This window comes from Massilia agri (assembly GCF_024753255.1).
Lineage (GTDB): Bacteria > Pseudomonadota > Gammaproteobacteria > Burkholderiales > Burkholderiaceae_D > Telluria > Telluria agri.
The window spans coordinates 279,651-335,595 of sequence record NZ_JANUHA010000005.1 but is presented as its reverse complement, the minus strand read 5'-3'; the positions used below and the strand labels follow the sequence as shown (position 1 = coordinate 335,595).

General features: G+C 65.0%; 56 protein-coding genes and 1 other RNA gene (2 of these 57 only partly in view). 20 read left to right on the top strand and 37 right to left on the bottom strand.

What is annotated here, in order from left to right; all coding sequences use genetic code 11:
• On the top strand, positions 1-1,017 hold the 3' portion of the coding sequence (pilB, locus tag NX780_RS10260; protein ID WP_258827765.1) for a type IV-A pilus assembly ATPase PilB. It extends 711 nt beyond the left edge of the window; 1,017 of the gene's 1,728 nt are visible here — the last part of the coding sequence; its start codon lies off the left edge, out of view; it ends in the stop codon at positions 1,015-1,017.
• A gap of 17 nt (positions 1,018-1,034) precedes the next feature.
• Entirely contained in the window at positions 1,035-2,267 is a 1,233-nt protein-coding gene (locus tag NX780_RS10255) for a type II secretion system F family protein (protein WP_258827764.1), read from the top strand.
• A 48-nt stretch (positions 2,268-2,315) separates the two neighbouring features.
• Here NX780_RS10255 and NX780_RS10250 read toward each other — a convergent pair whose 3' ends face one another.
• The 3 genes from NX780_RS10250 to NX780_RS10240 all read right to left on the bottom strand — a co-directional run bounded on the left by NX780_RS10250 (position 2,316) and on the right by NX780_RS10240 (position 4,357).
• Complete coding sequence (locus NX780_RS10250) at positions 2,316-2,702, bottom strand: DUF1801 domain-containing protein (RefSeq protein ID WP_370663593.1); 387 nt, start codon at positions 2,700-2,702, stop codon at positions 2,316-2,318.
• A 90-nt stretch (positions 2,703-2,792) separates the two neighbouring features.
• The gene (locus NX780_RS10245; RefSeq protein ID WP_258827762.1) at positions 2,793-3,359 is read right to left on the bottom strand and encodes a hypothetical protein; all 567 of its coding nucleotides are present in this window, start codon (positions 3,357-3,359) and stop codon (positions 2,793-2,795) included.
• A 95-nt stretch (positions 3,360-3,454) separates the two neighbouring features.
• Positions 3,455-4,357, bottom strand: coding sequence for a LysR family transcriptional regulator (locus NX780_RS10240; protein WP_258827761.1), 903 nt, complete (start codon positions 4,355-4,357; stop codon positions 3,455-3,457).
• A gap of 109 nt (positions 4,358-4,466) precedes the next feature.
• Between NX780_RS10240 and NX780_RS10235 the strand changes: the two genes are divergently transcribed.
• On the top strand, positions 4,467-4,895 hold the full coding sequence (locus tag NX780_RS10235; RefSeq protein WP_258827760.1) for a tellurite resistance TerB family protein: 429 nt from the start codon (positions 4,467-4,469) through the stop codon (positions 4,893-4,895).
• Positions 4,896-4,924: 29 nt separating this feature from the next.
• Positions 4,925-5,911: a TerC family protein gene (locus tag NX780_RS10230; RefSeq protein WP_258827759.1), complete on the top strand. Its 987-nt coding sequence runs from the start codon at positions 4,925-4,927 to the stop codon at positions 5,909-5,911.
• 46 nt (positions 5,912-5,957) lie between these two features.
• Here the strand turns inward: NX780_RS10230 and NX780_RS10225 are convergent, their stop codons facing one another.
• A complete protein-coding gene (locus NX780_RS10225; protein ID WP_258827758.1) occupies positions 5,958-7,328 on the bottom strand; it encodes an MBL fold metallo-hydrolase in 1,371 nt (456 codons plus the stop codon).
• A gap of 195 nt (positions 7,329-7,523) precedes the next feature.
• On the opposite strand from NX780_RS10225, the gene NX780_RS10220 reads away from it, so the two are divergent.
• The 4 genes from NX780_RS10220 to yacG all read left to right on the top strand — a co-directional run bounded on the left by NX780_RS10220 (position 7,524) and on the right by yacG (position 10,074).
• A complete protein-coding gene (locus NX780_RS10220) occupies positions 7,524-8,399 on the top strand; it encodes a prepilin peptidase (RefSeq protein WP_258827757.1) in 876 nt (291 codons plus the stop codon).
• 7 nt (positions 8,400-8,406) lie between these two features.
• The gene (gene coaE, locus NX780_RS10215) at positions 8,407-9,027 is read left to right on the top strand and encodes a dephospho-CoA kinase (RefSeq protein WP_258827756.1); all 621 of its coding nucleotides are present in this window, start codon (positions 8,407-8,409) and stop codon (positions 9,025-9,027) included.
• Between the two features lie 90 nt (positions 9,028-9,117).
• Positions 9,118-9,873 carry a cell division protein ZapD gene (gene zapD, locus NX780_RS10210; protein ID WP_258827755.1) on the top strand — a complete coding sequence of 252 codons (756 nt, stop codon included), beginning with the start codon at positions 9,118-9,120 and terminating at the stop codon, positions 9,871-9,873.
• Between the two features lie 18 nt (positions 9,874-9,891).
• On the top strand, positions 9,892-10,074 hold the full coding sequence (gene yacG / locus NX780_RS10205; protein ID WP_258827754.1) for a DNA gyrase inhibitor YacG: 183 nt from the start codon (positions 9,892-9,894) through the stop codon (positions 10,072-10,074).
• Positions 10,075-10,198: 124 nt separating this feature from the next.
• Here yacG and mutT read toward each other — a convergent pair whose 3' ends face one another.
• The 3 genes from mutT to argJ are packed head-to-tail and all read right to left on the bottom strand — an operon-like array spanning position 10,199 to position 12,731.
• Entirely contained in the window at positions 10,199-10,606 is a 408-nt protein-coding gene (gene mutT, locus NX780_RS10200; protein ID WP_307732740.1) for an 8-oxo-dGTP diphosphatase MutT, read from the bottom strand.
• On the bottom strand, positions 10,599-11,489 hold the full coding sequence (locus NX780_RS10195; protein ID WP_258827753.1) for an ATP-binding protein: 891 nt from the start codon (positions 11,487-11,489) through the stop codon (positions 10,599-10,601). Before NX780_RS10195 ends, mutT begins: the two co-directional genes overlap by 8 nt.
• A gap of 3 nt (positions 11,490-11,492) precedes the next feature.
• Complete coding sequence (argJ, locus tag NX780_RS10190) at positions 11,493-12,731, bottom strand: bifunctional glutamate N-acetyltransferase/amino-acid acetyltransferase ArgJ (protein WP_258827752.1); 1,239 nt, start codon at positions 12,729-12,731, stop codon at positions 11,493-11,495.
• A gap of 142 nt (positions 12,732-12,873) precedes the next feature.
• Between argJ and NX780_RS10185 the strand changes: the two genes are divergently transcribed.
• Positions 12,874-13,890 (top strand): MerR family transcriptional regulator, encoded by a 1,017-nt coding sequence (locus NX780_RS10185; protein ID WP_258827751.1) that lies wholly within the window; start codon positions 12,874-12,876, stop codon positions 13,888-13,890.
• A 103-nt stretch (positions 13,891-13,993) separates the two neighbouring features.
• Here the strand turns inward: NX780_RS10185 and NX780_RS10180 are convergent, their stop codons facing one another.
• Entirely contained in the window at positions 13,994-14,479 is a 486-nt protein-coding gene (locus NX780_RS10180; protein WP_258827750.1) for an Lrp/AsnC ligand binding domain-containing protein, read from the bottom strand.
• A 113-nt stretch (positions 14,480-14,592) separates the two neighbouring features.
• On the opposite strand from NX780_RS10180, the gene NX780_RS10175 reads away from it, so the two are divergent.
• Together NX780_RS10175 and alr are read left to right on the top strand one after the other, a co-directional pair.
• Positions 14,593-15,882 carry a D-amino acid dehydrogenase gene (locus NX780_RS10175; RefSeq protein WP_258827749.1) on the top strand — a complete coding sequence of 430 codons (1,290 nt, stop codon included), beginning with the start codon at positions 14,593-14,595 and terminating at the stop codon, positions 15,880-15,882.
• Between the two features lie 19 nt (positions 15,883-15,901).
• Entirely contained in the window at positions 15,902-16,993 is a 1,092-nt protein-coding gene (alr, locus tag NX780_RS10170) for an alanine racemase (RefSeq protein WP_258827748.1), read from the top strand.
• 74 nt (positions 16,994-17,067) lie between these two features.
• Here the strand turns inward: alr and NX780_RS10165 are convergent, their stop codons facing one another.
• Positions 17,068-17,670: a hypothetical protein gene (locus tag NX780_RS10165; RefSeq protein WP_258827747.1), complete on the bottom strand. Its 603-nt coding sequence runs from the start codon at positions 17,668-17,670 to the stop codon at positions 17,068-17,070.
• Positions 17,671-17,893: 223 nt separating this feature from the next.
• Between NX780_RS10165 and NX780_RS10160 the strand changes: the two genes are divergently transcribed.
• The gene (locus NX780_RS10160) at positions 17,894-18,121 is read left to right on the top strand and encodes an alanine racemase C-terminal domain-containing protein (protein WP_370663592.1); all 228 of its coding nucleotides are present in this window, start codon (positions 17,894-17,896) and stop codon (positions 18,119-18,121) included.
• A gap of 334 nt (positions 18,122-18,455) precedes the next feature.
• Here NX780_RS10160 and secA read toward each other — a convergent pair whose 3' ends face one another.
• Entirely contained in the window at positions 18,456-21,239 is a 2,784-nt protein-coding gene (secA, locus tag NX780_RS10155; RefSeq protein WP_258827745.1) for a preprotein translocase subunit SecA, read from the bottom strand.
• Positions 21,240-21,540: 301 nt separating this feature from the next.
• On the opposite strand from secA, the gene NX780_RS10150 reads away from it, so the two are divergent.
• Positions 21,541-22,005: a DciA family protein gene (locus tag NX780_RS10150; RefSeq protein ID WP_258827744.1), complete on the top strand. Its 465-nt coding sequence runs from the start codon at positions 21,541-21,543 to the stop codon at positions 22,003-22,005.
• Positions 22,006-22,051: 46 nt separating this feature from the next.
• Here the strand turns inward: NX780_RS10150 and lpxC are convergent, their stop codons facing one another.
• The 19 genes from lpxC to mraZ form a co-directional block, all read right to left on the bottom strand.
• Positions 22,052-22,987 (bottom strand): UDP-3-O-acyl-N-acetylglucosamine deacetylase, encoded by a 936-nt coding sequence (gene lpxC, locus NX780_RS10145; protein WP_258827743.1) that lies wholly within the window; start codon positions 22,985-22,987, stop codon positions 22,052-22,054.
• Positions 22,988-23,037: 50 nt separating this feature from the next.
• On the bottom strand, positions 23,038-23,880 hold the full coding sequence (locus NX780_RS10140) for a DMT family transporter (RefSeq protein ID WP_258827776.1): 843 nt from the start codon (positions 23,878-23,880) through the stop codon (positions 23,038-23,040).
• Positions 23,881-23,915: 35 nt separating this feature from the next.
• Positions 23,916-24,365, bottom strand: a complete 450-nt coding sequence (locus NX780_RS10135; RefSeq protein ID WP_258827742.1) for a GNAT family N-acetyltransferase — start codon at positions 24,363-24,365, stop codon at positions 23,916-23,918.
• A 49-nt stretch (positions 24,366-24,414) separates the two neighbouring features.
• Positions 24,415-24,918, bottom strand: coding sequence for a peroxiredoxin (locus tag NX780_RS10130; protein ID WP_258827741.1), 504 nt, complete (start codon positions 24,916-24,918; stop codon positions 24,415-24,417).
• 126 nt (positions 24,919-25,044) lie between these two features.
• Positions 25,045-26,241 carry a cell division protein FtsZ gene (gene ftsZ, locus NX780_RS10125; protein WP_258827740.1) on the bottom strand — a complete coding sequence of 399 codons (1,197 nt, stop codon included), beginning with the start codon at positions 26,239-26,241 and terminating at the stop codon, positions 25,045-25,047.
• A 183-nt stretch (positions 26,242-26,424) separates the two neighbouring features.
• Positions 26,425-27,657 carry a cell division protein FtsA gene (gene ftsA / locus NX780_RS10120; RefSeq protein ID WP_231059350.1) on the bottom strand — a complete coding sequence of 411 codons (1,233 nt, stop codon included), beginning with the start codon at positions 27,655-27,657 and terminating at the stop codon, positions 26,425-26,427.
• A gap of 13 nt (positions 27,658-27,670) precedes the next feature.
• Entirely contained in the window at positions 27,671-28,492 is an 822-nt protein-coding gene (locus NX780_RS10115) for a cell division protein FtsQ/DivIB (RefSeq protein WP_258827739.1), read from the bottom strand.
• 6 nt (positions 28,493-28,498) lie between these two features.
• Entirely contained in the window at positions 28,499-29,494 is a 996-nt protein-coding gene (locus NX780_RS10110; RefSeq protein ID WP_258827738.1) for a D-alanine--D-alanine ligase, read from the bottom strand.
• A 6-nt stretch (positions 29,495-29,500) separates the two neighbouring features.
• Entirely contained in the window at positions 29,501-30,889 is a 1,389-nt protein-coding gene (gene murC, locus NX780_RS10105; RefSeq protein WP_258827737.1) for a UDP-N-acetylmuramate--L-alanine ligase, read from the bottom strand.
• Positions 30,886-31,962, bottom strand: a complete 1,077-nt coding sequence (gene murG / locus NX780_RS10100; protein ID WP_258827736.1) for an undecaprenyldiphospho-muramoylpentapeptide beta-N-acetylglucosaminyltransferase — start codon at positions 31,960-31,962, stop codon at positions 30,886-30,888. The genes murC and murG overlap by 4 nt, the downstream gene beginning before the upstream one ends.
• A complete protein-coding gene (ftsW, locus tag NX780_RS10095; RefSeq protein ID WP_258827735.1) occupies positions 31,959-33,176 on the bottom strand; it encodes a putative lipid II flippase FtsW in 1,218 nt (405 codons plus the stop codon). The genes murG and ftsW overlap by 4 nt, the downstream gene beginning before the upstream one ends.
• Entirely contained in the window at positions 33,176-34,675 is a 1,500-nt protein-coding gene (gene murD, locus NX780_RS10090; RefSeq protein ID WP_258827734.1) for a UDP-N-acetylmuramoyl-L-alanine--D-glutamate ligase, read from the bottom strand. Before murD ends, ftsW begins: the two co-directional genes overlap by 1 nt.
• A gap of 4 nt (positions 34,676-34,679) precedes the next feature.
• Positions 34,680-35,849, bottom strand: coding sequence for a phospho-N-acetylmuramoyl-pentapeptide-transferase (gene mraY / locus NX780_RS10085; RefSeq protein ID WP_258827733.1), 1,170 nt, complete (start codon positions 35,847-35,849; stop codon positions 34,680-34,682).
• Between the two features lies 1 nt (position 35,850).
• Complete coding sequence (locus NX780_RS10080) at positions 35,851-37,221, bottom strand: UDP-N-acetylmuramoyl-tripeptide--D-alanyl-D-alanine ligase (protein ID WP_258827732.1); 1,371 nt, start codon at positions 37,219-37,221, stop codon at positions 35,851-35,853.
• Positions 37,221-38,732 carry a UDP-N-acetylmuramoyl-L-alanyl-D-glutamate--2,6-diaminopimelate ligase gene (locus NX780_RS10075; RefSeq protein WP_258827731.1) on the bottom strand — a complete coding sequence of 504 codons (1,512 nt, stop codon included), beginning with the start codon at positions 38,730-38,732 and terminating at the stop codon, positions 37,221-37,223. The genes NX780_RS10080 and NX780_RS10075 overlap by 1 nt, the downstream gene beginning before the upstream one ends.
• Positions 38,722-40,518, bottom strand: a complete 1,797-nt coding sequence (locus NX780_RS10070) for a peptidoglycan D,D-transpeptidase FtsI family protein (RefSeq protein ID WP_258827730.1) — start codon at positions 40,516-40,518, stop codon at positions 38,722-38,724. The genes NX780_RS10075 and NX780_RS10070 overlap by 11 nt, the downstream gene beginning before the upstream one ends.
• Positions 40,515-40,787 carry a cell division protein FtsL gene (gene ftsL, locus NX780_RS10065; protein WP_258827729.1) on the bottom strand — a complete coding sequence of 91 codons (273 nt, stop codon included), beginning with the start codon at positions 40,785-40,787 and terminating at the stop codon, positions 40,515-40,517. Before ftsL ends, NX780_RS10070 begins: the two co-directional genes overlap by 4 nt.
• On the bottom strand, positions 40,784-41,758 hold the full coding sequence (gene rsmH / locus NX780_RS10060) for a 16S rRNA (cytosine(1402)-N(4))-methyltransferase RsmH (protein WP_258827728.1): 975 nt from the start codon (positions 41,756-41,758) through the stop codon (positions 40,784-40,786). Before rsmH ends, ftsL begins: the two co-directional genes overlap by 4 nt.
• Before the next feature lie 6 nt (positions 41,759-41,764).
• A complete protein-coding gene (gene mraZ, locus NX780_RS10055) occupies positions 41,765-42,193 on the bottom strand; it encodes a division/cell wall cluster transcriptional repressor MraZ (RefSeq protein ID WP_159696337.1) in 429 nt (142 codons plus the stop codon).
• 475 nt (positions 42,194-42,668) lie between these two features.
• Between mraZ and NX780_RS10050 the strand changes: the two genes are divergently transcribed.
• Positions 42,669-43,628, top strand: coding sequence for an AAA family ATPase (locus tag NX780_RS10050; protein ID WP_258827727.1), 960 nt, complete (start codon positions 42,669-42,671; stop codon positions 43,626-43,628).
• Positions 43,629-43,641: 13 nt separating this feature from the next.
• Here the strand turns inward: NX780_RS10050 and NX780_RS10045 are convergent, their stop codons facing one another.
• From NX780_RS10045 to NX780_RS10020, 6 genes are all read right to left on the bottom strand, one after another.
• Positions 43,642-43,986: a hypothetical protein gene (locus NX780_RS10045; RefSeq protein WP_258827726.1), complete on the bottom strand. Its 345-nt coding sequence runs from the start codon at positions 43,984-43,986 to the stop codon at positions 43,642-43,644.
• A 19-nt stretch (positions 43,987-44,005) separates the two neighbouring features.
• A complete protein-coding gene (locus NX780_RS10040; protein WP_258827725.1) occupies positions 44,006-44,521 on the bottom strand; it encodes a DUF6622 family protein in 516 nt (171 codons plus the stop codon).
• 135 nt (positions 44,522-44,656) lie between these two features.
• A complete protein-coding gene (locus NX780_RS10035; protein ID WP_258827724.1) occupies positions 44,657-44,905 on the bottom strand; it encodes a hypothetical protein in 249 nt (82 codons plus the stop codon).
• Between the two features lie 14 nt (positions 44,906-44,919).
• A complete protein-coding gene (glpK, locus tag NX780_RS10030; RefSeq protein WP_258827723.1) occupies positions 44,920-46,407 on the bottom strand; it encodes a glycerol kinase GlpK in 1,488 nt (495 codons plus the stop codon).
• Between the two features lie 26 nt (positions 46,408-46,433).
• An RNA gene (rnpB, locus tag NX780_RS10025) (RNase P RNA component class A) lies at positions 46,434-46,772 on the bottom strand.
• Between the two features lie 73 nt (positions 46,773-46,845).
• Positions 46,846-47,910, bottom strand: coding sequence for a S41 family peptidase (locus NX780_RS10020; RefSeq protein WP_258827722.1), 1,065 nt, complete (start codon positions 47,908-47,910; stop codon positions 46,846-46,848).
• 301 nt (positions 47,911-48,211) lie between these two features.
• On the opposite strand from NX780_RS10020, the gene NX780_RS10015 reads away from it, so the two are divergent.
• Together NX780_RS10015 and NX780_RS10010 are read left to right on the top strand one after the other, a co-directional pair.
• On the top strand, positions 48,212-48,802 hold the full coding sequence (locus NX780_RS10015) for a PEP-CTERM sorting domain-containing protein (RefSeq protein ID WP_258827721.1): 591 nt from the start codon (positions 48,212-48,214) through the stop codon (positions 48,800-48,802).
• A 158-nt stretch (positions 48,803-48,960) separates the two neighbouring features.
• Positions 48,961-50,664, top strand: a complete 1,704-nt coding sequence (locus tag NX780_RS10010; protein WP_258827720.1) for a thiamine pyrophosphate-binding protein — start codon at positions 48,961-48,963, stop codon at positions 50,662-50,664.
• Positions 50,665-50,774: 110 nt separating this feature from the next.
• On the opposite strand, the gene NX780_RS10005 is transcribed toward NX780_RS10010, so the two are convergent.
• Entirely contained in the window at positions 50,775-50,972 is a 198-nt protein-coding gene (locus NX780_RS10005) for a hypothetical protein (RefSeq protein WP_258827719.1), read from the bottom strand.
• 255 nt (positions 50,973-51,227) lie between these two features.
• On the opposite strand from NX780_RS10005, the gene ftsY reads away from it, so the two are divergent.
• The 4 genes from ftsY to rpoH all read left to right on the top strand — a co-directional run bounded on the left by ftsY (position 51,228) and on the right by rpoH (position 55,274).
• On the top strand, positions 51,228-52,319 hold the full coding sequence (gene ftsY, locus NX780_RS10000) for a signal recognition particle-docking protein FtsY (protein ID WP_258827718.1): 1,092 nt from the start codon (positions 51,228-51,230) through the stop codon (positions 52,317-52,319).
• Positions 52,320-52,330: 11 nt separating this feature from the next.
• Positions 52,331-52,993 carry a cell division ATP-binding protein FtsE gene (locus tag NX780_RS09995; protein ID WP_258827717.1) on the top strand — a complete coding sequence of 221 codons (663 nt, stop codon included), beginning with the start codon at positions 52,331-52,333 and terminating at the stop codon, positions 52,991-52,993.
• Positions 52,990-53,913 carry a permease-like cell division protein FtsX gene (ftsX, locus tag NX780_RS09990; RefSeq protein WP_258827716.1) on the top strand — a complete coding sequence of 308 codons (924 nt, stop codon included), beginning with the start codon at positions 52,990-52,992 and terminating at the stop codon, positions 53,911-53,913. Before NX780_RS09995 ends, ftsX begins: the two co-directional genes overlap by 4 nt.
• A 470-nt stretch (positions 53,914-54,383) precedes the next feature.
• Positions 54,384-55,274 (top strand): RNA polymerase sigma factor RpoH, encoded by an 891-nt coding sequence (gene rpoH, locus NX780_RS09985; protein ID WP_258827715.1) that lies wholly within the window; start codon positions 54,384-54,386, stop codon positions 55,272-55,274.
• 61 nt (positions 55,275-55,335) lie between these two features.
• On the opposite strand, the gene NX780_RS09980 is transcribed toward rpoH, so the two are convergent.
• Positions 55,336-55,945, bottom strand: the 3' portion of a protein-coding gene (locus NX780_RS09980; RefSeq protein WP_258827714.1) for a hypothetical protein. Its footprint extends 65 nt past the window's final position; 610 of the gene's 675 nt are visible here — the last part of the coding sequence; the start codon falls outside the window, past its right edge; it ends in the stop codon at positions 55,336-55,338.

Below are 55,945 nucleotides of genomic sequence, written 5' to 3'. Positions count from 1 at the left end.
ATCGGCATCCGCGACAAGCTGGTCTCGCGCATCAAGGTGCTGGCCAAGCTCGACATCTCGGAAAAGCGCGTGCCCCAGGACGGCCGCATGCGCCTCGTGATGGGCCCGACCAAGACCGTCGACTTCCGCGTCTCCACGCTCCCGACCCTGTTCGGCGAGAAGACCGTCATGCGTATCCTGGACGCCACCCAGGCGCAGATGGGCATCGACGCGCTGGGCTACGACCCGGAACAGAAGGCCCTGCTGCTGGACGCGATCTCGCGCCCCTACGGCATGGTGCTGGTGACCGGCCCGACCGGCTCCGGCAAGACCGTGTCGCTGTACACCTGCCTGAACGTGCTGAACAAACCGGGCATCAACATCTCGACCGCGGAAGACCCGGCCGAGATCAACCTGCCCGGCGTGAACCAGGTCAACGTCAACGACAAGGCCGGCCTCACCTTCCCGGTGGCCCTGAAGTCCTTCCTGCGCCAGGATCCGGACATCATCATGGTCGGCGAGATCCGCGACCTGGAAACCGCCGACATCGCGATCAAGGCCGCCCAGACCGGCCACATGGTGTTCTCGACCCTGCACACCAACGACGCGCCTTCGACCCTGACCCGCCTGATGAACATGGGCGTGGCGCCCTTCAACATCGCCTCGTCCGTCATCCTGATCACGGCGCAGCGCCTGGCGCGGCGCCTGTGCAGCTGCAAGCAGCCGCTGGACACCTCGCGCGAGGTGCTGCTGGCGGCCGGCTACCGCGAAAGCGACCTGGAAGGCGACTGGAAACCCTACGGCCCGGTGGGGTGCGACCGCTGCCTCGGCTCCGGCTACAAGGGCCGCGTCGGCATCTACCAGCTGATGCCGATCACCCCGGCGATCGAGGCCCTGATCCTCGCGCACGGCAACTCGATGCAGATCGCCGCACAGGCCGAGAAGGATGGCGTGAATTCGCTGCGCCGCTCGGGCCTCATGAAAGTCAAGCAGGGACTCACGAGCCTGGAAGAAGTCCTCGGCTGCACCAACGAATAGGAAGCGAATAACACGATATGGCAAGCCTCCTCACAAAAGGCCAGGGCAACGCCCAGGTCAAGGAAAAGGTCTATGCCTGGGAAGGCAAGGACCGCACCGGCAAGACCGTGCGCGGCGAGATCCGCGCCGGGGGCGAGGCGATCGTCAACGTCACGCTGCGCCGCCAGGGCATCCTGGTCACCAAGGTCAAGAAGAAGGCCTACCGCAGCGGCAAGAAGATCACCGACAAGGACCTGACCCTGTTCACCCGCCAGCTGGCCACCATGATGAAGGCCGGCGTGCCGCTGCTGCAGGCCTTCGACATCGTCGGCAAGGGCCACGCCAACCCGTCGATGTCCAAGCTGATCATGGACCTGCGCAACGACGTCGAGACCGGCACCAGCCTGAACAACGCCTTCCGCAAGTACCCGCTCTATTTCGACCCGCTGTTCTGCAACCTGGTGGGCGCCGGCGAGCAGGCGGGTATTCTCGAAGACCTGCTGACGCGCCTGGCGATCTATAAAGAGAAAACCCTGGCCATCAAGGGCAAAATCAAGTCGGCCCTGATGTACCCGATCTCGATCCTCGCGATCGCCTTCGTGGTCACGGCCGTGATCATGATCTGGGTGGTCCCGGCTTTCAAGGAAGTGTTCAAGACCTTCGGCGCCGACCTGCCCACGCCGACCCTGATCGTGATGGCGATCTCGGAATTCTTCGTCTCCTACTGGTGGCTGATCTTCGGCTCCCTGTTCGGCAGCCTGTACTTCTTCTTCCAGTCCTGGCGCCGCTCGCTCAAGCTGCAGCAGGCCATGGACCGCCTGCTGCTGCGCCTGCCTATCTTCGGCTCGGTGATCCGCAAGGCGACCATCGCGCGCTGGACCCGCACCCTGTCGACCATGTTCGCGGCCGGCGTGCCCCTGGTCGAAGCCCTCGACTCGGTCGGCGGCGCCGCGGGCAACTACGTCTACCTGGAAGCGACCCGGAAAATCCAGACCGAAGTCAGCACCGGCACCAGCCTGACCCTGTCGATGCAGAACGTGAACGTGTTCCCGAACATGGTCATCCAGATGGTGCAGATCGGCGAGGAATCCGGCTCGCTGGATGCCATGCTGGGCAAGGTGGCGGATTTCTTCGAGGAGGAAGTCGACGAAGCGGTGGCCGCACTGTCCTCGCTGATGGAGCCGCTCATCATGGTCGTGCTGGGCGTGCTGATCGGCGGCCTGGTGGTGGCGATGTACATGCCGATCTTCAAGCTGGGTTCGGTGGTATAAGCGCAGCTTGCAGGTTGCAAAAGGGCCGGTCCGGAAGACCGGCCCTTTTCATTTGCGCTTCGCCTTGACGCTGGCCAGGTTGGTGGCGATGGCCGCGCGGACCAGGGCCTGGAAGGCGGCGGCGTCGATCTCCTCATCCTGGCGGATGTCGATCGCGCGGCGCAGGTTGCCGGTGAGGCTGGCGTTGAACAGGCCGGCAGGGTCGTCCACGAAAGCGCCCTTGGCGAAGGTGAGCTTGACGGCCGCCTTGTAGGTCTCGCCGGTGCAGATGATGCCGCCGCGCGACCAGACCGGCACGTCCCACTTCCACTCCTCGACGATCTCCGGATCGGCCTGCAGGATCAGTTCGCGCACCCGGGCCAGGGTGGCGCCGCGCCAGTCCGGCAAGCTGGCGATCTTCTCGCTGATGCGTTCGGACGCCGGCAGGTCTTGCATGACTGTGTTCTCCATCGTTTCTCCCTGATGTTGTTGTCTCGGCCGGCCCGCCAGGTCACGCTCCTTTCGTGGTCCATTTGCGCCGGCAGGTCAGAAGTTTATGTGAAGTCGCGTGACACAGTTTCTTGTCAAAAAAATATACGCGTAAATGGCGGAACCGGCGGACTTCAGCCTGGTGTATTCCATCTGGAATGGAACAGTCGTATCCCCATTCACTAGTGTCCACGGGGGCTGGACACTGGGGGCGACGGCGCGGTCCCCAAAGTAGAGGTCGACCGAATCTTTCTGCAAGCACGGATCGGGAGAAATGTCGAAATTCAGGCTCGCTGCGGTTCCGAGCCCATGCGGCAGATTGCGCAACTGGAACATGCTCAAGGAGACCGCCCCTCGCCTCTCCGATTCATTGATGAAGGTGCAGGCCATATAGCTGCGCGGGCAGTCGTCGGCCCTGTATTTGGCGAAGAAAAGTCTGTGGAGCCGCTCCTGCCTGACGTCCTGTGGATCTCGAATGAACGATTGAACTGCGCGCAGAAAATGCTCATGCTCCTTTGCCAGGGGCTGATGGCCTTGTGCAGGGGACATCTGTTCTGCAAATGCGCTGGGCAACAGCATCGTACAACAAGCTGCAGTCACTGCAATCGCTTTATTGCCAAGCATGGATTCCCCCGAATGATGTATCAAAAAAATGTATCTCGCATCGGCCTCGGCGCGCCACGCGAGGAATCATCGCATGGAAGTGCGAACGCATGAGACTAGCCTGCGCCGTCCCTGAACACCGAGCCCGCGCCTTCCAGGATGCGCCGCACGGCCGGGTGGTGCTCGCGCCGCTCGACCGACACGGCGTAGAAGTGCTCGACCAGGGTGTCGATGGTGCCGATCGCCTCCAGGCCGTCTTCCTCGCGCACGATGTCGGCCAGCACGGTCGGCGTCACCATGAAGCCGGTGCCGGCGCAGGCGAAGGACTTCAGCAGCGCGCCGTCGTCGAACTCGCCGACGATGATGGGACGCAGCGCGTGGGTCTCGAACCAGCTGTTCAGCTGGCTGTGCACGGCCGCGTCCTGGCCCGGCAGCAGGATCGGCGCGCCTTCCAGGCGCTGCGGGAAGTCGCCCGGCCAGGCCTGGCACAGCTTCGGGTGGCCCATCACGGTGAGGGTGCTGGAACCGAGCAGGCGGGTGTGTCCACGCACCGCGCCGCCAGTCGGCAGGCCCTGGTCGGCGATCACGAGGTCGAGCCGGTGCGCAGCAAGCTCGACCACCAGGTCCTCGAAGCGGCCCTCCTTGCAGATCAGGCGCATGGCCAGGCCAGCCTCGCGCGCCGGCTGCAGCATGCGGAAGGCCATGGTCTTGGCAATCACGTCGGTAATGCCGACGCGCAGGGTCTCCGGCTCCGTGAAGCCGCCGCGCCGCACTGCCTGTTCCAGCTCGTTGCCGAGGTCGAAGATCTGCTCGGCGTAACGCAGCACGGTCTTGCCCGCCTCGGTCAACTCCAGCACCCTGCCCTTCTTCTGGAACAGCGCCTCTCCCAGCTGGTCCTCCAGCACCTGCAACTGCATGCTGATCGCCTGTGCGGTCACGTGCAGTTGCTCGGCCGCGCGCGCCACCGTGCCCAGGGTTGCGACCGCGTGGAAGTAATGCAGGTGCTTGTAATTGATCATCGTACAAAACCTCAAAAAAACTTACGAATAGCGAAAGATTAATCGATTTTACTTTGCAATAGTGCGCTCCTATAGTGGCTTCACATTCATTTTTTTGACGAGGTCCACGATGCACACTTATCCCGCCAACAGTCCCGAAGCCGTCAGCCGCATCCTCGCGCTCGCCATGATCGTCGACGGCCATGTCAGCCCGTCCGAGGTGCACGCCATGCACCGGGCCTCTTTCCTGGAGCAGGTCAAGGTCGACGACGAGACCTTCGACCGGACCCTGCGCGAGCTGTGCGAAGACCTGCTTGACGCTGCCGCCAATTGCCGCGCCGGCGTGGTCGAGATCGACCCGACCCTGCTGGACGAGCTCCTGCTCGACATCCGCGATCCGCTGCTGCAGATCTGCCTGTGGAAGACGATGGTCGACATCGTCCAGGCCGACGGCCACCTCGACGGCCGCGAAACGACGCTGGTGCGCCGCGCCGCCCGCGCCTGGTTCGGCCAGGACCGCAGCGAGGATTCCTTCACCACGGCGGCGCTCACCACCTGACGCCGTCAGCCATCTAAGCGGAGTTCATCATGGATATGCTTCACACACTCTGGTTGGGAACGCCAGCCTGGACCTGGCTGGTGTTCCTCACGATCGTCGTGGTCCTGCTCGCCTTCGACCTGGGCGTGCTCAACAAGAAAGACCACGTCATCGGGGTCAAGGAAAGCCTCAAGCTGTCGGCGCTCTACCTGACGGCGGGCCTGCTGTTCGGCCTCTGGGTCTGGCATGAACTCGGCAGCGAAAAGGGCCTGCACTTCTATACCGGCTTCCTGATCGAGAAGAGCCTGTCGCTCGACAATATCTTCGTGATCTCGCTGATCTTCGCGACCCTGGCCATCCCGCCGCTCTACCAGCACCGGGTGCTGTTCTGGGGCATCGTGGGCGTGATCGTCACGCGCGGCATCATGATCGGCGCCGGCACCGCCCTGGTGGAAAGCTATTACTGGACCCTGTACATCTTCGGCGCCTTCCTGGTCGTCACCGGCATCAAGATGTTCTTCGTGGATACCAGCAGCGACGATATCCGCGAAAGCAAGGTACTGTCCTGGCTGAGGGGCCACCTGCGCATCACGCCCGAGCTGCACGGCAACCACTTCCTGGTGCGCCAGCCGGACCCGGCTGTGCCCGGCAAGACCATCCTGTGGGCCACGCCGCTGTTCCTGGCGCTGTGCATGGTCGAGATCACGGACATGGTGTTCGCGGTCGACAGCGTGCCCGCGATCTTCGCAATCACGAGCGACCCCTTCATCGTCTACACCTCGAACATCTTCGCGGTGCTGGGCCTGCGCGCGCTGTACTTCGCGCTGGCGGCGATGGTGGCGCGCTTCCACTACCTGAAGTACTCGCTGGCCGCGGTGCTGGTCTTCATCGGCTCGAAGATCTTCCTGGGCGACTTCGTCTTCGGGGGCAAGGTGCCGGCAGCCCTGTCGCTGGCGGTGACGGGCCTCCTGATCGCCTCGGGCGTGCTGTACTCGCTGTGGAAGACCCGCAAGGACGCAGCGCAGATCGCAAGCTGATTCTTGCGAAACGGGCAGGCGGCGACATGCCGCCTGCCCTTCCCTTCTAACGGAGCGCGGCCTGCAACTGCCGCGCCATCCTCCCCAGCAGCGCCCGCCACAACAGCCCTCCCATCGCCAGCGGCCGGCGCCGGTCCGCGCCGCGTCTTCCCATGCGCTGCGGCAGGAAGAAGCGGCCGAAGGTGGACAGCCCGCTGCGCCGCAGGGTCCAGAAGCAGCCGCCCGCGTAGGCGGTCTCGAAGCCATCGGCAGCCGTCAGCAGGCGCAGCGCCGTCCCGGAAAACATGGCGATGTGGGCGCTCGACTCCCGAGGCCGCAGGCGCAAGCCATGGCGATAGGACAGTTCCACGTTCTGGCGCAGGTCGGGCAGGTGCAGCAGCAGGGGCCGGACCAGGCCGGTGGCTTCGAGCAGCCAGGGCAGCACGTGCAGGCCCTCGGCCACGTGTTCGCGGTAGCGCGAAAAGGCGGCCTTGAGTTCGCCGAGCGAGGCCGCCGGCGGACGCGGCAGCGGTGGCGGGCGGTTGCGCCAGCAGGCGCTCCAGTGTTCCAGCGCCGCCTCGTGCCGCGCGGCCATCGTGGCCGGCGTGTCGCGCAGGAGATCGATGCCATCGCCGGGGGCCATGAAGCGGACCAGGCCGCGCACGTTTTCGAGCCTCACCGTCTCCAGCAATTCCCTCGGCGCCAGCCTGCCGCCGTTGAGCCAGGCATTGTCGGCCCGCGCGAAACGCGCGAAGGACGCCACCGGCACCACCAGCCTGGGCCGCAGGCGCTCGATCTGCGCCGCCATCCGCTCGACCGCCGCCTTGGCCGCCGCCTCGCGCACCGTGAAGCTGTCGGGATTCCCGCACCAGCCCATCTGGCCGAAGCTCGTCAGGAGCAGGTCGATGCGCGGCGCCAGCTGGCTGATGCGCGGGAGCAGGGCCTGGCAGGCGGCGATGGTCGGCAGTGCGCGCTCGCCCAGGCTCAGGATGTGGCGCCCGCCCGCGCCGATCAGGCAGGCCGTGTCGCCGTCACCATTGCTCAGCGCAGTCAGGCGCAGGCCGCCGGCCAGGCCCACGGCGGCGCCGTCCGGGCATTCGGCCACCGGCAGGCGCAGGCGCCGCAGCTCTTCGCCCAGGCGCATATCGCGCCCCGGACGATAGAGAAAGGTCGCGATGCCACGGAACTCCGCCCGGAAGCGCCGCAGGAAAGGCAGGGCCAGCCGGTCCGGCGTGGCGCGCGAACACCAGATATAGACGGGCACGCCCGCCCCGTTGAGGATGTCGAGCAGGGCGCCGTCGCTGCTGGACGGGTCGACCAGGGCCCAGGCATTGTCGAAGACGGCGCCCTCGAGCCAGGGGTCGGCAAGCAGCAGCGCCCCATCGGTGCGCACGATGAAACAGGCGTGGTTGAGAAAGGTAAAGCTGGCGCGTGGCATGGCGGCACCCGGCGGCGATAAAAGCCCAGCGTAGCCGCGCGCCACGGGTGTGGCCTGATCCGCGACAATCGTGCGCCATGGACCCGCGGGCCTGGCGAATGCTTCGCCAAATCGGAGCGAAAGCTCTACAATAGGTTGATCTGGAGAATCATTTTCGCACTGCCCGCACCTACCATCTGATCGGATCCTGCTGCCATGCCCCTGGACTTTTTCCTGTTCGCCCCGCCGGCCACCCTCAGCGCCACCCTCGTGGCCGCCCTGTTTGGCCTGCTCGTAGGCAGTTTCCTGAACGTGGTCATCCACCGCATCCCGAAGATGATGCAGCGCGAGTCCGACAACTACGTGGCGCAGGAAAGCGGCAAGGAGCCGCCGCATACCGACCGCTACAACCTGATGGTGCCCCGCTCCGCCTGCCCCTGCTGCGGCCACCAGATCACGGCCCTGGAAAACATCCCGGTGATCAGCTGGCTGGCCTTGCGCGGCAAGTGCCGCAATTGCAAGGCGCCGATCTCGGCGCGCTACCCGGCGGTCGAGCTGCTCACCGGCGTGCTGGCGGGCGTGCTGGTCTGGACTTTCGGCACGGGCCTGGCGGGCCTGGCGACCCTGCTGTTCCTGTTCCTGTTGATCGCGATGACCTTCATCGACATCGACACCCAGCTGCTGCCCGACGACCTGACCTATCCGCTGCTGTGGGCGGGCCTCTTGGTCAACATCAACGGCACCTTCGTGCCCCTGCAGGACGCCGTGATCGGCGCCGCGGCCGGCTACCTGGTGCTGTGGTCGGTGTACTGGCTGTTCAAGCTCGTCACCGGCAAGGAAGGCATGGGTTACGGCGACTTCAAGCTGCTGGCCGCCCTGGGCGCCTGGCTGGGCTGGGCCATGCTGCCGACCATTATCCTGCTGTCCTCGGTGGTGGGCGCGATCGTCGGCATCAGCCTGATCGTCTTCGCCAAGCGCGGCCGCGACAAGCCAATTCCCTTCGGTCCCTACCTGGCGGCGGCCGGCCTGATCGCCCTGCTCTACGGCACCGGCATCAGCGCCCGCCTGGCCGGCTTCGTTGCCGGCGCCTGAGACAGCCATGACTGAGCAGACCAGGCTCGCATTCTCGGTCGGCCTCACCGGCGGCATCGGCTGCGGCAAGACGACCGTCGCCGACATGTTCGCGGCGCTGGGCGCCTCGGTGATCGACACCGACGTCATCGCCCACTCCCTCACCGCCCCGCACGGCGCCGCCATGCCGGCCCTGCTGGCCGAGTTCGGCGAGGACTTCGCCACAAAGGACGGCGCCCTCGACCGGGCCAAGATGCGCGCCCTCGTATTTACGGATGCGAGCGCGCGAAGCCGCCTGGAAGCCATCCTGCATCCGCGCATCCGCGAAGCCACCGCCGCCGCGGCTGCCATTGCCACCGGCGACTACGTGATCTTCGTCGTGCCCCTCCTGATCGAATCCGGCACCTGGCGCGAGCGCGTCACGCGGGTGCTGGCGATCGACTGTCCCGAGGAAGTCCAGGTGGCGCGGGTGATGGCGAGGAGCGGCATCAGCGAGGAACAGGTGCGCGCCATCATGGCCGCCCAGGTCACTCGCGAACAGCGCCGCGCGGCAGCGGACGACATCATTTTGAACGACGACGGGCTCGATGCTTTACGGCCCCAGGTGGAGGCGCTGCATGCGATGTACCTGGCCCAGGCCAGTAAATAACAAGAAAGTCAATGCAGCATTTGTAATTTTGCGCAGCATGGTTCAGAATCACGGGGTTGCTCGCCAGCCTACATTCAGAGGAATGTCATTTTGATCGTCTACGAATATCCTTTCAACGAGCGGATTCGCACGTTGTTGCGGCTGGAAGATTTGTACGAGAAGTTCAAGTTCTTTGTGCACCAAGAACACCCCATGCAGCACCACGTGGCCCTGGCCACGATCTTCGACATGCTGGAAGTGGCCGGCCGCGCCGACCTGAAGTCCGACCTCCTGCAGGAACTCGAGCGTCAGAAGCAGAGCCTGCTGTCCTACCGCAGCAATCCGAACGTCGCTCCCGAAGCCCTCGACGCCGTGCTGCTTGAACTCGACTCCGTGAGCAGCGCCCTCGTCGCCGCCCAGGGCAAGACCGGCCAGAACGTGCGCGACAACGAATGGCTGATGAGCATCCGCGGCCGCACCATCATTCCCGGTGGCGCCTGCGAATTCGATTTACCCTCATACTATGCCTGGCAGAAGCGCCCGGCCGAGCAGCGCCACGCCGACATCATGGGCTGGTTCGCTCCGCTGGCGCCGCTGTTCGAAGCCCTGGCCCTGGTCCTGCGCCTGCTGCGCGACTCCGGCGGCCCGGTCAAGATGATCGCCACCGGCGGCAGCTACCAGCAGATGTTGCAAGGCAAGGTCTACCAGATGCTGCGCCTGTCGGTCGACGAGACGCTCGGGGCGATTCCCGAGATCTCGGCGAATAAATACATGCTGTGGGTGCGCTTCACGACCCATGGCGGCGACTGCAAGCCGAAGGCGCTCGAGGAAGACGTGCCCTTCAACCTGACCCTCTGCAATTTCTGATTTTTGATTGGTAGTGACATGACTGTTGTAGCCTGCCCGACCTGCGGCAAGAAGGTCGAATGGATCCCGGCGAACAAATACCGCCCTTTCTGCTCGGAGCGCTGCAAGCAGATCGACCTGGGCGCCTGGGCCGAAGAGAAGTACACGATTCCCGGGGCGGCGGCGGGCGACAAGCAGGACGACAAGCTGGCGGACGATTGAGCGAAGTTGCCCATCGGTTTTCATACGTGATTTGAACGCGTGGGCAAGGGATTGCCCACCCTACGATGATTGCTGTTTGTAGGGTGGGCGGTCCTCCGCCCACGCGTTCAAACAGAAGACGCGTCTAGGCGAAACGAACCCTATCCAGCCATTCCAGCAGCGGTATCGTCGCGGGCAACAGCGGACTCACGCTATACGCCCCTTGCCACGCAAACGCCTGCCCTTCCAGGCTTTGCGGCTCGCCCTTCCACTCGCGGCAGATGTAGAAATACAGCCGCACATGCGCGTGCTCGTACACGTGCTCCACGCAGCACCAGGCTTCGCCACTCACCACCTCGACGCCCAGCTCCTCGACGAACTCGCGCTGCAGCGCGTGGAAGATGTCCTCGCCCTGCTCCACTTTCCCGCCCGGGAATTCCCAGTAGCCTGCATAGGGCTTGCCTTCCGGGCGCTGGCCCAGCAGCACGTCGCCGTTCTCGCGCATCAGGATGCCGACGGCGACGTCGACCGGCTTCTTCAACACATCATTCATTCGTTTCACTGTCCGGCAGCCTGCCGGCATAGTCCTTCGCAAATTGCCAGGCCACGCGGCCCGAGCGCGAGCCGCGCTGCAGGGCCCATTGCAGGGCCTCTAATCGCGCTGCCTCGATCTGTTCCGGCGTGCAGCCGAAACTGGCCAGCCAGTGCGCGACGATGCCCAGGTAGTCATCCTGCTTGAAGGGATAGAAGGACAGCCACACACCAAAACGCTCCGACAGCGAGATCTTTTCCTCGACCGTCTCACCCGGATGCAGGTCGCCATCCTCGCCATGCGTGTAGCCGGCGTTGTCCGACATCTTCTCAGGCATCAGGTGGCGCCGGTTCGAGGTCGCGTAGATCAGCACATTGTCCGATTGCGCCGAGATGCTGCCGTCCAGCGCCACCTTGAGCGCCTTGTAGCCGGCCTCGCCCTCTTCAAAAGACAGGTCGTCGCAGAAGATCACGAAACGCTCGGGCCGTCCGGCAACCAGGTCGACGATGTCGGGCAGGTCGGCCAGGTCGGCCTTGTCCACCTCGATCAGGCGCAGGCCTTCGCTTGCGAAGCCGTTCAGGCAAGCCTTGATGAGCGAAGACTTGCCGGTACCGCGCGCGCCCGTCAACAAGACGTTGTTGGCCGGCCGGCGCAGCACGAACTGGCGGGTGTTCTGCTCGATCTGGCGCTTCTGCGCGTCGACGTGCTGCAGGTCTTCCAGGCGGATCGTCGATGCATGCAGCACCGGGGCCAGGTACTTGCCGCCGCCATTGACGCGCTTCCTCCAGCGGAAGGCGAAACTGCGCTTCCAGTCCGGCTCACGCGGCACCGCGGGCGGCAGCACCGCCTCGACCCGCGCCAATAACGCTTCGGCGCGGTGCAGGAACTGCTCGAGGGGCGTCATCGATTACGAGCGATAGTCCGCGTTGATCGACACGTAGTCGTGCGACAGGTCGCAGGTCCAGACGGTCGCAGTGGCGTCGCCGCGGCCCAACGTCACGCGGGTGGTGATCTCGGACTGCTTCATCACGCGCTGGCCGTCTTCTTCCTTGTAGTCCGGGTTGCGGCCGCCCTGCTTGGCCACCCACACGTCGTCCAGGTAGAGATCGAGCTTGCTCACGTCGAGGTCGTCCACGCCGGCATAGCCGACAGCGGCCAGGATGCGGCCCAGGTTCGGGTCCGAGGCGAAGAAGGCGGTCTTGACCAGCGGCGAATGGGCGATCGCGTAGGCGATCTTGCGGCACTCTTCCACATTGCGGCCACCCTCGACGGTGATGGTCATGAACTTGGTCGCGCCTTCGCCGTCGCGGATGATCTGCTGCGCCAGGTTGCGCGAGATATCGGTAACGGCTTCCTTCAGCGCCTCGTAATCGGCGCCCGATGCGCTATCGATCGAGAGGCCGCCGGTGCCGGTCGCCATCACGATGAAGGAGTCGTTGGTCGAGGTGTCGCCGTCGATGGTGATGCTGTTGAAGGAGTGGTCGGCGGCGTGCTTGACCAGTTCGTCCAGCACCGGCTGCGCGACCTTCGCGTCGATGGCGAGGTAGCCCAGCATGGTGGCCATGTTCGGCTTGATCATGCCGGCGCCCTTGCTGATGCCGGTCATGGTGACTTCATGGCCGCCGATGATGACGGTGCGCGACGCTGCTTTCGGCTGGGTGTCGGTGGTCATGATCGCCTCGGCGGCGTTGAACCAGTTGTCGGCCTTGAGGTTCGAGACCGCGCTAGGGAGACCGTCGATGATCTTCTGGATCGGCAGCTGCTCGAGGATCACGCCGGTGGAGAACGGCAGCACCTGCTGCGCGTCGATGCCCATCAGCCTGGCCACTTCGGCGCAGGTAGCCCGGGCATTGGCCAGGCCCTGTTCGCCGGTGCCGGCGTTGGCATTGCCGGTGTTGACCACCAGCGCGCGGATCGGCTTGCCGCCGCTTTGCACGGCCGCCAGGTTGGCCTTGCTGAGCTGGACCGGCGCCGCGCAGAAGCGGTTCAGGGTGAACACGCCGGACACGGTCGCGCCCTCGGCAAGCTTCATGACCAGCAGGTCCTTGCGATTGGGCTTCTTGATGCCGGCTTGGGCAAAGCCGATCTCGACACCGTTGACGGGTTTCAGGTCGGCTGCGACGGGCAGGGGGGAATTGACGGCCATGGCGATCTCATTGGAAAAATTGTCGAATGCATTATTGTACTGCCAGCGGCCCGGGACCGAGGTACGGCCCATATTGTGCTTGACCCTCACGCTGCGTGAGGTCCCAGGATGTGTCCAACGCTGAAGAACAAGGAGCGAATCGATGCTGAAAGTAGGAGAACTCGCGGCGCGCGCCGGCCTGACGGTCCGTACGCTGCACCATTACGACAGCATCGGGCTGCTCTGCCCTTCGGCGCGTTCCGATGCCGGCTACCGCCTCTACGACCGCGACGACGTGGCGCGCCTGCAGCAGATCCAGGCCCTGCGCGGTTTCGGCATGGGGCTGGCCGACATCGGGGCTTACCTGGACAGTCCGGCGGCATCGCCGCTCGGCATCGTGGAGCGCCAGCTGGCCGCGCTCGACCGGCAGATACGGGAGGCGGCGCAGATGCGCGCGCAACTCGAGCACCTGCGCACCCGCCTGGTGAGCGGCGAGCAGCCGGACCTGTCCACCTGGCTGACCACCCTGGAGAACATGACCATGTACGAACACTATTTTTCGAAGGAAGAATTGGCGCGCCTGCCGCTCTACCAGAATCGCGAAGCGCAGCTGGAATGGCAGGAACTGGTGCGCACGGGCCAATCGCTGAAGGACAGCGGCGTCGACCCCGCCTCAAAGGAGGCCACGGCCTTCGCCGAACGCTGGCTGCGCTGCCTCGAACGCGACAGCGGCGGCGATCCGTCCTTCGTGATGCGCCTGACCACCATGGCCGCGGCGGACGCCGCCGGCGAGCAGGAAACGCGCATGTCGCCGCAACTGCTCGACTACATGCGCAAGGCGATGGCCGAGATGCGTTTCGCGATCTACGGCCGCTACCTGCCGCCTGACACCATCGCGCGCATGCGCCGCCATGAGACGGCCCATGCGGACGAGTGGGTCGAGCTGGTGAACCGGATCCACGACTGCATGGCGCGCGACCGCGATGCGCGGTCGCAAGAGGCGCAGCAGCTGGCGCGCCGCTGGTTCGGGCTGTTCACGGACATGGTGGGCGACGACCCCGAGGTGGTGGAGCGGTTCCGCCAGGCCTACGCGAGCGAGCCGCTGCTGCGCATCGGCCTCGGCATCGGGGACGAGGTCATGGACTTCCTGCGCCGTGCAATGGAAAACCTGCACGGCTAGGTAGGGTGCACGGCTCTGCCGTGCGCGCGTTCAAACGGTGCATGAGCACAGGCTACGTCTGTTCATGCCGGAGTCGAACGCGCGGTCGGCGGAGCCGACCACCCTACCGCGGAATCGAAATCGCCAGTGTCTCCTTCAGCTCTTCCATCACCACATAACTCTTCGACTGGCCGGCATCGGCCACGTGCAGGATCTCGCCCAGCAGGCGCCGGTATTCGCTCATCTCGGGGATGCGCGCCTTGATCAGGTAGTCGAAGTCGCCCGACACCAGATGGCATTCCATCACCTCGGGAATGCCGAGCATCGCGCGGCGGAAGCGGTCGAAGGCCTTCTCGGACTTCTGGTGCAGCGTGATCTCCACGAACACGAGGATCTGCAGGCCCATGGCTTGCGGATTGACGCGCGCGTGGTAGCCTGTAATGACGCCGTCGCGCTCCATGCGCCTGACCCGTTCGATGCAAGGCGTGAGCGAGAGCCCGACCTGCTCGGCCAGGTCCTTCATGACGATGCGGGCGTCGTCCTGCAGCACGGCCAGGATGTGGAGGTCGATCTTGTCGAGCACCCGGTTCGAATTTTTCTGGACGCGCATGAAATTTCACTGAAAACGTGCGTAATAACAGAATCCATTATTCCAGCAACCAAGATATCATGGCAATCTTTTCTGAATCCGGCTTCTTTCCCTTTAAGGATCAATAGGACATCATGCGCGTTCTCGTACTGGGCAGCGGCGTTATCGGCGTGACCACCGCCTACTATCTGGCCAAGGCTGGCCACGACGTCACCGTCATCGACCGTCAACCCGGCCCGGCCCTGGAGACGAGTTTCGCCAACGCCGGCCAGATCTCGCCGGGCTATGCCTCGCCCTGGGCCGCCCCGGGCATCCCGCTGAAGGCCGCCAAGTGGCTGTTCCAGAAGCACGCGCCGCTGGCCATCCGTCCGGACGGCTCGCTGTTCCAGTTGCAGTGGATGTGGCAGATGTACCGCAACTGCACGGCCGACCGTTATGCGGTCAACAAGGAACGCATGGTGCGCCTGGCCGAGTACAGCCGCGACTGCATCCGCGCCCTGCGCGCCGAGACCGGCATCAGCTACGAAGGCCGCACCCTGGGCACCATCCAGCTGTTCCGCACCCAGCAGCAGCTCGAGAGCGCCGGCAAGGACATCGAGGTCCTGAAGGAAGCCGGCGTCGAATACGAATTGCTGCAGGGCCGCGAACTCGGCAAGGCCGAGCCGGCGCTGGGCAATCACGCGACCCTGGTCGGCGGCCTGCGCCTGCCGAACGACGAGACCGGCGACTGCCAGATGTTCACCACCCGCCTGACCGCGATGGCGCGCGACCTCGGCGTGCGTTTCGAGTTCGATACCGACATCCAGGCCCTGGATATCGCCGGCGGCCAGATCACGGGCGTGCGCACCGCCAAGGGCACCCTGACTGCGGACCGCTACGTGCTCGCGCTGGGCAGCTATTCGCGCCTGCTCCTGAAGGACCAGTTCACCCTGCCGGTCTACCCGCTCAAGGGCTATTCGATCACCGTGCCGATCACGGACGAGCGCCGCGCCCCGGTGTCGACCATCCTGGACGAGAGCTACAAGATCGCCGTCACCCGTTTCGAGAACCGCATCCGCGTGGGCGGCATGGCCGAGATCGCGGGCTACAGCAAGGTCCTGAACCCGGCCCGCCGCGAAACCCTCGAAATGGTCGTCAACGACCTGTTCCCGGGGGCCGGCGACACCCGCCAGGCCTCGTTCTGGACCGGCCTGCGCCCGATGACCCCGGACAGCACCCCGGTGGTCGGCGCCACCCCGCTGCGCAACCTGTTCGTCAACACCGGCCACGGCACCCTGGGCTGGACCATGGCCTGCGGTTCGGCCGCCGTCATCGCGGACCTCGTGAGCGGCAAGCAGCCGGCGATCCGCGCCGACGACCTCGCGGTGTTCCGCTACGCCGGCACCCCGCAACTGGGCAATACCCCCGAGCTGGTCAAGGCGTAAGCGGCAGATGGTGGATTCCGTGGATGCGTCCCGCGCGGGGGCGCGGCTGACTGTCGACCTGGGCGCGATCCGCGCCAACTACCGCCAGCTGGCCAATATGTCGCGCGCCAGCTGCGCGGCCGTCATGAAGGCCGACGCCTACGGGCTCGGCATGGAACAGGTAGCGCCGGCGCTGGCGCTCGAAGGGTGCAAGGTGTTCTTCACCGCCCACCTGCAGGAGGCGATCGCGCTGCGCCAGCTGGTGCCCGAGCATTGCCTCATCTATGTCCTGCACGGCCCGCCGCCCGGCACGGCCAGGGACTTCTTCCAGTACGACCTGACCCCGGTGCTGAACGATCCGGGACAACTGCAGGAGTGGCGTGCGCTGGCATTGAAACTCGGCCGGGAACTCCCGGCCGCGATCCAGTTCGACACCGGCATGTCGCGCATGGGCTTTGCGCCATCGGACCTCGCGGCGCTCGGCAGCCGGAGCGACTGGCTGGCGGGCGTGCGCCCTACCCTCGTGATGAGCCACCTGGCCTGCGCGGACGAACCCGATTCGCCCATGAACGAAGCGCAGCGCCGCCGTTTCAACACGCTGCGTGAACTACTTCCCGGCGTGCCGGCCAGCCTGGCGAATTCCTCTGGCGTCTTCCTGGGTCCCGAATACCACTACGACCTGCTGCGCCCGGGCGCGGCGCTGTATGGCATCAACCCGCAGCCGGGACGGCCGAATCCCCTGCGACAGGCGGTGTCGCTGCATGCGCGCGTGGTGCAGGTGCGCACGGTGCGCGACGGTGATGTGGTTGGCTATGGGGCGCACCATGTCTGCGCTGGCGAGCGCCAAATCGCGACGGTCGCGGTGGGCTATGCGGATGGCTGGCAGCGCTCGCTGTCGGGGCGCGGTCAAGCGGCGATCGATGACGTCATCGTGCCGGTCGTGGGGCGGGTGTCGATGGATTCGATGGGGATCGATGTGACCGGGATTCCAGCGGAGCGTGTGGTGCCCGGGGCGGAGCTCGAGCTGATGGGGGCGACGCTGCCGGTCGATGAGGTGGCGGCGCTTGCCGGCACGATCGGGTATGAAGTCTTGACCCGCCTCGGGAGCCGGTTTCACCGCCGGTATGTCTGATCATCCATTGCGATGGCAGCAATCACAAGCCGGCCGGCACCTCTTACGCTAGCTGATGTTGGACAGCCTAAGCATCAACTTTCCGGGCCCGTCAGACAAGGGCTGAGCGCTTTCCATACCGATGTTTGAAAGGCTTGGACATCACTAACTCTAGCGTAGCGCCCTCCGATCCAGTTCCATTGGACCACGACTTGCTTGGACGGATCGATAAGAAGCGAAATTCCGACATATCTACCTTTCAATTCGGGTTTATTTGCGGTCATCGCCTCGATTCCTGAGCCAAGTTTTTGCCGGTCCAGTTTTGTTTTAGTGCGAACTGCAAGTTCTTCCATGTATTTGCCTCGGCGATCGATGTGTTCCGCAAAGAGGTCGGCAGAAGACTGATCAATTAGCACGTCAGCCAGAGGGCCGCCGTCTTCTGTTGAAATTACGCTCATCCTGACCCTGTCCTTGATCACGAAAAAATAGGGTGCATTGTCTACTTGAACGCCAAAGCCTGCCGCTCCGTCGCTTTGAACCTCCCCCGCTGCACGAACAATCGTTTGCGCGCAGCGGAGATACTGATTAGCGACACTATGTGCGACTGCTTCAGCTGCATTTGCATGTTGCACGCCGATTGCATGCCAAGTAAGGAATCCAAGCAGAAAACCATACACCGCGCGTAATGACATTTTCATTTTTACACTCCTACGTTTGGATCGGGTTCTTTGAGGTAATGGCTAGCCGCCGGTCCGCTTAGATGGGAAGGCCCTTCGCTTGTTCATCAATGTATCGTGTCGACATGCATTGGAATACATTGCTGACTTCGTCCAACTCATATAATTGCATGCGACAAATTTTCGTGTCAGCGAAGATAATCAAAGATTGATTTGATTCAACTAATTGCTGTAACGTCTTCAAGTGACGTACCTGCCGCCCGAGCAGCATATTCGGGTCGTGCGAACTAATGCCCATTGTGGTCGGGCAGGTGCAATCATGAGCGCGGGTGCGTGGCGCTTTGCCGCGGTGGTGGTGGTCTATGCGGATGGATGGCAGGGCTCGCTGTCGGGGAGCGAGCAGGCGGCGTTCGATGGGGTCATCGTGCCGATCATGCGGCGAGTATCGATGGATTCGATGGGATCGACGTGACCAGGATTCCTGCAGAGCGCGTGGTGCCGGGGGGCGGAGGTCGAGCTGATGGGTGCCGATGTGCCGGTCGACCAGGTCGCGGCGCTGGCCGGGACGTGAAGTCCTGACCCGTTTAAGTGGACGTTTCCACCGCCACTATCTGTAGAATGGGCGGGGTGAATTCGGCCAATGGTCGGATTAACGAACGCCCACGCGGTGACAGGTACCGATCGGAGGAACGCGCGGGCAGATCCAGCCAGGTTTGAACGCGTGGGCGGGAGACCCGCCCACCCTACGAAACGAAAGAAAACGGCCGGACATTTGTCCGGCCGTTTCGCTTCATACCTCTACAAGCTTACGCCAGCTTGCCATGGCACTGCTTGAACTTCTTCCCGCTGCCGCACGGGCACGGGTCGTTGCGGCCGACCTTCACGCCCATATAGGTGCTGTGGTCTTCCGCCGCCACCGGTGCCGAGTCGCTGCGTACCGGGTTCGGGTTGAGCAGCTCTTCCGGCGCGGCCGACGGGTTGAAGTCGGCGTGCTGGTAGTTGATGTTTTCCAGGTGGGCCACCTGCGCCGCCATTGCCGCCTCGGCCGCCTCGACTTCCTCGCGGGTCTGGATGCGGACGGTCATGACGGTGCGGATCACCTCGTTCTTGATCATGTCCAGCATACTGCTGAACAGCTCGAAGGCTTCGCGCTTGTATTCCTGCTTCGGGTTCTTCTGCGCGTAGCCGCGCAGGTGGATGCCCTGGCGCAGGTGGTCCAGCGCCGCCAGGTGCTCGCGCCAGTGGGTGTCGACGCTCTGCAGCATGACGTTGCGCTCGAAGCCGCCGAAGGATTCCTTGCCGACCACGGCCACTTTGCTGTCGTACGAGGCTTCCGCGGCCTTCAGCACGGCTTCCAGGATGTCGTCGTCGTTCAGGTTCGGATCGTCCTTCAGCATCTGCTGCAGCGGCACGTTCAGGTTCCACTCGGCAGCCAGCACCGATTCCAGCGACGGGATGTCCCACTGCTCTTCGACCGATTCGGCCGGCACGTACTGGCGCACCAGGTCGGTGAACACGCCGCCGCGCAGCGAGACGATCAGGTCGGTCATGTCGGTCGACTCGAGCAGCTCGTTACGCTGGGTGTAGATCACCTTGCGCTGGTCGTTGGCGACGTCGTCGTATTCCAGCAGCTGTTTACGAATATCGAAGTTGCGGGCCTCGACCTTGCGCTGGGCGGTCTCGATGGAACGGGTCACGATGCCCGCCTCGATCGGCTCGCCTTCCGGCATCTTCAGGCGTTCCATGATGGCGCGCACGCGGTCGCCCGCGAAGATGCGCAGCAGCGGATCGTCCAGGCACAGGTAGAAGCGCGAGGAACCAGGGTCGCCCTGGCGGCCCGAACGGCCGCGCAGCTGGTTGTCGACCCGGCGCGATTCGTGGCGCTCGGTGCCGATGATGTGCAGGCCACCCACGCTCACCACGTGGTCGTGCAGCGACTGCCATTCGTCGCGCAGGGTCTTGGCCTGCGCGGCCTTGTCCGCGTCCGCGAGCTCCGGGTTCGCTTCGATGATCTGGATCTGCTTTTCGACATTGCCGCCCAGGACGATGTCGGTACCGCGGCCCGCCATATTGGTGGCGATGGTGATCATCTTCGGACGGCCCGCCTGCGCGATGATTTCCGCTTCGCGTGCGTGCTGCTTCGCGTTCAGGACGTTGTGCGGCAGCTTGGCCTTGTTCAGGATGCCGGACAGGAGTTCCGAGTTCTCGATCGAGGTCGTACCCACGAGCACCGGCTGGCCGCGCTCGTAACAGTCACGGATGTCGTTGAGCATCGCGTTGTACTTCTCTTCGGCCGACTTGTACACCTGGTCCTGGCGGTCCTTGCGCTGCGACGGCTTGTTCGGCGGGACGACCACGGTTTCCAGGCCGTAGATCTCCTGGAATTCGTAGGCTTCGGTATCCGCCGTACCGGTCATGCCGGCCAGCTTGCCGTACATGCGGAAGTAGTTCTGGAAGGTGATCGAGGCCAGGGTCTGGTTCTCGTTCTGGATGCGCACGCCTTCCTTGGCTTCGACGGCCTGGTGCAGGCCGTCGGACCAGCGGCGGCCCGTCATCAGGCGGCCGGTGAATTCATCGACGATCACCACTTCGCCGTTCTGCACCACATAGTGCTGGTCCTTGTGGTACAGGACGTGGGCGCGCAGCGCCGCATACAGGTGGTGGATCAGGGTGATGTTGGCGGCGTCGTAGAGCGAGGCGCCTTCCGGCAGCAGGCCCATCTTCGTCAGGATGGCTTCGGCCTTCTCGTGGCCGGCCTCGGTCAGCAGGACGGTGTGCGCCTTCTCGTCCTTGGTGTAGTCGCCCGGGACTTCGACCTTGCCCTTGCCGTCCGGGGTTTCTTCGCCGATCTGCAGGGTCAGCTGCGGCGGCACTTCATTGATCTTGTAGTACAGGTCGGTGTGGTTCTCGGCCTGGCCCGAAATGATCAGCGGGGTACGCGCTTCGTCGATCAGGATCGAGTCGACCTCGTCGACCACGGCGAAGTTCAGGCCGCGCTGCACGCGCTCGCGCGCGTCGTAGACCATATTGTCGCGCAGGTAGTCGAAGCCGAATTCGTTGTTGGTGCCGTAGGTGATGTCCGAGCTGTAGGCGGTCTGCTTGCTGTCGTGGTCGAGCTGGGACAGGTTCACGCCGGTCGACAGGCCCAGCCAGGCGTACAGGCGGCCCATCTGGTCCGCGTCGCGCTGGGCCAGGTAGTCGTTGACGGTAATGACGTGCACGCCCTTGCCGGACAGGCCGTTCAGGTAGACCGGCAGGGTCGCCATCAGGGTTTTACCTTCCCCGGTGCCCATTTCCGCAATCTTGCCCTGATGCAGGACCATGCCGCCGATCAGCTGCACATCGAAGTGGCGCATCTTGAGCACGCGCTTGGCCGCTTCACGGCAGACGGCGAAGGCTTCCGGCAGGATGTCATCGAGGGTCTGGCCGTTCGCCAGGCGCTCCTTGAACTCGGGCGTCTTGGCCTGGAGTTCGGCGTCCGACAGCTTTTCCATCTGCGGCTCGAGCGCGTTGATCTGACGCACGGTCTTTTGGTATTGCTTGAGCAGTCGCTGGTTACGGCTGCCGAAAATCTGGGTCAGGAATGACATGCTTAATTTCTGGATAAAAGGTGCTGCAACGCCGCGAAAAGAGCCTGGGGTGGATCGTCCATACGACCCGCCGAAGACCGCCTATGGCAAAAAGCTACTGATTTTATCATGCGATCCGACCACACTTGGGGCCAAGTGCACAGATAACAAGATGCGAATGCTAGCTATCAGGCAACAGAATACACCCTTGATCGGTGTAAGGCGCGCCATGGTCCGGGTTTGCGTTATCACCATGCCATTGCAAATGTCCTGTGCTGTGGTATGTTCCCCCCAGCCCGCCCTTTTCTCCCGAGCCTTTCCAGTGCATATCTACGGTACCAAGAACCGGCAAACGTCGATCGTCGCCACCGACTTTCTGCGCGCCAACGATCGCATGGCCAGCCTGCTGCCGGCCGCCATGCGCATGGCCCGCCTGCAGTCGGACTGCGCGGCCATCCTGCCCGTCATGGCCGGCAATACCGATGTGATCGCCTTCCACGAAGGCACGCTGGTGCTCGCCGTGCCGAGCTCGGCCGTGGCTGCGCGCATGAAGCAGATGGTCCCGAAGCTGCAGACGGCGCTGGCCGCCAAGGGCTGGCCGGTGGAATCGATCCGCCTGAAGGTGCAGGTGGGGCGCGCCATGCCCGATAAACCCCAGATGCGCACCCTGGAATTGCCGCCCACGGCGGTGCAGGCCTTCGAGGAACTGGCGGAATCGCTGGAAGAGACCTCGCAGAACAAGGACCTGGTAGCGGCCCTGCGCAGGCTCGCCGAAAAGCGCAAATAAAAAAGGCGCGCTTGCGAAGGCGCGCCTTCAATCCTGGCGGGAAGGTTCAGACTTCCGCCCACTCCCGCGTCATCTGCCGCACATACGAGGGCGGCGCGTCGCCCAGCGAATCGAACTCCACCCACTCGTAGGCGTCAAGCTGGGCCAGCAGCTTGCGCAGCAGCTCGTTGTTGAGCGCGTGACCCGACTTGTGCGCCGTGTAGCTGGCCAGCAGCGGGTGGCCGACGATGTACAGGTCGCCGATCGCGTCGAGGATCTTGTGGCGCACGAACTCGTCCTCGTAGCGCAGGCCGTCCGCGTTCAGGATGCGGTATTCGTCCATCACGATGGCGTTTTCCAAGGAGCCGCCGCGCGCCAGCCCCAGGCCGCGCAGGGTCTCGACGTCCTGCATGAAGCCGAAGGTGCGGGCGCGCGCCACGTCGTGCACGTAGGAGACTTCGCCGAAGTCGACCGCGGCGCGCTGCATGGTGCCGTCCACGGCCGGATGGTTGAATTCGATGAAGAAGTCGAGCTTGAAGCCGTCGTAGGGCGACAGCCGCGCCCACTTCTCGTTCTTGCCCTCGCCCTGGCGGATCTCGACGTCCTTGAGCACGCGGATGAAGCGCTTGGGCGCGTCCTGCTCTTCCACGCCGGCCTGCTGCAGCAGGAAGACGAAGGAAGCCGCCGAGCCGTCCATGATGGGGATTTCTTCGGCCGTCACGTCCACGACCAGGTTGTCGATGCCCAGGCCGTAGCAGGCCGACATCAGGTGTTCGACGGTGGAGACGCGCGCGCCGTCCTTGATCAGGACCGTGGCCATGCGGGTCTCGCCGACCACGTCGGCGGCGCTCGGGATGGCGACGATGGGGTCGTAGTCGACGCGGCGGAAGGTGATGCCGGCGCCCGGCGGCGCCGGACGCAGGGTCAGTTCGACCTTGGTGCCCGAGTGGACGCCCACACCGGTGGTCCGGACGACCTGTTTGATGGTTCTTTGTTTCAGCATCCGCCGATTATAGCCCAGGGCTATGTACGGCGCTGACGGGTGGTCCATCTCTACGGATGGTCTGACTCCACATGGGTTTTTTCGTGGCGAATCAGATACATACCGCTGCCGATGATGATCGCGGCGCCCGCCATGGTCCAGCCGTCCGGCAGGGTTTGCCACAGCAGCCAGTCCAGACCCACGGCCCAGGCCAGGGCCGTGTACTCGAAGGGCGCCACGCTCGAGGCGTCGCCCTTGGCGAAGGCTTCGGTGATCGCCAGCTGGCCGATGAAGCCGGACAGGGCCAGGCCGAGCAGCAGCGGCGCGTCCTTCAGGCTCATCGCCACCCAGCCGGGTGCGGCGAGCAGGCTGGCGCCGACCGACATCATCACCATCAGCCAGAACACCATGTATTCGCTGCGGTCGGTGCGCGCCAGGATGCCGACCGTGATCGCCGAGATCGCGTACATCGCCGCCGCGCCCAGCACCGCCAGGCCGCCGATCGTCAGGAAGCCCGCCCCGCTCGGGCGCAGCACCACCAGCACGCCGCACAGGCCCACGCCGATGGCGATCCAGCGCGCGACGTTGACCTTCTCCTTGAGGAACCACACCGACAGCGCCGTGATGATGGCGGGCGCGATGAAGAAGATCGAATAGGCTTCGGCCAGCGAGAGCTTGCGGATGCCGAAGGCGAAGAAGCTCAGCATCGCGATGCCCAGCACCGCGCGCAGGATGTGCAACGGCCAGCGGATCCTGAATATGCCGCCATAGCCGACCTTCACTCCCACGTAGACGATGATCAGGGGGAGCGAGGTGAGCGAGCGCAGCGCCGCCACCTGGATGGCCGGGTAGCGCTGCGAGAGCAGCTTCATCACCGTGTCCATCAGGGCGAACATGAACACGGCCAGCATCATCGCGTAGATGCTGTACAGGTTTCCGCCGGGTCGCTTCAAAGGGCTTTTTCCATGAACAGGCTCAACGGGTCCGGCTGGTAGTCGCCGAACGGTTCACAGCGCACGAAGCCGGCGCGCTCGTATAAACGGATTGCCTCTGGCTGGTGGATGCCCGTCTCCAGCTTCAGTTCGCGGATGCCGGACATGCGCGCGAACATCTCGAGATGCTCGAGCAGCCTGGCGCCCGTGCCGAGGCCGCGCCGGGCGGTATCGACGAACATGCGCTTCACTTCGCCATACCTGCCGCGGTTGACCAGGGCCGCACAGCCGACCGCTCTTCCATCGACGTCGCGCGCGACGAGGAACAGCACATCCCCCTGCAGCAGGGACGCGATATCCATCAGGTGATTCGATTCAGGCGGATAGAGCGCGGCGCAGTAGGCGTCGAGCTGTTCCAGCATGGCGCGGACTTCCGGCTGGTCCGGGGTTTCGGCATTGATGATCATGGGATGAAAAACGGCGCCGCGGCGCCGTTTGCAGTGGTTGCGGCCTGGCTCAGCCCAGTTGTTCCAGCATCTTCTCGGCGCTCGAGACTTCGAAGCCGGCGGTCTCGACGTTCAGCGCCTTGACCACGCCGTCCTCGACCAGCATCGAGTAGCGCTTCGAGCGGGTGCCCATGCCGTGCTTCGAGAAGTCGGCGTCCAGGCCCAGGGCCTTCGAGTAGGCGGCGTTACCGTCGGCCATCATGCGCACGATGCCGGTGGCCTTCTGGTCGCGGCCCCAGGCGCCCATCACGAAGGCGTCGTTCACCGAGATGCACCAGATTTCGTCGACACCTTTTGCCTTCAGGGCGTCCGCGTGCTGGACGTAGCCCGGCACGTGCTGTGCCGAGCAGGTCGGGGTGTAGGCGCCCGGCAGGCCGAAGATGACGATCTTCTTGCCCTTTACCAGGTCCGCCACCTCGAAGGTATTTGGACCGAGCGAGCAGCCCGCGGTTTCGGTTTCGATGAATTCCGACAGGGTGCCTTCCGGCAGGCGGTCGCCGACTTGAACGGTCATGGTGTGCTCCTTGAAGTGTTTTGAGAATCCGGCAATTATCGCCGATCCGCCCGCCGCCTGCTGGCGTCCGCCAAAAAAACAAAGGGCCAGCTCGCGCTGGCCCTTCGCTATCGAACAAGGACTGGCTCAGTCAGCCTGCTTGCGCAGGAAGGCCGGGATGTCGTAGGTCTCGACGCCGTTGCGCTGCATGGCCTGCACCTGCTCCGATGCCTGCTCGCGGCGCCACACGGCCGGCTGCTTCATGCCGCCCATGGCGTCGCCGCCCGCCTGGCCCATGGTCAGGCCGCCGGCCACCGTCGACGCGCCCGACATCACCGGCGCGTTGTAGGTACCGGTGCGCAGCACCTGCTGCGGCTGCACCAGCTGCATCTTCTTGTTCTTGCCCAGGCCGGTCGCGACCACGGTCACGCGCAGCTCGTCGCCCATCGCGTCGTCGTAGGCGATGCCCTGAGCGATCGACGCGTCCGGCGCGGCGAAGGCGCGCACGGCGGCCATGACTTCCTTGATTTCCTTACCTTTCAGGCCACGGCTTGCGGTCACGTTGACCAGCACGCCCTTGGCGCCCGACAGGTCGATGCCGTCCAGCAGCGGCGACGCCACTGCCTGCTCGGCGGCGATGCGCGCGCGGTCCACGCCGGCGGCGGTCGCGGTGCCCATCATGGCCTTGCCCTGCTCGCTCATGATGGTCTTCACGTCGTTGAAGTCGACGTTGATGTGACCCGGCACGTTGATGATCTCGGCGATACCGGCCACCGCGTTGTTCAGGACGTCGTCGGCGTGCTTCATCCAGTCGAGCATCGACTCGTCTTCGTAGATGTCTTCCAGCTTCTCGTTCAGGATGACGATCAGCGAGTCGACGTGCTTGGTCAGTTCTTCCAGACCCTGCTCGGCGACCTGCATGCACTTGTCGCCCTCGTAGGAGAACGGCTTCGAGACGACGGCCACGGTCAGTGCGCCCATGGTCTTGGCGACTTCGGCGACGATCGGCGCGGCGCCGGTGCCGGTGCCGCCGCCCATGCCGGCGGCGATGAAGACCATGTGCGCGCCGCGCAGCGCGTCTTCGATGCGCGAACGCGATTGCTCGGCCAGCTGGCGGCCGACTTCCGGACGCATGCCTGCGCCCAGGCCGGATTCGCCGATCTGGATGATGTTGTTTGCGCTCGACGCGGCAAGTGCCTGCGCATCCGTGTTTGCGGCGATGAACTCGACACCGGACACACCTTTATTGATCATGTGCTGAACCGCATTGCCGCCTGCGCCGCCGACGCCCACGACTTTGATAACGGTTCCCAGTGTTGCGTTATCGACCATATCGAACTCCATGATGTAACTCCCAATATTCAAATGCCGCTGCCGGTTTCGAGGGATTTGCCAGGCCCCTGACAGGCCCTGAAACCGGAAGTAGCGATTGTATTTAAAAAACCTTGACCCGTGAACGTTTTGTTGCTGACGTACCTAAATATTTCGTGCCCTGCGACCTACTGAAAACCTGCTTGAAAACCTGCTTTAGAAATTCCCCGCTATCCATTCCTTCATGCGTTGCCAGACTGCTTTCACCGAACCATCCTGACGCGTGACGATGTGCCCGCGCAGGTACTGCTTCTTCGCTTCCAGCAGCAGGCCGAGCACCGTGGCGTAGCGTGGGCTGCGCACGACGTCGGCCAGCTGGCCGCGGTAGTCCGGCGTGCCGAGGCGCGCCGGTTTGAGGAAGATGTCTTCGGCCATTTCGATCATGCCCGGCATGATCGAGCTGCCGCCGGTGAGCACGATGCCCGACGAGAGCACGCCCTCGTAGCCCGACTCGCGCACCACCGTGTGCACCATCGCGAACAGCTCTTCGACGCGCGGCTCGATCACGGCCGCCAGCGCCTGGCGCGACAGGGCGCGCGGTCCGCGGTCGCCCAGGCCCGGCACTTCGAGCGTCTCGCCCGGATCGGCCAGCACCTGCTTGGCCACGCCGTAGCGGATCTTGATGTCCTCGGCTTCGCCGGTCGGCGTGCGCAGGGCCATCGCGATGTCGCTGGTGATCTGGTCGCCCGCGATCGGCAGCACCGCGGTGTGGCGGATCGCGCCGTCGGAGAACACGGCGATGTCGGTGGTGCCGCCGCCGATGTCGATCAGGACCACGCCCAGTTCCTTCTCGTCGGTGGTCAGCACGGCGTCGGCCGATGCCATCGGCTGCAGGATCAGGTCCGAGACCTCGAGCCCGCAACGGCGCACGCACTTTACAATATTCTGGACCGCGGATACCGCACCGGTGACGATGTGCACGCGCACCTCCAGGCGGATGCCGCTCATGCCGATCGGCTCGCGCACGTCTTCCTGGTTGTCGACGATGAATTCCTGCGGCACCGTATGCAGCAATTGCTGGTCGGTCGGGATGTTGACCGCCTTGGCGGTCTCGATCACGCGCGCCACGTCGGTGGCGGTGACTTCCTTGTCCTTGATCGCAACCATGCCGCTCGAATTGAAGGAACGGATATGGCTGCCGGCGATGCCAGCATAGACGTTGCGGATCTTGCAGTCGGCCATCAGCTCCGCTTCCTCGAGCGCGCGCTGGATCGACTCGACGGTGGCCTCGATGTTCACGACCACGCCCTTCTTCAATCCTTTCGACTCGTGCTGACCGAGGCCGATCACCTCGTGGCGTCCGTCGGACATCACTTCGGCCACGACCGCCACCACCTTCGAGGTGCCGATGTCGAGGCCGACGATCAGGTTCTTCGCGTCTTTTGTCATTGCTGTTGCCTGCTTATGTTTGTTTGCTTGTTTTGTTAGGTTGATTCGGTTTCTTCTTGGCCGGCTTCACCGGCTTGCTGGCATCTTCCGGCACCGCCAGCGCCGCCGAGGACAGCGCCAGGCCGTTCGGGTAGCGCATGTCGATGGTGTCGATGCGGCCTTCCTGCAGTCGCGCGACCAGCTGCGGGTAGACGCCCACCAGCCGCTGCACGCGCTTCTTCAAGGTATCGCTGTCCTGCTCGCGGCCCAGGGCCACGCTCATGCCGTTGTCCAGCTTCACGGTCCAGGCGTAACGCTCCGAGAGCGACAGCGCCTGCGGGGCCAGTTGGACGGGCGCGAACAGGGTGCGCAGCTCCGTGAAGCGCGCCAGCACCTGCTTCTCGCTCCCCTTCGGGCCCTCGAAGGCCGGCAGCGCGTGGTCGTCGTCGGCCTCGGCCAGGTTGGCGGTGAAGACGTCGCCCTTGACCGACAGCAGGCGGTCGTCGCCCCAGGTGCCGAGCGCCTCGTGTTCCTCGACCTCGACGATCAGCTGGTTCGGCCACTCGCGGCGCACCGTGGCGCGGCGCACCCAGGGCACGGTCTCGAACGTCGCCCTCACCTGCTCCAGGTCCGTGGTGAAGAAATTCCCGCGGATCTTGCCGATCACCCCGTTGCGCACCGTAAGCTCGTTCACGTGGCGCAGCGGGATCTCGTACATGCTTTCCACCGTCACCGCGCGCAGCGAGAACATGGGCAGCTGCGACAGCCACCACACGATCGACGCGAGAACGGCGAGCACCGTCAACGCCATGAGCGAACTGGCGCTTGCGTTGAGGGCGCGGACGTCATGCCACATGCGCTATTAACCCTCGCCTTTGACGTCAGCCATATTCTTGGCCATCTTGAGGCGCGCCGACGCCAGGATTTCCAGGCACAGGTCTTCGTAGCTGATGCCCACCGCGCGCGCGGCCATCGGCACCAGCGAGTGCGAAGTCATGCCCGGCGAGGTGTTCACTTCCAGCAGGAAGGGACGCATGTCTTCCTGGCGCACCAGCACGTCGATCCGGCCCCAGCCTTCACAGCCGAGGGCGCGGTAGGCGTTCACGGCGTGGCGCTGGATTTCTTCCGTCAGGGCCGCATCCAGCGGCGCCGGGCAGTGGTATTGGGTGTCGTCGGTGAAGTACTTGTTCTGGTAGTCGTAGTTGCCTTCGGGAGCCACGATCTCGACGATCGGCAGGGCGCGGGCGGTCTTGCCGCTGCCCAGCACCGCCACGGTGAATTCGCGGCCGGTCACGAATTCCTCGGCCAGCACCACGGGGTCGAAGCCGAGGGCGACGTCGACGGCGGCCTTCAGCTCGTCCGCCTTGCTGACCTTGCTGATGCCGATGGTCGAGCCTTCGAGCGGCGGCTTGACGATCATCGGCAGGCCGAGGGCGACCAGGACTTCGTCGAGGTCGGTGGACGGGTCGATGGTCATGTAGTCCGGCGTCGGGATCTCGTCCATCTTCCAGATCTTCTTGGTGGTGATCTTGTCCATGCCGACGGCGGACGCCATCACGCCGCTGCCCGTGTAGGGAATCCCGAGCTGCTCGAGGGCGCCCTGCAGGCTGCCGTCTTCGCCGTAGCGGCCGTGCAGCGCGATGAAGACGCGATCAAAACCTTGCTGGGCCAGTTCGGCCAGGCTCTGGGTGCCCGGGTCGAAGGGATGGGCGTCGACGCCGCGGCTCTTCAATGCGTTCAGCACGCCGGTGCCGGACATGATCGACACGTCGCGTTCGGCGGAACGGCCGCCGAAGAGCACGCCGACCTTGCCGAAGGAAGCCGGGTCGAAGGTAGAAGTGGTTGCGTTCGTATTCACGATGGATCAGGCCTTTGCAGATGTCAGTTGGTGCGGGACGCCGCTGATCGAGCCGGCGCCCATGGTCATGACGACGTCGCCGTCGCGCACCGCATTCAGGATGGCGGCGGGCATGTCGGCGATCGCCTCGACGAAGATCGGTTCCACCTTGCCGCCGGTGCGCAGCGCGCGCGCCAGGGCGCGGCCGTCGGCGGCCACGATCGGCGCCTCGCCGGCCGGGTAGACGTCGGCCAGCAGCAGCACGTCCGGGGTCGCCAGCACCTTCACGAAGTCCTCGAACAGGTCGCGGGTGCGGCTGTAGCGGTGCGGCTGGAAGGCCAGCACCAGGCGGCGGCCGGGGTAGGCGGCGCGCGCGGCGGCCAGGGTCACCTCGGTCTCGACCGGGTGGTGGCCGAAGTCGTCCACCAGGGTGAAGCTGCCGCCGCCGGGGATGGCCACCTCGCCGTAGCGGGTGAAGCGGCGGCCGACGCCGCGGAATTCCTGCAGGCCCTGGTTGGTGGCCTCGTCAGAAATGCCGATCTCGCGCGCGATGGCGATCGCCGAGCAGGCGTTCTGCACGTTGTGCATGCCCGGCTGGTTCAGCACGAACTTCGCATCCGGGTAGCCCTGCTGGCGCACGGTGAAGTGCATCTGCACCCCGATCGCGTGGGCGTCCAGGGCGCGCACTTCCGCGTCTTCCGCGAAGCCATAGGTGGTCACCGGCTTGGTCACCTGCGGCAGGATGGCGCGCACGTGCGGATCGTCGATGCACAGCATGACGCGGCCGTAGAACGGCAGGCGGTGGGTGAAGTTCACGAACGCCGCCTTCAGCTTCTCGAAGTCGTGCTCGTAGGTGTCCATGTGGTCGGCGTCGATGTTGGTGATCACCTCGATCATCGGCGACAGGTTCAGGAAGGAGGCGTCGGACTCATCCGCCTCGGCCACGATGTACTCGCCCGAGCCCAGCGCGGCGTTGGCGCCGGCGGCGGTGAGGCGGCCGCCGATGACGAACGTCGGGTCCATGCCGCCGGCGGCCAGCACCGAGGCGACCAGGCTGGTGGTGGTGGTCTTGCCGTGGGTGCCTGCGATCGCGATGCCGCGCTTCAGGCGCATCAGTTCGCCCAGCATGATGGCGCGCGGTACCACCGGCACCTTGGCGGCGCGGGCGGCGACGACTTCCGGGTTCGCTTCGTTGACGGCGGTCGAGGTCACGACCACGTTGGCGCCGACCACGTGCTCGGCCGAGTGGCCGGTATGGACGCGCGCGCCCAGCTCGGCCAGGCGCTGGCTGGCGGCATTGCTCGACAGGTCCGAGCCCGAGACGTTGTAGCCCAGGTTGAGCAGCACCTCGGCGATGCCGCTCATGCCGCTGCCGCCGATGCCGACGAAGTGAATGTTCTTGATCTTATGTTTCATGTGCCTGCCAGTCTTTCAAGTTCGTTCGCGATCGCCTCGTTTGCATCACGCTTGCCGACGCCGTACGCGGACTGCGCCATCCGCAGGCAGTCCTCGCGCGACGTCGATTGCAGCAGGCTTGCCAACCGCTGCGGATTCAGTTCGCCCTGCGGCAGGTACACGGCCGCCTTCTGTCCCGCCATCCAGACCGCGTTGTCGCGCTGGTGACTGGTGGTGCTGGCCACGAAAGGCACCAGCACGCTGGCCACGCCGGCCGCCGTCAGCTCCGACACCGTGATCGCGCCGGCGCGGCAGATCACCAGGTCGGCCTGTCCGTAGGCGGCCGCCATGTCGTCGATGAAGTCGACCACGTTGGCGTCGACGCCGGCCTGCGCATACGCGGCGCGCAGGGCCGCGATATTCTTCTTGCCCGACTGGTGGGTCACGATCGGACGCACCGCGGGGTCGATGCTTGCCAAGGCCGCCGGCACGCTGTCGTTCAGCACCTTGGCGCCCAGGCTGCCGCCCACCACCAGGATGCGCAGCGGGCCGGTACGGCCGGCGAAACGCTCGGCGGGTACGGGCAGGTCCAGGATCTCCCGGCGCACCGGATTGCCGGTGACGACCGCCTTGCCGGCCGCCTTGCCGAAATCGGCCGGGAAGCCGAACAGCACGCGCTGGGCGATCGGGCTCAAGGTCTTGTTCGACAGCAGCAGGGCCGCGTCGGCATTCACGAGGGCCAGCGGCACGCCGCGCGAACGCGCCATCACCCCGCCCGGCACCGTGACGTAGCCGCCCATTCCCAGCACCACATCCGGCTTGCGCCTGGCCAGGTAGCCGCGGCAGCGTACGAAACTGCCGAGCATCTTGAAAGCCCCCGTGATGGTGTGTTTCAGGCCCTTGCCGCGCAGGCCGGCGAAATCGATGCTGTCCATCGGGATGCCGGCCTTCGGCACCAGGTCGGTCTCCATGCCGTGGGCCGTGCCCAGCCACGAGACTTCCCAGCCGCGCGCGCGCATGGTCTGCGCGATCGCGATGCCCGGGAAGATGTGGCCGCCGGTGCCGGCCGCCATGACCATGAGACGCTTCGTCATGTGCGGCCTCCGCGCATGCGGACACGGTTCTCGTAGTCGATCCGCAGCAGGATCGCGAGGCCCACGCAGTTGAACAGCACGCCCGAGCCGCCGAAGCTCATGAGCGGCAGGGTCAGGCCCTTGGTCGGCAGCAGGCCCAGGTTCACGCCCATATTGATGAAGGTCTGCACGCCGATCCAGATGCCGATGCCTTTCGCGGCAAGGCCGGCGAAGGTCTGGTCCAGGGCGATGGCCTGGCGGCCGATGTCGAAGGCGCGTTTCACCAGCCAGTAGAACATGGCGATCACGACCAGCACGCCGGCCAGGCCCAGTTCTTCGCCGATCACGGCCATGATGAAGTCGGTGTGCGCTTCCGGCAGGTAGAACAGCTTTTCCACGCTGCCGCCCAGGCCCACGCCAAAGAACTCGCCGCGGCCAAAAGCGATCAGGGAGTGGGTCAATTGATAAGCCTTGTCCAGCGCATTGCCCTCCTCCCAGGGGTCGAGGTAGGCGAACATGCGCGCGCGGCGGAACGGCGACAGGGCGATGATGGTCACGAAGATCAGGACCAGCAGCGCGCCGATGCCGCCGAACCAGACGATATTGATCCCGCCCAGGAACAGGATGCCCATGGCGATGCAGACGATCACCCCGAAGGCGCCCAGGTCGGGCTCGAGCAGCAGCAGCATGCCGACCAGGCCGATCGCTACCATCATCGGCAGGAAGCCCTTGGTCAGCTTGTGCATGTATTCCTGCTTGCGTACCGTGAAATCGGCCGCGTACAGGACGGCGGCGATCTTCATGAGCTCGGAGGGCTGCAGGTTCATGACCTTCAGCGGCAGCCAGCGGCGCGCGCCGTTGACCGAGACGCCGATGCCCGGGATCAGCACGATCACCAGCAGCACCAGGGTGCCGATGAAGAGCAGCGGCGCGTACTTCTGCCACACGGCGACCGGGACCTGGAACACCACGGCGGCTGCGGCCATCGACACGCCGATGTACATCATCTGGCGATAGAGGAAGTACTCGTTCTTGTCCTGCAAATAGGCGAACTTCGGCGAGTCCGGCAGCGCAATCGACGCCGAATACACCATCACGAGGCCGAACAGCATCAGCAGCACGGTGACCCAGACCAGCGGCTGGTCGTAATCCATCATTTTCGACGGACGGCTGCGGGCCGCGATGGTCGCGTCGCTGTTTGAAGCGGAAAACTTGAATGGAATCTGGAAGGCCATCAGATCTCCTGCCCCTTTTCCAGTGCGATGTCGCGGACGGCGTCGACGAACACCTGCGCGCGGTGCGCGTAGTTGGTGAACATGTCGAGGCTGGCGCAGGCCGGCGACAGCAGCACCGCGTCACCCGGACGCGCGAGACCGCTTGCGCGGCGCACCGCTTCCGGCAGGCCCGGGAGATCGAAGACCGGCACGCCGGTCGGCTCGATGGCGGCCTTGACGCTTGGGGCGTCGCGGCCGATCAGCAGCACGGCGCGCACGTAGCGCGAGCTTGGTCCTGCCAGCGGCGCGAAGTCCTGGCCCTTGCCGTCGCCGCCGGCGATCAGGAGGATCTGCTGGTCTTCGCCCGCGAACGCCTTGCCCAGGCCTTCCAGGGCGGCGACGGTGGCGCCGACATTGGTGCCCTTGCTGTCGTCGTAATAGTCCACGCCGTCGATATTGGCGACCAGCTCCACGCGGTGCGGCTCGCCCGCGTACTCGCGCAGGCCGTGCAGCAGCGGCGCCAGCGGCAGGCCGCAGGCGCGGCACAGGGCCAGCGCGGCCAGTGCGTTCGAGGCATTGTGCAGGCCGCGGATCTTGAGCGCGTCGGCCGGCATCAGGCGATTGACGGTGACTTCCACGGGCGGCGCGATCTCGCCCTTTTTCAGCTTTTTCAAAGGCTCGTCATCGAGCGCGACGGCATTCGTGAGCCACAGCACGCCGCGCTCGTTGATCAGGCCGAAGCTGTCCGGCTCCACAGGTTCGCCGGTGCCGAAGGTGAAGGCCGGCGTCTCGACGGCCTTCATGCGCATCACGGTGGCGTCGTCGCGGTTCAGCACGCGGATGGTGTCGCTCCCGAAAATGCGCGCCTTGTCCGCCGCGTAGGCGTCCATGCTGCCGTGCCAGTCCAGGTGGTCCTGGGTCACGTTCAGGACGGTCGCCGCATCGGCCTGCAGGCTGAAGGTGGTGTGCAGCTGGAAGCTCGACAGCTCCAGCACCCAGGCTTGCGGCAGGTCTTCGCCGTCCAGGCATTCGCGCAGCACGTCCAGCGCCGCCGGGCTGATGTTGCCGGCGACGCGGGTCGACAGGCCCGCGCGGCGGCACAGCAGGCCGGTCAGGCTGGTGACCGTGGTCTTGCCGTTGGTGCCGGTGATGGCGATGACTTTCGGCGTGTACGAACGCTCGCTGCGCAGGTGCGCGAGCGCCTGCGCGAACAGCTCGATCTCGCCCCACACGGGAATGCCGCGCTCGCGCGCGGCCGGACTCACCACGGCCAGCTCGCGATCCGGGGCCAGGCCCGGGCTGACCGCGACGAAATCCACGCCGTCCAGCAGGCTCTCGCCGAACTCGCCGCCGAGGAAATCGGCGTTCGGCACCGCCTGGCGCAGGGCGAACAGGCGCTGCGGCTCGGTACGCGTGTCGGCCACGCGCACGCGCGCGCCGCAACGGGCCAGCCATTGCGCCATCGCCAGCCCGGATTCACCCAGGCCCAGCACCAGTGCGGTTTTGCCTTCGTAGTTCATTCGTTTAGCGCAGCTTCAGGGTAGACAGGCCGATCAGGACCAGCATCATGGTCACGATCCAGAAGCGGACCACGACCTTGGTCTCCTTCCAGCCCTTTTGTTCGAAATGGTGGTGCAGCGGCGCCATCAGGAAGACGCGGCGCCCCGCCCCGTAACGCTTCTTGGTGTACTTGAACCAGGTGACCTGGATGATCACCGACAGGGTTTCGGCCACGAACACGCCGCCCATGATGAACAGGACGATTTCCTGGCGCACGATGACGGCGATGGTACCGAGCGCGCCGCCCAGGGCCAGCGCGCCGACGTCGCCCATGAACATCTGGGCCGGGTGCGCGTTGTACCAGAGGAAGGCCAGGCCCGCCCCCGCCATCGCGCCGCAGAAGATCAGGAGTTCGCCGGCGCCGGGGATGTAAGGGATGAACAGGTATTTCGAATAGGTCACGCTGCCGGTGAGATAGGCGAACAGGCCGAGCGCGGCGCCGACCATCACGGTCGGCATGATGGCCAGGCCGTCCAGGCCGTCGGTGAAGTTGACCGCGTTCGAGGAACCGACGATGACGCAATAGGTCAGCGCGATGAAGCCCCACACGCCCATCGGGTAGCTGATCGACTTGAAGAAGGGAACGATCAGGTCGGCCTTCGGCGGCAGGGTCATGGAGAAGCCCGACTGCACCCAGGCGTAGAACAGCTGCAGCACCTGCCAGGGGTTCGCGGCCGAGACCGAGAAAGCCAGGTACAGCGCCGAGGCGATGCCGATCAGCGACATCCAGAAGTATTTTTCGCGCGAGCGCATGCCTTCCGGGTCCTTGTAGACCACCTTGCGGTAGTCGTCGACCCAGCCGACCGCGCCGAAGCCCATGGTCACGACCAGCACCGGCCAGATCAGGCGGTTCGACAAGTCGCACCACAGCAGGGTCGAGATGCCGATCGAGATCAGGACCAGTACGCCGCCCATGGTCGGGGTGCCGTGCTTGGCCAGGTGGGTCTGCGGACCGTAGGTGCGCACGGCCTGGCCGACCTTCATCGCGGTCAGCTTGCGGATCACGGCCGGGCCGCAGATCAGGCCGATGGCGATCGCCGTGATGGTGGCGAACACCGCGCGGAAGGTGATGTAGTTGAACACGCGCAGCGGACCGATGTAGTCCTGGAAGTATTGGGCAAGCCAGAGAAGCATGTTAGTGGGCGTCCTTTTTAGATTCAGTTGATCCGGTCAGGTGCTGGACCACGCGCTCCATCTTCATGAAGCGCGAGCCCTTCACCAGCACAGTCGCTTTGCTATTGCCGCCCAGTGTTGAATCCAGTGCTGCCAATAATGCGTCGAACTGCTCGTAATGCCGTGCTCCCGAGGCGCTCATGCTGCGCGTGAGTTCGCCGGTGGCGAGCACGTGTTCGATGCCACGCTGCTGGGCGTAGGCACCGACTTCTTCGTGAAATTCCTTACCCTGCGTGCCGACTTCGCCCATGTCGCCGGCCACCAGGATGCGCGGCGCCGGGTACGCCGCCAGCACGTCGATCGCGGCGCGCATCGAGTCCGGGTTGGCGTTGTAGGTGTCGTCGATGACGGTGGCGCCGCCCGCGGCCTGCTTGCGCTGCAGGCGGCCGCCGACCGGCGCGAAGGATTCCAGGCCGCGGCGAATCGCGTCCTGGGGAATGCCGGCCGCCAGGGTGCTGGCGATCGCCGCCAGCGCATTGCGCACGTTGTGCTCGCCGGCCGCGGCCAGCTCCACCGTGAATTGCGCGCCGCGCGCGCTGACCTGCAGGGTGTTGCCGAAGCCGTTCGGGGCGTAGGTGGCGCGCACGTCGCAGGCCTCGCCCAGGCCGAAGGTCAGCACGTCGCATTTCGCCAGGCCGCGCCACAGCTCCGTATAGGTATCGTCTCCCGGGAACACCGCGACTCCGTCGCCTGGCAGGGCTTCGAGCACGGAACCGTTCTCGCGCGCCACCGCTTCCACCGTGTGCATGAATTCCTGGTGCTCGCGCTGGGCGTTGTTGACCATGGCGACCGTCGGCTGGGCGATGGCGGCCAGGCGGGCGATCTCGCCCGGATGGTTCATGCCCATCTCGATCACGGCCGCGCGGTGCTGGCTGCCCAGGCGGAACAGGGTCAGCGGCACGCCGATCTCGTTGTTCAGGTTGCCCTGGGTCGCCAGGCGCGCCTCTTCCCCGAAGGCGGCGGCCAGGATGGCGGAGATCATTTCCTTGACCGTGGTCTTGCCGTTCGATCCGGTCACCCCGATCACGGGAATCGCGTGCCGCGCGCGCCAGCTGTTCGCGATGCGGCCCAGCGCCACCAGGGTGTCGGGCACCACGATGGCAGGCAGGGTCCAGCCTTCCGGCAGCGCATGTACCACCACGGCTGCCACGCCGCGTCCTGCCACCTGGTCGAGGAAGCTGTGCGCATCGAAGGTCTCGCCCTTGAGCGCCACGAACAGCGCGCCGGCGGGCGCCGTGCGGCTGTCGGTCGAGACGCCATCGAATGCCACGTCACCGCCCACCAGCTGTGCGCCAGGAATAGCAGCGACGAGTTGTGCTAGGGTAGCGCGCATCAATGCGTCCTCATCATGGTAAGCCGCGCGGTCAAGGCCAGCGAAGCATGGTCGGCGTCCGAAAATGGAATCTTCTTTCCCTTGATTTCCTGGTAGGGCTCGTGGCCCTTCCCTGCCAGCAGGATCACGTCCTGCTTGCCGGCGTTCTTCACGGCCAGCAGGATCGCGGTCGCCCGGTCTTCCACCGCCTGGTAGTCCTTGTCCATCCCGACCACGATCTGCGCGATGATGCTCGCAGGGTCTTCGCTGCGCGGGTTGTCGCTGGTGACCAGCACGTGGTCCGCCGCCTGGGCGATCCTGCCCATCTGCGGACGCTTGCCCGGATCGCGGTCGCCGCCGCAGCCGAACACGCACCACAACTCGCCGCCCCGCTCGGAAGCCACCTGGCGCAGCGCGGCCAGGGTCTTCTCCAGCGCGTCCGGGGTGTGCGCGTAGTCGATCACGACCATCGGCGCATCCTGGCCGCCGACCTGCTGCATGCGGCCCGGGGCCGGGGCCAGGGCTTCGATGGCCTCGACCGCGTTCTTCAAGGGCACATCGCGCGCCAGCAGCGCGCCCAGCACCGCCAGCGCATTGCTGACGTTGAAGTGGCCGACCAGCTGGGTTTTCACGAGCGCCGAACCGGCAGGCGATTCGAGCTGGAACTCGGTTCCCGCATTGCGGCTGCGGATGTTCGTTGCGCGCAGCAGATGCACGCCGTCGATGGCCGCCTCGTCCCTGAGCGTGTAGCCCATGACCGGCAGCGACGCGAAATTGCTGCGCAGGTGCGCCACCAGGCGCAGGCCGGCCGGGTCGTCCAGGTTGACGATGGCGGCGCCCAGCTTCGGCCACTCGAAGAGCTTGACCTTGGCCGCCTCGTAGCTCGCCATGTCGCCATGGAAGTCGAGGTGGTCGCGGGTGAGATTCGTGAAGATGGCGACGTCGAAATGCATGCCGGCCGTGCGTTCCTGCACCAGGCCGATCGACGAGACTTCGATGGCCAGCGCACTGGCCTGCTGCGCGCGCAGGTCGGCGAGGGTCTGCGCCAGCAGCACCGCGTCCGGCGTGGTATAGCCGGTGGCATCGAAACTCGGTTCGGCCTTGCCTTTCACGAGGCCGACACCCAGGGTGCCGACGATGGCGGCGGTCTCGCCCAGGCGCGCCAGCGCCTGCGCGGTCCACACCGCGATCGAGGTCTTGCCGTTGGTGCCGGTGACGCCGACCGTGAACATGCCGCTGTCGGGCTGTTCGAGCACGGCGTGGGCGATCAGGCCCGCATGCTTCTTCAGTTCCGGCACGCCGCGGTGGGCGACGCCGTGCGCCGGGTCCCACGCGTAATCCTGTTCGTCGTACACGACGGCGGCGGCGCCGGCGGCGATCGCCGCGCCGATGAATTTGCGTCCATCCGCGGCATCGCCCGGATAGGCGAAGAACACGTCGCCCGGCTTCACGCGGCGCGAGTCGGAAACGAGAATGCCGCCCTGGGCGGCGGCGCGGATCCACGCGATGATGTCGTTCAGGTCAAGCGCCATCTATGCTCTCCTCAACGGGCTCTTCTGGAATGATGATGTCTGTGATCGACGAGTCGGGCGGCACGTTCGCGGCCCGCAAGGCGTTCGCCGCCAGGTCCGCCGCGGTCGGCGCGGCCACGCTGCCGCCGGTGCGCAAGGCCCCTCGCGGGTTGTCGATCATGACGGCGATGATGAACCTGGGCTTGGACATCGGCGCGATGCCGACGAAGTAGCCGATGTTGTCGGTGCGCGAGTAGCGGCCATTGACGATCTTCTCGGCGGTGCCGGTCTTGCCGCCGATGCGGTAGCCGGGCACCTGCGCCTTCGATGCCGTGCCTTCCGGGCTCACCACGGATTCGAGCATGGTGCGCACCTGGGCCGCGGTCTTCGGCGAGATCACCTGCTGGCCCACCGGCTTTTCGTCCATCTTCAGGAAGGACAGCGGGATGATGTCGCCGTTGCGGGCGAAGATCATGTAGGAGCGCGCCATCTGCAGCAGCGAGACCGACAGGCCGTGGCCGAAGGCCATGTTGGCGTATTCGATGGGCTTCCACGATTTCCATGGACGCACGCGGCCGGCGGTGGCGCCCGGGAAGCCGAAGCGCGGCGCCTGGCCGTAGCCCAGCTTGGTGTACATCTCCCACATCTCCTGGGCCGGGATCATCTGCGAGATCTTCACCACGCCGATGTTCGAGGACTTCTGGATGATGCCGCCCACGTTGCGCACGCCGTAGTTGTGGGTGTCGCGGATGCGCTTGCCGGTCACGACCATGTAGCCGGGATTGAGGTCGAACACGGTATCCGGCGTGATGCGTCTGGTTTCCAGGCCAAGCGCCACCGTCACCGGCTTGATGGTGGAGCCGGGCTCGAAGGTGTCGGTAATGACGCGGTTGCGCAGCTGGGCGCCGGTCAGCTTGGAGCGGTCGTTCGGGTTGTAGGTCGGGTAGTTGGCCATGGCCAGCACTTCGCCGGTCTCCACGTCCAGCACCACGGCGCCGCCGGCCTGGGCGTTGAACTTCTCGACCGCGTTCTTCACGCTGGTGAAGGCGATGTACTGCAGCTTGCTGTCGACCGACAGGGTCAGGTCCTTGCCCTGGTGCGGCTCGCGGAACATGCCGAGATCCTCGGCGATGTGGCCGAGACGGTCCTTGATTACGCGGCGGCTGCCCGGCACGCCCATCAGGGCCTTCTGGTGGAACAGCTCGATGCCTTCCTGGCCCACGTCCTCGACGTTGGTGAAGCCGACCAGGTGGGTCATCACTTCGCCCTGCGGGTAGAAGCGCTTGTATTCCTTGCGGGTGTCCAGGCCCTCGATCTTGAGTTTCTCGATCTCGGCGATGACCGGCATCTCGACCTGGCGCTTGAGGTACACGAAGGTGCGGTCCGAATCGAGCTTTCTGCGCAGTTCGGACTCCGGCATCTCGAGCAGGCGCGCCAGCGCCGTGATCTTCTCGGGCGGATTGTTCAGCAGGTCTTCGGGGATCGCCCACACGGCCTTGACCGGCAGCGAAGACGCCAGCACGGCGCCGTTGCGGTCGGTGATCTTGCCGCGCGTGGCCGGCAATTCCAGCGTGCGCTCGTAGCGGCTCTTGCCCTGCTTTTGCAGGAACTGGCTCGACATGCCCTGCAGCCAGAGCGCCTTCGCGGCCAGGACCGCGAAGGCCGCGAACAGCACGAACAGCACCAGGCGCGAACGCCAGTTCGGCACGTTCACGGCCAGCACGGGGCTCTTCGAGAAGGCCACGCCTTTCGAAGCCGCGACGCGCGCGGTCGAACGGCGGTCAGCGCGGTTGGCGTTCCAGTTCATCGGGCGCCTTCCGTCAGGTACTGGGTACGGGCGGGCGTGAGCGGCGCCATGTTCAGGCTGGCGCGCGCGATCTGCTCGATGCGCTCGTTCTTGCCGAGCGTGGACTGGTCGAGCTGCAGCTGGGCCCAGTCGATCTCGAGCTGGCGCGACTGCTGCTGCAGGCGCTCCAGCTCGATGAGCAGGTGGCGCGCCTGGTAGCGCGCGTTCACCACGGAGAGCGCACAGCCCACCACGGCGATCGCCAGCACGGCGTTCAGCTTGGCGCTCATTGCGCGCCTCCCAGGCGTTCAGCCACGCGCAGCACCGCGGAACGGGCGCGCGGATTCACGTCCACCTCGGCGTCGGACGGTTTGATCTTGGCGATGAGCTTCATCTGCGGTTGCGGCAAATCGGCAGCGCGGATCGGCAGCCGGCGATCCGGCTGCGCGACCTTGGCCTTCGACGCCAGGAACTGCTTGACCATGCGGTCTTCCAGCGAGTGGAAGCTGATCACGGACATGCGCGCACCCGGCGCCAGCATGGCGTACGCGGCATTCAGGCCTGCTTCGAGGTCCTCAAGCTCCTGATTGATGAAAATCCGGATAGCCTGAAAGGTCCGGGTTGCCGGATCCTTGCCCTTCTCGCGGGTTTTGACCGCGCCTGCCACGACTGCGGCAAGCTCTCGTGTGGTCGAAATTGGCTGGATTGCCCGGCGAGCAACAATCGCCTTTGCAATCTGGAAAGCAAACCGCTCTTCTCCATAATCTCGAATAACCTTTTCCAATTGTTGTTCCGCCGCGGTGGCCAGCCATTCGGCCGCCGACATCCCGCGCGTGGTATCCATGCGCATGTCGAGGGGGCCATCCTGGCGGAAACTGAATCCGCGGGTGGCGTCGTCCACCTGGGGCGACGAAATACCAAGGTCCAGCAGGATGCCGTCCACCTGGCCGATGCCGCGCGCGGCAAGCGCGTCGGTCATCGTGGCAAAACTGTCATGCACGATCGTGAAACGGGGATCGATCACCGCCTGGGCGGTGGCGATTGCCTGCGGGTCCTTGTCGAACGCGATCAGGCGACCCTGCGCGCCCAGCCTGGACAGGATCAGGCGGCTGTGCCCGCCCCGGCCGAACGTGCCATCTATATAAGTACCGTCGGCGCGCTCACCAAGCAGGTTGAGCGCATCGACCGCTTCGTCCAGCAGCACCGTCCGGTGCTGATACTCAGGGACCTTCGTTCCCGGCACCGTCTTTGTTTCCGTCATGGCGCCTCAGAAGGAGAAATTGGAAAGGACATCGGGCATGCCGCCGGCAACGGCCTCGGCTTCGCTCTCGGCGAGCTTGGCGGCATCCCAGATTTCGAAATGCGTGCCCATGCCCAGCATCATGACTTCCTTCTCCAGACCCACGGCGGCGCGCAGCTCGGGCGAGATCAGTACCCGGCCGGCGCTGTCCAACTCGACATCGCACGCGTTACCAAGGAAAATGCGCTGCCACGCACGGGCCGACATCGGCCACGAAGCGATCTGCTCGCGGTGTTGTTCCCACACGGGACGGGGGAAGAACAGCAGGCAGCCGTGCGGGTGTTTCGTCAGCGTCATCCGGCCTTCGCACTGGACCGCGAGGGCGTCACGATGCTTTGCCGGAATCGACATCCTTCCCTTTGCATCGAGATTGATCGCTGACGCGCCCTGGAACACGTATTTACCTAGCTTTGGAGAGTTATCAACTTAGTATTGTTTTAGTGCCCGGGGCTCCGAAAATCCCCCACAAATCGACACTTTTTCACACTGTTTCCCACTTTATTGGAATCAAGATTGGTGGTCAAGCGAATTCACGCTTGAGAAAACCGAAATTTGCTAATGAAACCAAGGACTTAGCGGCGCGTGTTAACCTCATGTCAACCTAAAATGTCTCCTAAATCAGTCACTTAGGAAACGGATTGAAGGTTCCACCTCACTTGTATGGACAATAAATACCTTGATCCGCGTCAGCCGCGCCCGTCTCGTTTACGCATGGAAATTAAAGTTTCCAAGCAGAATTGCCCGTTTTGAAATTGCGGGGCTCGGCAGGAAGCGTTAGGATCGGGACAAGGCGATGACCTATCCTGCTTCAATGGCCCGCTCGGCGGGATGGCAGCCGGACGGGAGCGGGCTTGCTGTCAAGGAGTCTGCCGTGAGCATCACCCTCGCCCATACCTGCGCGGTCTACGACCTGATCGAAGTTCAGGAAGCGCTGGACCGTAGCCGCGGCCGCTCCCCGGAGCTCGAAGCGTTCTATGAACGCATGCTCGAAACCGGGGCCGACCGTTTCGTCACCACCCCCTCCTCGATCGACGCCCTCGATCCCCTCTTCGAGGAATGCCCGAACTTCGACGAAGTCCTGGACGACCTCGCGCGCTACCTGCGCCTCGCCCACGCGAGTAGAGATAGAAGCGCCGGCTTCAACGTCATGCCCATCCTGCTGCTGGGCGGCCCGGGCGTCGGCAAGACCCACTTCGCCAAGCGCCTGGCCCGGGTCATGCAGACCGAGTGCGAGCTGATCAGCATGAACGCCCTGTCGGCCGGCTTCGTCATCACCGGCAGCTCGGCCAGCTGGCGCGGGGCCAAGTGCGGCAAGGTAGCCGAGCGCCTGGTGCGCGGGCAGTATGCCAACCCGGTGGTGGTGCTGGACGAGGTGGAAAAGGCGACCGGCTCCTCGCAGTCCGATCCCCTGGCCGCCCTTTATCAATTGCTGGAGCCGGAAACCTCGAAGGCCTTCCGCGACGAATTCATCGACGTCGACCTCGACGCCAGCCGCATCTTCTGGGTGCTGACCGCGAATTCGACCGAAGGGATCCCGGCGCCGCTGCTCAACCGCATGGCAGTCTACGAGGTGCCGGCGCCCACGCCCGAACAGGCGGCCGGCATCGCCCAGCGCATGTACCGGGGCCTGGTGCGGGAGATGAACCTGTCGGGCTTCGACGATGCGCTGGAGGACGCGGTGCTCGACAAGCTGGCGCCGGTGTCGCCGCGCGACCTGCGCAAGACCCTGCTCGACTCTCTGGGCTACGCGGTGGCGGATGGGCGCGGGCATGTGACGACTGCCGATATCCGCCTGCGGCCGATGCCGGGCAAGAGCCGGATCGGCTTTTGAGAAGGCCTGCGTTTCAGGCGGACCCGGTCCAGGCACGCAGCGCCCTGGATCGGAAGAAGAACCAGGCTGCGGCGAGGCTACCAAGGCCGAACGGAATCGCGACAAGGAGAACGATCGAATTGGAAGCATTCGACAGTCCCGCAAACAGGGCATACAGCCCGCCCGCGAAGTAGAGCACCCCGAGCACGTAGCGGGCGAACCCGTATCCCTTCAGCAGGAACGCGAACAGGATCGTGAGCACCAGGAAGCGGAACAGTATCTTGGAGATATTCCCGCCCATTGCCACCGTAAGAAGCTCGACGCCGGCAGTGATACCGAAGATCCACGCCATCCCCTGCAAAGCCGGCCGCTTCCTCATACATCCTCCTGAATTCGAATCAGGGCATGGTAGCAGGTGCAAACACTCGCGGGTGACGTACGGCAGTGAGGTCGCCCGCCAGCCGACCGAGGAAACAGCCATTGCACAGCCCCAGCAGCCCACACGTCGCCGCCGCAAACAAGGCTTTGCCAGCCAGCCCAGGCTGGATCGCCAACGCCACAGCCAGCGCATACTTGACCCCGAAGGTCATCAGCATCAGGACCAGCGGCGTCCAGCTGCCACGAATACGGAGGGTGCCGGGCACCACGCCGGCAGAGGCGCGGCCTGCGCCGGACACCCGGGACAACAGGGCGGCAACGGCCGCGCCGATTGCCCAGGCGAGCATCGCCACGCTCGCCACGCCAAACTGCGTCGCGATGGCCTGCATCGACAGGACCAGCATCAGGAAGGGAATCACCAGCATGCGGCCAACGCTCATCTCGCGCTCACGCGAGGCGAGCACGCCCCGGTAAATCAGGAAAGCGAGGATCGCCCAGACGTAGATGGGGGTGTGGGTGAGAATCTGATACAGCATGGCCGGCTCCGTGTGGTGAATGTGGGCTGACTGTAGCGGGCCCTCGGGAGCGGATTGGCGGCTTGCGACGAAACGGCGCCGGGAAGCGCGAACTGCATGGGAAGAGCGCCAGTTGCGGCGCCCTGCGACACCGGCCTAGCGCTCGCCGCTCGGGAAGCGCCCGGGTGGTTCGCCCTTGCGCAAGCAGATGAAGATCAGCAGCCCGGCCAGCGTAAAGGTGAAGGCGATGAAGTAGTGAGCGCCATGGGGAGTGATCAGGATGCCTCCGCCGATCAGCAGGATGAAGAATGCGGCATAGACCAGGCTGCCCTGCCACGTAAGCGGCTGGCCCCAACCCCAGCCATTGCCAGGCGGCTTTGCCGCGAACCAGTATTTCTGCGTCATGTTGCCCCCCTTCCTTAATCAGCGCCCCATAGCTTCGCATGCTCGACCGCCCGCGTCCAGCGTGCCATGAGGGCCGCGCGCCGGTCCGCATCCATGGCCGGCTCGAAGCGCTTCTCGACCTGCCACTGGCGTTCGATGCCTTCCACCGATTCCCAGAAGCCGACCGCCAGCCCGGCAAGATAGGCCGCGCCCAGGGCCGTGGTTTCAAGGACGCGCGGCCGCACCACCGGCACGCCCAGCAGGTCGGCCTGGAACTGCATCAGGAGGTCGTTGCGCGCGGCCCCGCCGTCGGCGCGGATCTCGGTGACCGCGCAGTCGGCATCCTTCTGCATGGACGCCAATAGCTCGGCGCTCTGGTAGGCGATCGCCTCCACCGCCGCGCGGGCGATGTGGGCGCTGGTCGTCCCGCGGCTCAATCCGATGATGGTGGCGCGCGCATGCGGGTCCCAATGGGGCGCCCCGAGGCCGGTGAAGGCCGGCACCAGCAGCACGCCTCCGCTGTCCGGCACGCTGGTGGCCAGCGCCTCCACGTCCGCCGACGCCTTGATGATGCCGAGGCCGTCGCGCAGCCACTGCACCGTGGCGCCGCCCATGAAGACGCTGCCTTCCAATAGATAGTCGGTGGCGCCGCCCACGGTCCAGCCGACGGTGGAGAGCAGGCGGTTGCGGGACACGGGCGGCGTGGCGCCCGCATGCATCAGCATGAAGCAGCCGGTCCCGTAGGTGTTCTTGACCAGGCCCTTGCGGTGGCAGGCCTGGCCGAAGGTGGCGGCCTGCTGGTCGCCCGCGATGCCGGCGATCGGAATCGCGCGGCCGAACCATTCCGCGGCTGCCAGCCCGACGACCTCGGCGCTGGCCACGACCTCGGGCAGCAGCACCGCCGGAATATCGAACAGCGCCAGCAGCTCCTCGTCCCATTGCAAGGTGTGGATGTTGAACAGCATGGTGCGCCCCGCATTGCTGGCATCGGTGACGTGGCGTCCGCACAGGCGGTAGACGAGCCAGCTGTCGACGGTGCCGAAGGCCAGTTCGCCGCGCTCGGCGCGGGTCCGGGCGCCGGGCACGTGCTCCAGCAGCCATTGCAGCTTGGTGGCGGAAAAATAGGCGTCGACCTCAAGGCCGGTGCGCCCCTGGATGAAGTCCGCCTTCCCTTCCGCCCGCAGGCGATCGCAGGCATCCGCCGTGCGCCGGTCCTGCCAGACGATGGCAGGGGCGACCGGTTCGCCAGTGGCCCGGTCCCACAGCACGGTGGTCTCGCGCTGGTTGGCGATGCCGATGGCGGCCACCCGGGATGCGTCGATGCGGGCTTGTGCGAGCGCCTCGCGCGCGCAGGCGAGCTGGCTGTGCCAGATGTCGAGCGCGTCGTGCTCGACCCAGCCGGGCCGGGGGAAATGCTGGGGATATTCGTGCTGGCTGCTCGCGACCGGCAGCCCTTCGTGGTCGAAGACGATGGCGCGCGAGCTGGTGGTGCCCTGGTCGAGCGCCAGGATGTATTTCTGCATCGTAGCCTCCGCCAGGGAGAGAATTCATGTAAAGCAGGCCGATAGGCCGGATTCTGTGTAGTGGTCTCCCTTGCGGGACGCCCCTATGACAGCCATTCCTCTAGGCGCTGGATTACTCCAGCGCTCAAGCTTCCTACCCGCACGCTCCGCGAGCAACATCAACGCGTGCCTATTTGGAATTGCTCCAGGTGGAGGTTACCGCGTTTCACCGTAACTTAATACGCTCGTCTCTGTGGCCCTATTCCTCGCCTTATACCTTGCGGCTTTCAGCGGACGGCCGTTAACCGTCACCCTGCTCTGTGGAGTCCGGACCTTCCTCCCGCCATCACCCGAAGATGACGACCAGCGGCTGTCTGGCCTGCTTCACGGCCGACATTGTAACCGATGCGCGTCGCCAACCGGCCCGAATCCGCGCCGGCCGTGTCGATGGGGCGACGTTCACTTCCAGGAACCGGTCTCGAGCCAGCGCGCCACCCGCGCCACCTCCTGCGCCTTGCCGGCCTCGTCCAGGGGGCGCGGCAGCAGGATGTCGGGCGGGATGCCGATGGTGTCGATGCGCATGTCGGAGGCCCGGGTCGAGCGCGAAGTGCCGTACTTCAGCACCCGGCCGGAAGGCAGCGGGTGCGGGCGCATGTTCGCAACGTCGATCACGCCGGCGCTCGGGCGGCCCACCAGTTTTACCCGATAGCCGGTGCGCACCGTCAGCAGGAACTGTTCGCAGGTGCTGCCGCAGTCGCGGTCGACCAGCACCGCCACTTTCGCGGGCGCCTTCGGCTCCGGCTTGCCGATGTCGTCGAACGTGATCCGCGCTTCGCCGCCCAGCACCATGCTGCCGTTCGGGGCGGCGCGCATCTTGTTGACAATAGGCGCGATCATCTCCGAACAGGCCTGTTGCTCGGCGCTCCGCTGGCAGATCTCCTCCTGGGCCTTGATGTTGGCCGGCGTGACGAGGAACTCGGCACGGTGCGTCGGGTAGTCGCCGTCCAGCAGCCATGGCAGCAGGGGGGCATACGTCGGGTCGGCGCCCCCGCCGTTGTCGCGCAGGTCGACGATCCAGTTGCGGTGCGATGCGAGCTGCGCGCGATTGTCCTTGACCAGCGCCCTCACCGCCGCGGCGTAGCTGTCCTTGAAGCTAGGGATCACGAGCAGCACCGTGTCCTTGCCGAGCACCTTGAAAGAAGGCAGGCGCGGATCGCCCGCCCCGCCAGGCTTGAACTGCGCGGCCGCGCTGCCGGTGGCCGCAAGATGCGACACGCTCAGGTGCCCCGGCCGCCATGCGGCCAGGTAGGCATCCAGCACCGCATCGCAGGCGGCGTCGTCGCCGGCACGCGCGGCATCCTCGCGCGCCTTGCGCAATGCCCGCTCGATCCGGTCACCATGGCTTGCCAGGTGGTCCTGGGCGCCGGCATCGTTGACCGGCATGAAGGCGGCGATCTCCTCCAGGTCGGCACGACATGCGGCTGCCGGCATGTCGGCCAGGGCAGAGGCCGCGTGAAGCGGCAAGAAAATCGAAAATAATAGCCGGATCAGATGCCTGTGCTGCATAAGCAGATCGCTCCATTTGCATGAAGCTTTTGATAATAGCTCTTTCTTGCCGTGTCATAAAAGAATTCCGGCGATGAGGATGCCTGACGCTAAGCAGCTCGCATAAATGTTTTCAACTTAATGTCGAAGAATTTTACATTTGACCAAACCCACCTTGCATAATCTATTCTTTATTAGTTAAATCAAATACTTACATTAATTTATGAATTGGGCACGGTTGTTGCGTTCACATTCGGTTCAACCACAACGGAGGATGTCCATGTCGCTCAATTCACTCAAAAAATTGTTTGCCGACCTGTCGTTGCTGTTCTGTACTTCCGCCTTCGCCGGTCCGCTGACCTTCACCTTCACCGATGGTTTCGACAGCGTCGGCGAATTCGGCAACCCAAGCAATACCATTGTGAACCTGGATGTTGGCGCCAACTCGCGCATCACGAGCATCTCCTATGCCGTCAACGTCACTGCCTACGATCCGAGCTGGCTGGACGAGCTCAGCTTCGCCTTCACCAACTCGAAGGTGACCGAGGGCGTGATACTGGAACCAGGCCTCGGGGATATCGTTCCCGGCACCACGGACTACAGCGGCTCCATCGACCTGGTGCTCAATGGCCTGGACTTCACGGTCGGCGTCGACGGCATCCTGCGCCTCGAGTTCTTTGAATACTACGATGATGACGACGTCTTCCCGGATGGCCGCTGGAACTTCGGCTCCATCACGTTCGGCATCGAACCGTTCGAAGAGCCCGCTCCGGTGCCGGAACCGGCCAGCGCCCTTCTGGTCGCCGCCGGCCTGGCAGCGATGGCTTCCCGCCGCCGCGGCGCCGGAGCGAAGGCGCACCGGACCTCCTGATCCGTCAACCGTCCTTGCGGGCACACCCGGCCACATCCTCCTGCGCGGGCAGGAGGATGTGGCTGTCGTTTTTGTAATTTGATGTCGCCATTTCAAAAGCCACCCTCGGGCCGCTCGCCTAGAATCTCGGGAGCCTCTTTGACAAGGACGACCTCACCATGACCCACCCTTCCCGCACCGGCGGCCAGATCCTGGTCGACGCCCTCCACATCCACGGCGTGGACACCGCCTTCGGCGTGCCCGGCGAAAGCTACCTCGATGTGCTGGACGCCCTGCACGATTCGGATATCCGCTTCGTGATCAACCGGCAGGAAGGCGGCGCGGCGTTCATGGCCGAAGCCTACGGCAAGATGACCGGCAAGCCGGGCATCTGCTTCGTCACCCGTGGCCCCGGCGCCACCAATGCCTCGATCGGCGTGCACACCGCCTACCAGGACTCGACCCCGATGATCCTCTTCATCGGCCAGGTCGGCAGCGACTTCATCGACCGCGAAGCCTTCCAGGAAATCGACTACCGCCGCATGTACGGCCAGATGGCCAAGTGGGTCACGCAGATCGACCGCGCCGACCGCATCCCCGAGTACATCGCGCGCGCATTCCAGGTCGCCACCAGCGGCCGTCCCGGCCCGGTGGTGCTGGCGCTGCCGGAAGACATGCTGGTGACGAAAGCGGAAGTTCCCGATGCGCGCCGCTACCAGCCGGTGCAGGCGGCACCCTCTCAAGACCAGATCGCGCAGCTGCGGACCATGCTGGCCGAAGCCAAGCGCCCGATCGTGCTGCTGGGCGGCGGTTCGTGGTCCGATCAAGCCTGCGCCGACCTGGCCCGCTTCGCCGAAGCCAACCGCCTGCCGGTCGGCTGCACCTTCCGCTTCCAGGACCTGCTCGATAATGCGCATCCGAATTACGTGGGCGACGTCGGCATCGGCATCAATCCGAAGCTGGCCGCACGTGTGAAGGAAGCGGACCTCGTGATCGCCATCGGCCCGCGCCTGGGCGAGATGACGACCAGCGGCTATTCCCTCCTGTCCTCCCCGGTGCCGCGCCAGAAGCTGGTGCACATCCATGCCGATCCTGAGGAACTGGGTAGCGTCTACCAGGGCGAACTCATGATCGCCGGCGGCGCGCCGCAGGTGTGCGCGATGCTGGCGGCGATGGAACCGGTCGATTCCTCGGCCTGGGCGGGCACGGTCGAGGAAGCGAAGGCAGAACTCGCCGCCTGGCAGGCGCAGCCGCCGATCTTCCGCGACGGCGGTGCGCCACTGGACCTGTGGCAGGTGGTGCAGGAATTGATGCAGCAGGCGCCGCGCGACACCATCATCACCAATGGCGCCGGCAACTACGCGACCTGGGCCCACCGCTTCTACCGCTACGGCGGCAAACGCACCCAGCTCGCGCCGACCAATGGCGCCATGGGCTATGCGGTGCCGGCCGGCGTGGCGGCCAAGATCATCGATCCGAAGCGCACCGTCGTCACTTTCGCCGGCGACGGCGAATTCATGATGACGGGCCAGGAACTGGCGACCGCCGTGCAGTACGGCGCGGGCGTGATCACCCTGGTCTTCAACAACAATATGTTCGGCACCATCCGCATGCACCAGGAACGCGACTACCCGGGCCGCGTGTCGGGCACGACGCTGCACAATCCGGATTTCGCGGCATTGGCGCGCGCCTACGGCGGCCATGGCGAGGTGGTGGAGAAGACCGAGGAATTCGGGCCCGCGCTGCAGCGCGCGCTGGAGCACGCGAACGGCAAGGGACTGCCGGCGGTGATCGAGCTGCGTTACGACGGCAACCTGATCACGCCGAATGCGACCCTGGAGACGATCCGCAAGAATGCGGAAGCGGCGAAAAGCAACAAATAAGGTTTTGTAGGGTGGACGGCTTCGCCGTCCGCGCGTTCAACTCCGGCATGGGCGGACGCTGCGTCTGCGCTTGTACTTGTTTGAACGCGCGGACGGGAAACCCGTCCACCCTACTGCCCGAGGTTCAGCTCAGCCGGCAGCGGAATCGGTTTATCGAAGAAACTGACCGGCTCGCCCGAAGGATTCGTCAGGAACAGTGCGACGAGGGCGATGAAGGCCCACACGATAATGTTACGCAAGTTCGCAGCGCTGCCATCCGTGGCGTTGTCACCATAGATGAGGCGCTTCAGGAAATTTGAAATTTTCACGGTGTGCCCCGTTTATCGGATTTCTTGTCGGTTTTCTCTCTGTGTTCAATTTAGCGCAAGTCGCAATCGTTTTCCAGACGCGCACTGTTGAGCATCCAGTCGGTTTCATCAATAACGCAACATATAGTTCCTTCGATGCATCTTGAAGCGTCAATACCCGGGCACGGCGGAACAGTCTTGCTGCTCTGGTAAAATATTCGCTACTTTTTTCATCGCCGGCGCGAGCCGGCTTGCGCGCAGGATCCGCCACCACATATGTTTAGTTTCTTCAAGAGAAAGAAGCAGGAAACCCAGGTTCCCGAGCCGGTTGCGCCGAGCGTCCCTGCTCCTGTGCCTGGCGCCGCCCCACAGGCGGCGCCTGAGCCGGTCATCGCCCCCGCGTCCATCGCGCCTGGCGCCGGCGAGCTGTTCCCCGAAACCGCCGAGCGTCCCACCACCGAAGCGGAAAAGAAGCAGTCCTGGATGGCGCGCCTGAAGGCCGGCCTGTCCAAGACCTCGAACAACCTGTCGCTGCTCTTCGTCGGCGCGCGCATCGACGAGGACCTCTACGAGGAACTCGAATCCGCGCTCCTGATGTCGGATGCCGGCATGGACGCCACCCAGCACCTGCTCGACGCCCTGCGCCGCAAGGTCAAGGAAGACAAGCTGCTCGATGCCGCCGCGGTCAAGACCGCGCTGAAGGAGCTGATGGTCGAACTCCTGGCCCCGCTGCAGAAACCCCTGGAACTCGGCCGCCACGAGCCGCTCGTGATGATGATCTCGGGCGTGAACGGCGCCGGCAAGACCACCACCATCGGCAAGCTGGCCAAGCACATGCAGCGCGAACAGCAGTCGGTGCTGCTGGCCGCCGGCGACACCTTCCGCGCCGCCGCGCGCGAGCAGCTGATGGTCTGGGGCCAGCGCAACAACGTCACCGTGATCTCGCAGGCCTCGGGCGACCCGGCCGCCGTCGCTTTTGATGCGGTCCAGTCGGGCAAGGCGCGCGGCGTCGACGTGGTCATGGTCGATACGGCCGGCCGCCTGCCGACCCAGCTGCACCTGATGGAAGAACTCAAGAAGATCAAGCGCGTCATCGGCAAGGGCATGGACGGCGCCCCGCACGAGACCCTGCTCGTCATCGACGGCAACACCGGCCAGAACGCGCTGGCCCAGGTGAAGGCTTTCGATGACGCCCTGCAGCTGACCGGCCTGGTGATCACCAAGCTGGACGGCACCGCCAAGGGCGGCGTGCTGGCCGCGATCGCGCGCACCCGCCCGGTGCCGGTCTACTTCATCGGCGTGGGCGAGAAGCTGGACGACCTGCAGCCCTTCAATGCCGAAGAGTTCGTCGAAGCGCTGCTAGGCTAACCAGACACCACATGATCGAATTCCAGTCCGTCTCCAAGCAGTATTCCCATGACGCCTACGCCCTGCGCGATGTCTCGCTGAACATCGGCAAGGGCGAACTGGTCTATTTGGCCGGCCCTTCCGGCGCCGGCAAGTCGACCCTGATGAAGATGGTGGCCGCGGTCGAACGTCCGACCGGCGGCGTGGTGACCGTCAACGGCCAGGACATCGGCCGCATCAGGAAGGCCGGCATCCCATTCCTGCGCCGTAACCTGGGCCTGATCTTCCAGCACCAGCGCCTGCTGAACGACCGCAACATCCTCGGCAACGTGATGCTGCCCCTGCTCGTGACCGGCGCCCCCAAGGCCCAGGCCGAGGGGCGCGCCCGCGCGGCGCTCGACAAGGTCGGCCTGCTGGACCGCGCGAAAGCCATGCCGCTGGAACTGTCCGGCGGCGAGCAGCAGCGCGTTGCGGTGGCGCGCGCCATCGTCAACCGGCCGCAGATCATCCTGGCCGACGAGCCCACCGCGAACCTCGACCGCGCCGCGGCCGACCGCGTGCTGGACGCGCTGCGCGCCTTCCACGCCGCAGGCGTGACCTGCGTGATCTCGACCCACGACGATGAGGTGCTCGGCAGTGCGACCGCGCGCGTGATCCGCCTCGAGCAAGGCCAGCTGGTGGGAGGCGCCGTATGAGCCCGTGGTTCCGCCAGCACCGCTTCGCCCTTGGGGGCGCGCTGTCCACCGTGCGCAAGGGGCCGGGCAGCTTCCTGTTCAATGTGCTGGTTGTCGCGTTCGCGCTGATGCTGCCCTTCGCCGGCATCACCCTGCTCGACAACGTGCGCCCCTTGTCCGAACAGCTCTCGGTCGATCCGGAAATCAGCCTGTTCATGAAGCAGGAAGCCACGCGCGAAGAAGCCAATGCGCTGGCCCCGCAGATCCGCCGGATCGTAGCAAGCGGCGGCCGCGCGAACATCGGCTTCGTGCCGCGCGAGCAGGCGCTTGCTTCGCTGAAGGAAAAGAGCGGCCTGAGCGACGTGCTCGACACCCTGGGCGACAATCCCCTGCCCGACAGCTACGTGATGAAGCTGGAAGGCTTTGCCCGCGGCGGTGCGGCGGACCAGGTCGATACCATGGTCGAACAGCTGCGCGCCCTGCCCGGCGTGGACACCGTGCAGGTGGACTCGGCCTGGGTCAAGCGCCTGGCCGCCCTGCTGAACATCCTGCGCCTGGCCCTGCTGCTGCTGGCGGTCACGCTCGGCATCGTGGTGATCGCGGTAGTGTTCAACACCATCCGCCTGCAGGTGCTGACGCAGAAGGAAGAAATCGCCGTCTCCAAGCTGCTGGGCGCGACCGACAACTTCATCCACCGCCCCTTCTACTACACCGGCGCCCTGCTCGGCCTGTGCGCCGGCGCGGTGGCCCTCGGCGCGGTGACGCTGGCGCTCTCGCCCCTGAACCGGGCGATCGCCGAGTTCGCGCGCCTGTACGCCTCGGAATTCCAGCTGGCGCCGCTCGGCGGACTGGAAATCGCCGGCCTGCTGGCGATCAGCGCGGGCCTGGGCCTGATCGGCGCCATGCTCTCGGTGCAGCGCCACCTCGCGCGGGTCCGCTAAGGCACTTGTTGACATGGGCGGGACTTGCAATCCCGCCCATGGTCCCCATCTGCTTGTAACGGCTTAGCCGTCCCTCCCTACGCGCAGACGGGTGCTGGTCCTACAGGGCTCGCTTTGCGAACGTGCGCCATCCAACAGAAGCCGTCATCAAGCCTCCGTAACCTGTCCTTACGGCGATTTTCCAGTGTTTTCGGGCTTACTTTTGAGTTCAATCAACTAAACCCGGGTCGTCTGCTCTACAGTTTAATCGGTGCGGATTTGATTCCTATAGGCAATACTTTAGCCAAACTTAATCGATTCCGGCAAAGCGATGGCTTGCCTAGCACTCACCCCGGGAGAGTGCTAATATATGTTCCGAGCACAGCGAAAATCAAGATGAGCACCCGGTAACAAGCAGTAACGCTGGTGTCGCGCGACAGGGGTCCGTGGCACATTAGGGGTGCAGCAAGATTACTACAAGGGAAATGAATATGTCCGCACAATCCGCATTGGTTCCTGCCGGCAGTCGTGCCCTCAACCTGGGTTTCACCGGCAATCTCGGCAATATCGACGCCTATATCTCGGCCGTCAACCGCCTGCCGATGCTGAGCCACGAAGAAGAAGTCTCGCTGGCCAAGTCGCTGCGGGAAAAGAATGACCTGGAAGCAGCACAGAAGCTGGTGCTCTCGCACCTGCGCCTGGTGGTGTCGATCGCGCGTGGCTACCTCGGCTACGGCCTGCCCCACGCCGACCTGATCCAGGAAGGCAATATCGGCCTGATGAAAGCAGTCAAGCGCTTCGACCCGAACCAGGGCGTGCGTCTCGTCTCGTACGCGATGCACTGGATCAAGGCCGAGATGCACGAATACATCCTGAAGAACTGGCGCCTGGTGAAGGTCGCGACGACCAAGGCCCAGCGCAAGCTCTTCTTCAACCTGCGCAGCAACAAGGTGGGCCTGGACGCGATGACGCCGACCCAGGTGGACGAACTGGCGAAGATGCTCGACGTCAAGCGCGAGGAAGTGATCGAGATGGAAACCCGCCTGTCGGGCCGCGACATCGCCCTCGAATCGCCGACCGACGACGAAGACGACAAGTTCGCCCCGATCGCCTACCTGTCCTCGGACCAGCAGGAGCCGACCAAGGTGCTGGAGGCCGAACAGGTCACCCGCCTGCAGTCGGAAGGCCTGGAAACGGCGCTGGGCAAGCTCGACCCGCGTTCGCGCCGCATCGTCGAGGCGCGCTGGCTGGCCAACGACGACGGTTCGGGCGCCACCCTGCACACGCTGGCCGAAGAGTTCGGCGTGTCGGCCGAGCGCATCCGCCAGATCGAATCGGCGGCGCTGAAGAAGATGAAGGGCGCGCTGGCCGCTTACGTGTAAGCAGGCTTCAGCCAACAAAAAAACCTCGCCGCGGCGAGGTTTTTTTGTTGGCGGGGCCTCGTCAATGCCCTGCTGCCTTCCGCGCCTTCTGCTGCTCCTCGACCAGCAGCTTCTCGAGCGAACGCATATTGCTGCCGTTCTGCTCGTAGACGAAGACCAGCTGGTTGACCGTACGGTACAGCTCGCGCGAGCTGATGTCACCCGTCTTCATATTGCTCATCGTATCGGCCAGGGACGGCAGGTCGACGAAGGAGTTGCCGGTCACGTTCAGCATGGCCTGCACGTCGCGCATGTTCGCGTACTGCCTCGCGTAGCGCTGCAGCTGGTCCTGCGGCATATAGCTGAGCGCCTGGTTGGCCACGGCGACGTCCCACGCCTCGCGCTGCAGCGAAGGGATGGTGATGTTGAAGCCGAAGGTGCTTCCCGACTCCTGCATCGCATGCTTGATCGCTTCCTTGTCGCCGAGGCCGGCCTTGATATCGGCCAGCAGGACTTCGCCCAGTTTGCCGATCCGCTTGAGTTCCCCGTCGTTGCTCTTGATGGCCGAGCGGACTTCCGCGATATTCACCGCGATCTCCGCATCGAGGTTGCGCGCCGCCTCGTGCGCCTTGTGCGACTGGTGGTAGCGGTGCACGGCGTTTTCCAGCGCCAGGGCGGTGAGGATACTCACG

Bases quoted from the DNA above. Each gene is read 5' to 3' on its own strand.
- NX780_RS10175 (WP_258827749.1), top strand. From the start codon at position 14,593: ATGCGCGTTCTCGTACTGGGCAGCGGCGTTATCGGCGTGACCACCGCC.
- NX780_RS10235 (WP_258827760.1), top strand. From the start codon at position 4,467: ATGCACACTTATCCCGCCAACAGTCCCGAAGCCGTCAGCCGCATCCTC.
- mraY (WP_258827733.1), bottom strand. From the start codon at position 35,849: ATGCTTCTCTGGCTTGCCCAATACTTCCAGGACTACATCGGTCCGCTG.
- rsmH (WP_258827728.1), bottom strand. From the start codon at position 41,758: ATGACGGAAACAAAGACGGTGCCGGGAACGAAGGTCCCTGAGTATCAG.
- NX780_RS10165 (WP_258827747.1), bottom strand. From the start codon at position 17,670: ATGAAAATGTCATTACGCGCGGTGTATGGTTTTCTGCTTGGATTCCTT.
- NX780_RS10075 (WP_258827731.1), bottom strand. From the start codon at position 38,732: ATGGCGCTTGACCTGAACGACATCATCGCGTGGATCCGCGCCGCCGCC.
- NX780_RS10135 (WP_258827742.1), bottom strand. From the start codon at position 24,365: ATGATCATCAATGCCGAAACCCCGGACCAGCCGGAAGTCCGCGCCATG.
- NX780_RS10195 (WP_258827753.1), bottom strand. From the start codon at position 11,489: ATGACGCCCCTCGAGCAGTTCCTGCACCGCGCCGAAGCGTTATTGGCG.
- NX780_RS10010 (WP_258827720.1), top strand. From the start codon at position 48,961: ATGACCCACCCTTCCCGCACCGGCGGCCAGATCCTGGTCGACGCCCTC.
- NX780_RS10245 (WP_258827762.1), bottom strand. From the start codon at position 3,359: ATGCTTGGCAATAAAGCGATTGCAGTGACTGCAGCTTGTTGTACGATG.
- NX780_RS10045 (WP_258827726.1), bottom strand. From the start codon at position 43,986: ATGAGGAAGCGGCCGGCTTTGCAGGGGATGGCGTGGATCTTCGGTATC.
- argJ (WP_258827752.1), bottom strand. From the start codon at position 12,731: ATGGCCGTCAATTCCCCCCTGCCCGTCGCAGCCGACCTGAAACCCGTC.
- mutT (WP_307732740.1), bottom strand. From the start codon at position 10,606: ATGAATGATGTGTTGAAGAAGCCGGTCGACGTCGCCGTCGGCATCCTG.
- glpK (WP_258827723.1), bottom strand. From the start codon at position 46,407: ATGCAGAAATACATCCTGGCGCTCGACCAGGGCACCACCAGCTCGCGC.
- NX780_RS10225 (WP_258827758.1), bottom strand. From the start codon at position 7,328: ATGCCACGCGCCAGCTTTACCTTTCTCAACCACGCCTGTTTCATCGTG.
- ftsY (WP_258827718.1), top strand. From the start codon at position 51,228: ATGTTTAGTTTCTTCAAGAGAAAGAAGCAGGAAACCCAGGTTCCCGAG.
- ftsL (WP_258827729.1), bottom strand. From the start codon at position 40,787: ATGAGCGCCAAGCTGAACGCCGTGCTGGCGATCGCCGTGGTGGGCTGT.
- NX780_RS10255 (WP_258827764.1), top strand. From the start codon at position 1,035: ATGGCAAGCCTCCTCACAAAAGGCCAGGGCAACGCCCAGGTCAAGGAA.
- ftsA (WP_231059350.1), bottom strand. From the start codon at position 27,657: ATGACAAAAGACGCGAAGAACCTGATCGTCGGCCTCGACATCGGCACC.
- NX780_RS10240 (WP_258827761.1), bottom strand. From the start codon at position 4,357: ATGATCAATTACAAGCACCTGCATTACTTCCACGCGGTCGCAACCCTG.
- lpxC (WP_258827743.1), bottom strand. From the start codon at position 22,987: ATGCTGAAACAAAGAACCATCAAACAGGTCGTCCGGACCACCGGTGTG.
- ftsZ (WP_258827740.1), bottom strand. From the start codon at position 26,241: ATGGAGTTCGATATGGTCGATAACGCAACACTGGGAACCGTTATCAAA.
- NX780_RS10070 (WP_258827730.1), bottom strand. From the start codon at position 40,518: ATGAACTGGAACGCCAACCGCGCTGACCGCCGTTCGACCGCGCGCGTC.
- murD (WP_258827734.1), bottom strand. From the start codon at position 34,675: ATGAACTACGAAGGCAAAACCGCACTGGTGCTGGGCCTGGGTGAATCC.
- ftsW (WP_258827735.1), bottom strand. From the start codon at position 33,176: ATGGCCTTCCAGATTCCATTCAAGTTTTCCGCTTCAAACAGCGACGCG.
- NX780_RS10130 (WP_258827741.1), bottom strand. From the start codon at position 24,918: ATGACCGTTCAAGTCGGCGACCGCCTGCCGGAAGGCACCCTGTCGGAA.
- murG (WP_258827736.1), bottom strand. From the start codon at position 31,962: ATGACGAAGCGTCTCATGGTCATGGCGGCCGGCACCGGCGGCCACATC.
- NX780_RS10230 (WP_258827759.1), top strand. From the start codon at position 4,925: ATGGATATGCTTCACACACTCTGGTTGGGAACGCCAGCCTGGACCTGG.
- NX780_RS10180 (WP_258827750.1), bottom strand. From the start codon at position 14,479: ATGCGCGTCCAGAAAAATTCGAACCGGGTGCTCGACAAGATCGACCTC.
- murC (WP_258827737.1), bottom strand. From the start codon at position 30,889: ATGAAACATAAGATCAAGAACATTCACTTCGTCGGCATCGGCGGCAGC.
- rpoH (WP_258827715.1), top strand. From the start codon at position 54,384: ATGTCCGCACAATCCGCATTGGTTCCTGCCGGCAGTCGTGCCCTCAAC.
- coaE (WP_258827756.1), top strand. From the start codon at position 8,407: ATGACTGAGCAGACCAGGCTCGCATTCTCGGTCGGCCTCACCGGCGGC.
- ftsX (WP_258827716.1), top strand. From the start codon at position 52,990: ATGAGCCCGTGGTTCCGCCAGCACCGCTTCGCCCTTGGGGGCGCGCTG.
- NX780_RS10220 (WP_258827757.1), top strand. From the start codon at position 7,524: ATGCCCCTGGACTTTTTCCTGTTCGCCCCGCCGGCCACCCTCAGCGCC.
- yacG (WP_258827754.1), top strand. From the start codon at position 9,892: ATGACTGTTGTAGCCTGCCCGACCTGCGGCAAGAAGGTCGAATGGATC.
- NX780_RS10040 (WP_258827725.1), bottom strand. From the start codon at position 44,521: ATGCTGTATCAGATTCTCACCCACACCCCCATCTACGTCTGGGCGATC.
- NX780_RS10080 (WP_258827732.1), bottom strand. From the start codon at position 37,221: ATGCGCGCTACCCTAGCACAACTCGTCGCTGCTATTCCTGGCGCACAG.
- NX780_RS10185 (WP_258827751.1), top strand. From the start codon at position 12,874: ATGCTGAAAGTAGGAGAACTCGCGGCGCGCGCCGGCCTGACGGTCCGT.
- NX780_RS09995 (WP_258827717.1), top strand. From the start codon at position 52,331: ATGATCGAATTCCAGTCCGTCTCCAAGCAGTATTCCCATGACGCCTAC.
- NX780_RS10015 (WP_258827721.1), top strand. From the start codon at position 48,212: ATGTCGCTCAATTCACTCAAAAAATTGTTTGCCGACCTGTCGTTGCTG.
- NX780_RS10250 (WP_370663593.1), bottom strand. From the start codon at position 2,702: ATGCAAGACCTGCCGGCGTCCGAACGCATCAGCGAGAAGATCGCCAGC.
- NX780_RS10140 (WP_258827776.1), bottom strand. From the start codon at position 23,880: ATGATGCTGGCCGTGTTCATGTTCGCCCTGATGGACACGGTGATGAAG.
- secA (WP_258827745.1), bottom strand. From the start codon at position 21,239: ATGTCATTCCTGACCCAGATTTTCGGCAGCCGTAACCAGCGACTGCTC.
- NX780_RS10115 (WP_258827739.1), bottom strand. From the start codon at position 28,492: ATGTGGCATGACGTCCGCGCCCTCAACGCAAGCGCCAGTTCGCTCATG.
- NX780_RS10035 (WP_258827724.1), bottom strand. From the start codon at position 44,905: ATGACGCAGAAATACTGGTTCGCGGCAAAGCCGCCTGGCAATGGCTGG.